We start from the raw sequence: 50,025 nt of genomic DNA, 5'->3' as shown, positions 1-50,025 counted from the left end.
CCAGGAGTATTTAGCCTTGGCGGATGGTCCCGCCGGATTCACACAGGGTTTCACGTGCCCCGCGCTACTCAGGATACCACTATCTTTAACGCTCCTTGCCCGTACGGGACTGTCACCCATATCGTGCAGCTTTCCAACTGCTTCCGGTTCGTCGCGCAAAGAACATTGTGGTCCTACAACCCCGTCATTGCCGGAACAACAACGGTTTGGGCCGATCCGATTTCGCTCGCCACTACTCTCGGAATCACTCTTGTTTTCTCTTCCTCCGCCTACTTAGATGTTTCAGTTCGGCGGGTTCGCCTGCCTTACGGCATGACTGGCCTTCAACCAGCCGGGTTGCCCCATTCGGATACCCGCGGATCAATGCTCATGTGCAGCTCCCCGCGGTTTTTCGCAGCTTATCACGTCCTTCGTCGCCTCTGAGAGCCTAGGCATCCCCCATACGCCCTTCTTTTGCTTGTCGCATCCCATATAAATATGGGACGCCCTCTCGTAATCCTTAATTGTTCTATTCTACTTCGTGTTTCTTCTTTTTGACTTCACGCCAACGGTAAAATACCGCCGCGCTCCGTCCCAATATGTCAATGAACCTATGTCCCAAAAGGGACTCGTGGAGAATATCGGAGTCGAACCGATGACCTCCTGCGTGCAAGGCAGGCGCTCTAGCCAGCTGAGCTAATCCCCCGTTTCAGTCGGCAGTTATCAGTTAACAGTTAACGGTTTTGATAACGTGCTCACCATTACGTGATAATCACTCAACTTCTAAAATTTCCTTATTCAATACTCAATGAACTTCTTTAGCAGTCTCAGGCAGACTTGCTTCGGCCGTGCTCAGCGCAGGCTTCCCGTCCTTCTTTCGACTTGTAGTCTCAGGCAGACTCGAACTGCCGACCTCTACATTATCAGTGTAGCGCTCTAACCAGCTGAGCTATGAGACTGTCTTGGCCTATTGCCAGTATTTGTAACATATCATAAACGACAGCGCAGGGATAAAATCCATCTCGTGCGGGACAAGGTCTTTCCGGACGTCTCTTTCTCTAGAAAGGAGGTGTTCCAGCCGCACCTTCCGGTACGGCTACCTTGTTACGACTTAGCCCTAGTTACCGATTTTGCCCTAGGCCGCTCCTTGCGGTGACGGACTTCAGGCACTCCCGGCTTCCATGGCTTGACGGGCGGTGTGTACAAGGCCCGGGAACGTATTCACCGGATCATGGCTGATATCCGATTACTAGCGATTCCAGCTTCACGGGGTCGAGTTGCAGACCCCGATCCGAACTGTGACCGGTTTTGTAGATCCGCGCCCCCTTGCGGGGTGGCTTCCCTCTGTACCGGCCATTGTAGCACGTGTGTAGCCCAGGACGTAAGGGCCGTGATGATTTGACGTCGTCCCCACCTTCCTCACGGTTTGCACCGGCAGTCCCGTTAGAGTCCCCATCTTGACATGCTGGCAACTAACGGTAGGGGTTGCGCTCGTTATAGGACTTAACCTGACACCTCACGGCACGAGCTGACGACAACCATGCAGCACCTTGCAGGCGGTCCGAAGAAAGGGGTATCTCTACCCCATGCAGCCTGCATTTAAGCCCTGGTAAGGTTCCTCGCGTATCATCGAATTAAACCACATGCTCCACCGCTTGTGCGGGCCCCCGTCAATTCCTTTGAGTTTCATTCTTGCGAACGTACTCCCCAGGTGGGATACTTATCACTTTCGCTTGGCCACGGAGACCGAAGTCCCCACAGCTAGTATCCATCGTTTACGGCGTGGACTACCGGGGTATCTAATCCCGTTCGCTACCCACGCTTTCGTCCATCAGCGTCAGTACATGGTTGGTCACCTGCCTTCGCGATCGGTGTTCTATGTGATATCTATGCATTTCACCGCTACACCACATGTTCCGGCAACCCCACCATGACTCAAGACCTGCAGTATCAAAGGCAATTTTATGGTTGAGCCACAAACTTTCACCCCTGACTTACAGGCCCGCCTACGGACCCTTTAAACCCAATGATTCCGGATAACGCTCGGACCCTCCGTATTACCGCGGCTGCTGGCACGGAGTTAGCCGGTCCTTATTCTTACGGTACCGTCAAACGCCCACACGTGGGCGCGTTTCTTCCCGTATAAAAGCAGTTTACAACCCATAGGGCCGTCATCCTGCACGCGGCATGGCTGGATCAGGCTCCCGCCCATTGTCCAATATTCCTCACTGCTGCCTCCCGTAGGAGTCTGGTCCGTGTCTCAGTACCAGTGTGGGGGATCCCCCTCTCAGGGCCCCTAACCATCGCTGCCTTGGTGAGCCGTTACCTCACCAACTAACTAATGGTACGCATGGCCATCCCTGTCCGATAAATCTTTAACCGTAATATCATGCGATATAACGGTACCATGGGGCATTAATCCAAGTTTCCCTGGGCTATTCCCCTGACAGGGGCAGGTTCCATACGCGTTCCGCACCCGTGCGCCGGTCGCCGGCGGAAAAGCAAGCTTTTCCCCGATGCCCCTCGACTTGCATGTGTTAGGCCTGCCGCTAGCGTTCATCCTGAGCCAGGATCAAACTCTTCATTGTATTTCCTTGAATGTCTGTCCGACACCCGGAAATCCCGAGTCCCCGCATCAAAATGGTTCTTTCTTAATTCTACGCTGTCGTTACAATATGTATATGAACTTCTTCATTCTCTTAAAAACTGAGTCAAACTACATTACATCAATCGTCTCATCAATTTTTGCCCTTTACCTCGTTGGCAAAGCGGCTGCAAATTTACAACTGTTTTCTAAACCGGCAAGCTTTTTTTGAAAAAAATCAAAAACATTTTATTTGCCTCAAAAACGATGTCTTCACAAAAACTTACCTCAAAATACCTCGGTATTTTTCGGGCTGCAAATGTAAAACGCTTTTTTGGATTACACAATGCTTTTTTTGTGTTTTTTTTCAATCCTGTCGATTCGTCAAAACAATACATCAATCTGACTCTGAACTTATCCAAAAAAAACAAACCCTTTGTTGTTTTCGGGCTGCAAATGTAACACCATTTCGACAACAAACAAGAGCTTTTTTGGGCTTTTACCCACAATAAGCATCAACTCACTGAAAGCGAAGCAGATAAAAATACAACTTTTTTTAAACTTACAAAAACACCTTTGCCTTGCCTTTTCTTCCATCCAAACCAATGAAGCCTATCCTATCTAAAAGGTGAAGAAAATCAGCATGTATTACAACTAACTATTGTAGCATCTACACAAGGTATTATCTTTGTCCTCTGGATTACATAATATAGAAGTTTACACAACATGATAAAAATCACACTGCCCGATGGTGCTGTAAAAGAAGTTGAAATGGGAACTACACCCATGGATGTTGCCAAAAGTATTAGTGAAGGATTGGCCCGAAACGTCATTTCGGCCAAATTCAACGATACCACCGTTGAAACAGTAACCCCTTTGAACGAAGACGGGACCTTGACCTTATATACCTGGAACGATGATGAGGGAAAAAAGGCGTTTTGGCACTCCACTTCGCACGTCGTGGCACAGGCACTGGAAGAGCTTTATCCTGGTATAAAACTTACCATAGGGCCGGCCATTGAGAACGGTTTTTATTATGATGTTGATTTTGGAGACCAGTCCATTTCCGAAAAGGACTTTCCAAAAATCGAAAAAAAGGCATTGGAAATTGCCCGTGGCAAGCACGATTATAAAATGAGGAGTGTTTCCAAGACGGATGCGCTTTCCTATTATAAGAGTCAAGGCAACGAATATAAGGTAGAACTCATCGAAAATCTCGACGACGGTACAATCACCTTTTGCGACCACAGCACTTTTACCGATCTATGCCGTGGGGGACACATTCCCAATACAGGAATCATTAAAGCCATCAAGTTATTAAGCGTTGCCGGCGCCTACTGGAGAGGTGATGAAAACAACACCCAGCTGACCCGTGTATATGGCATTTCGTTCCCAAAGCAAAAAGAATTGACCGAGTACTTGCACTTATTGGAAGAGGCCAAGAAAAGGGATCATCGAAAATTGGGTAAGGAATTGGAGCTGTTCACCTTTTCGCAAAAGGTAGGTCAAGGCCTTCCCCTGTGGTTGCCCAATGGAGCGGCCCTTCGTGAGCGATTGGAGCAATTCCTGAAGAAGGCACAAAAGAAAGCGGGTTACGAAATGGTGGTCACTCCCCATATTGGACAAAAGGAACTGTATGTTACCTCGGGCCACTATGCCAAGTACGGGGAAGATAGCTTTCAGCCGATACACACTCCAAAAGAAGATGAGGAGTTCCTATTGAAGCCGATGAACTGTCCACATCATTGTGAAATATACAACAGCCAGCCCTTTAGCTACAAAGATCTTCCCAAACGCTACGCTGAATTTGGTACGGTTTACAGGTATGAGCAAAGCGGCGAGTTGCATGGCCTAACGCGGGTTCGTGGGTTCACCCAAGATGATGCGCATATTTTCTGTACTACGGAGCAATTGAACGACGAGTTCAAAAACGTGATCGATCTTACCTTATATGTATTGAATTCCCTTGGATTTGATAATTTCACCGCACAGGTTTCCGTGAGGGACTTGGAGAATCCTGAAAAATATATTGGAGCCAAGGAAGATTGGGAAAAAGCCGAGCAGGCCATTATTGATGCAGCCGAGGAAAAAGGGTTGAACTACGTGGTGGAAAGTGGTGAAGCCGCATTTTACGGCCCCAAGCTGGACTTTATGATCAAGGATGCGCTTGGTAGAAGTTGGCAATTGGGCACCATCCAAGTGGATTATAACCTTCCCAAGCGATTTGACCTTACCTACAAAGGAAGTGACAACGAATTGCACAGGCCTGTAATGATTCACCGTGCCCCCTTTGGAAGTATGGAACGGTTTGTGGCGCTATTGCTGGAACATACGGGAGGAAACTTCCCGTTGTGGCTGATTCCGACACAGGCTATTGTTCTGCCTGTCAGTGAGAAGCATGAAAAATATGCGCAAAAAGTTTTGAATTCGCTAGAAAATCACGAAATTCGCGCGCTCATTGATAACAGGAACGAAACGGTAGGGAAGAAAATCCGCGAGGCAGAGCTCAAGAAAATCCCATTTATGATCATTGTTGGGGAACAAGAAGAGGAGTCTGCCACCATTTCGGTCAGGCGACACGGAGGTGAAGATTTGGGCGGTTTAAGCGTTGATGCATTTTCGGACTTGGTAACTACTGAAATAAATAGTACCTTAAAGTCGTTCTAAAAAATTAAGTTTAATTAAAAAGTTTACGTCATAGCAATTAGAAGAAGATTTAGACCCCAACCAAGGAGGGAAAACAAAAACCCTCACAACATCAATGAGAAAATAAAAGCCCGGGAAGTTAGGCTTGTCGGCGACAATGTTGAGATGGGTGTTTACCCCATTTCCAAGGCAAGGGAAATAGCCAACGAACAGGAGTTGGATTTGGTAGAGATTTCACCAAATGCGGAACCGCCTGTTTGCAAGGTAATGGATTATAAAAAGTTTCTTTACGAACAGAAGAAACGCGACAAGGCCATGAAGGCCAAAGCGAGCAAAGTGGTCGTAAAGGAAATAAGGTTTGGGCCACAAACGGATGACCATGATTACGAGTTCAAGAAAAGACATGCAGAAAAATTCTTGAAAGATGGTGCCAAACTAAAAGCCTATGTGTTCTTTAAAGGACGTTCGATCGTTTACAAGGACCAAGGCGAAATATTACTGCTCAGGCTGGCCCAAGATTTGGAAGAACTTGGAAAAGTGGAGCAAATGCCCAAATTGGAGGGCAAACGGATGACGATGTTCATTGCGCCAAAGACGAGTAAAAAATAAATCGGACCGAGTCCGGTACAATAAGCGGAGTTAAATACTAGGAAAATGCCTAAGATGAAAACAAAATCCAGTGCCAAAAAGCGTTTTAAGCTTACCGGAACTGGTAAAATCAAAAGAAAGCACGCTTTCAAGAGTCACATTCTGACGAAAAAATCGAAAAAGCGCAAGCTTAAGTTGACCCATTCGACCTTGGTTCACCCAGCGGATGAGGACAACATCAAGGAACAATTACGTTTAAAATAATCGTTCCAACGGTACATTAATTATTAACCATGGAGTCGGGCTCTTAAAAGATCTCTAAAAGGGACGCCTGCTACAAAAAAATGACATTATGCCAAGATCAGTAAATTCAGTTGCTTCACGAGCTAGAAGAAAAAAAGTGATGAAGCAAGCCAAAGGTTACTTTGGAAGACGTAAAAACGTTTGGACAGTAGCCAAAAATGCGGTAGAAAAAGCAATGCTTTATGCATACCGCGATAGAAGAAACAAAAAACGTACGTTCCGTTCCCTATGGATCACCCGTATCAACGCCGGTGCCAGAATGCACGGAATGTCTTACTCTCAATTTATGGGTAAAGTAAAAGCCAATGGAATAGAGCTCAACAGAAAAGTTCTTGCCGATTTGGCCATGAACCACCCAGATGCCTTCAAGGCCATCGTTGAGAAAGTTAAGTAAAAAGTTAATATAAACTTACCCCGCTTATTGAAAGATCCCGCCTTGTGCGGGATCTTTTATTTTATATCATCTTCAACGGCTTAAATTACTCTGGAGGATTGTTTGCTTCCTGAAGCGGCGTATTCATCCAATAGTCCTGTACAGCCTCTACCGATTCATCCGTGACCACATGGTCAAACAATGGCCGTTCCTTATCCATGGGAACCCCATTTTCAGCTCCATCATTTCTCTGTAGTATGCGCTGGGTAAAAAATTCCCTGTATTGCAGATATTCCTTTTGCTCGGAATGACCCAACATATTCCCGTAAACATCCATCAACCCTTTCACTTTATACACCATACGCTTCTTAATAGCTTCCCTATCATTTGAAAAATAGGCTGTCTCATCCTTTTCCGAAGTAAAAATGGGTCTTATAAATACCTTGTCTTCCTCTTCATGACCTTTCAACAGTTCAAAGGCCAACTTCTTCTTTCTGAAAAATACTTCATAATGCTCCTTGTCCAATGTGGAAGAAATGTTCACTGGATTGTTAAATTCTAGCCAAGTTATCTTATTGTTCGTATCGATAGTTATGTTCTTCAGCATGAATGCAGGGGACAGACGCACCACGAACCGATTGCTAAAGGAGAGGTAATTGAGGAACATTTTGCCTTGGTACGGCCGATATTCCGATTGTATGTGGAATATCATCCGGGAGGAATCTTCATTGGATGGTTCGCTTCCCTCCTTTTTCTTGTTCCACTCATAGGCCGCATAATCCAGCCCATAAATGGAGTAATCCGTTTTGGAGATGATGATCCTCCCTTTTGCCCTAACGTTCTCTTTATAGGTATCAAACAGCACACTATACAGCCATTCCCCATCCAAGTACACATCACTTCCCATTTGAAAATCATGATTGTGAACAAAATCCCTTCGAAGATTGTTCACAAATGAATAGGAATCGATGTCATAATTACGTACGGCATCGTGAACCCTAAGAATAACCAGCTCATTCCCATTATAAGAAGGCAGAAATCCTTGGGCAATTACCTTATTCTGATTTTCGTAGTCGTAGGACATACTCGAAATACTGTCCCTCGGAAAATCCATGTTCTTCACCAAGCGATAAATCTGGTATTTCGTGGTTTTGGCGTCACTTTTATGAAAACCTTCGTCTCTAACCTCAACAATCGACTCATTCAAATTGAGGTACGTTCCTTCATCTTGTTGATAATCCCTATAATATCCCACAAGGCTAAAAGGGTCCTTTGAAAAATTTCGGGGGATGGCCCGAATAGCCTTCCTAACAATCCGTTTGGCCAAAGACCTTTTGGTATAACCGACCACCGTGGTCTCCTGCAAAGCTATGGTCCTTGGTGTAAGATAAATAGTATTGAGACGGTCTTCCGATAATGCATCCATCGCAACGGAGACAGACTCGTACCCCAAAGATGAAATAAGAAGACCTTCGTATTCGGATTTGAACTCCATCGGAATCCTGAAACTACCATCCTCATTGGATATGACCCCTTTGGAAGAGCCTTCCAAGAGAATATTGGCAAACACCACAGGTGCTTTTGATACAGAATCCAAAAGACGTCCTTGAATAAATTCTTGGGAAAAAAGCCCACAGGGCAGTAGTATGGCAAGGGCGAGTAAATGGGTCCTCTTTATGTTCATATTTAAGGTCTGTTTGGTCGATTCAACCACAATAATTATACCAAGCGCCAAGCTGATTAATTGCCGAATGCGGTCAATACCAACCTCCTTCCCGAAGCACGGTCACGGTGTTCACAAAGATAAATACCTTGCCAAATCCCCAAGTTTAACCTGCCATTGGTAATCGGTACTTGGACCGAGGATCCCATAAGCGAAGCTTTAATATGGGCAGGCATATCGTCCGGTCCCTCATAATTGTGCACGTAATAAGGCGCGTTTTCAGGGACCATTTGGTTGATATGGCTCTCAAAATCCGTTCTAACCGTGGGGTCGGCATTCTCATTAATGGTCAAACTGGCCGAAGTATGCTTGATGAAGACCTGTAAAAAACCGGTATTGATGTTCTCGATATCCGGCATTGCATCAAGTACCTGTTCCGTAATTAAATGAAAGCCCCTTTGATGGGCGGGTAATTGTATTTCCTTCTGATAAAAATTCATGCTAACATATTCTCTACCCCAATTTAATATAAAGTTTACCAAAACAGCCCCACAGTTCGGCGAATAACAGATAACTTTGCAGCTTAATTTGTTGGTATGGACCTATCACAGATAAAAATGGTGGTTACCGATATGGACGGCACCTTGTTGAATTCCAAACATGAGGTAAGCCCACGTTTTTTTGAAATCTACCAAGAACTCAAAAAGAAAAATATCGCTTTTGTGGCCGCAAGCGGCAGACAATACCACAGCATGGTCGATAAATTGGATTCCATCAAGAACGAAATTTTGGTGATTGCCGAAAACGGGGCCCTCATCAGAAAACAAGAGCAAACCTTGCTCACTACACCCATCAACCTGTCCGAAGTACACCGAATTCTGGATACCGTTCGCCCTCTGCAGAATGTGCATCCTGTACTTTGTTGCCAAAACAATGCCTTTGTGGGCGGTGACTCCAATGAATTTCTGGAAATGCTCCGCGAGTACTATTCCGAATTTGAAATTGTAACCGACCAGAAAACAGTGAACGAAGAAGTCCTGAAAATTGCCATCTACCACTTCGAGAGTTCCGAGAAGCACATTTATCCCCACGTAAAACACCTGGAAGGTGACTTAAAGGTAAAGGTATCCGGTGCCAACTGGGTCGATGTTTCCAATAAAAATGCCCACAAGGGCTACGCACTGCAAAAGGTGATGGATGAATATCAGATTACATCACACGAACTTATGGTCTTCGGGGATTACAACAACGATTTGGAAATGCTGGAACTATCCGATTACAGTTTTGCCATGGCCAATGCCCATCCCAATGTTTTGAAAACCGCCAAATATACCACCCATAGCAATGACGATTTTGGAGTGGAGCGTATTCTGGAGAAATTGATATAACGAAATCATCCCGCCTTAAATAGTTCTCTCCGAGCAATTTGCTTTTAGAAAATTTGTACCTTCAAGAACAAACTATAAAAGCAGCAGCATGGCACCCTTAAAAAAAGACGACATCAAACAGGAAGTTTTTGACCTGTACGACAAATATGCCCATAACCAGATTGACCGTAGGGAATTCATGGAAAAGCTCTCTGTTTACGCAGTGGGCGGCATTACCCTGGCCTCTTTGATGAGTTTTGTAATGCCCAATTACAAGGATACACTGACCGTATCGCCCAATGACCCGGAACTGGATTCCAAGTTCATCACCTATAACTCTCCAAAGGGCGGTGGCGAAATCAAAGGATTATTGTCCAAACCAAAAAATAGTTCGGGCAAAATGGGCGGTGTGGTTGTGGTACACGAAAATCGCGGACTCAACCCCTATATAGAAGATGTGGGGCGAAGAGCTGCAAAAGCCGGTTTTATTTCATTAGCTCCGGATGCGCTTACTCCGCTTGGAGGTTATCCCGGAAATGATGATGACGGAAGGGCCATGCAACGGGAACGAGATCGCAACGAAATGTTGGAGGATTTTATCGCCGCCTACGAGTATCTCAAAAATCACGAAGACTGTAATGGCAAAGTGGGTATGGTCGGATTTTGTTTCGGCGGATGGATTTCCAATATGATGGCCGTGAAAGTGCCGGATTTGGCCGCTGCTGTTCCTTTTTATGGAAGTCAGCCCGAAGATAGTGAAGTAGCACAAATACAGGCCCCACTATTGATTCATTATGCTGGATTGGATGAGCGGGTGAACGCGGGTTGGCCCGATTACGAAGCAAAACTAAAGGAACTCGATAAAGATTACGAAGTCCATTTTTATCCCGATGTCAACCACGGCTTTCATAACAATACCACACCACGTTTTGATGAGGCCTCGGCCGATTTAGCTTGGAAACGGACGGTTGATTTCTTTAAAGAGCACTTGGGCTAGGTTTCTGCTTTTTTTTGCGGGCGGCGGGAAACAAAACGTTGTTCAAAATCAATCGGTATCCTGGTGAAGTTGGATGCAATTCCAATTCCGTTTTGGGGTCCCCTACCCTATGCTGGTAATCCTCTGGATCATGTCCGCCATAAAAGGTGAAGAAACCTTTCCCTTTTATACCATGAATGTATCGGGCCTCTCCGTTGATTTTGTTCTCGCCCAAGACCATTACCGTGGGCTTCACTTCGTTTCGGGTATAGGCAGTGGTCTGGCCCATAAACCCTTTCACCAAACTCGTATGGTTTTGCGTTAGCATGGTAGGTACAGGGTCCCATTTAGCGGAAAACTCCATCAAAGAAAAATAATCCGATTCTCTGGGTACGTTGGCACGTTTGTTTGTCATATCGATGGAGGAAAACTCATATCGGATGGGGTTCCGTTCCAAGGTAAAGTTGGTGAAGGCGAACGTCTTGCTAAAATCCAATTTGGCTTGATAGTTCGCATCGGAAGGGTCTCCATCAAACATGGGCTCACAGATATCCACTCCCTCGGCAGCAAGGGCGATATCAAAACTATCGGTTGCTGAGCACATGGCAAACATAAACCCGCCCCCAATCACATAATTCCTGATTTTGAGGGCAACGGCCAACTTCTCTTCCGATACTTTCGAATAACCTAAGCTCTGCGCCAATGCCTCAGCGTTGGCCTTATCCTCAATATACCATGGAGCCGCTCGATAATGTCCGTAAAAGCGGCCATACTGGCCTGTAAAGTCCTCATGGTGCAGGTGCAACCAATCGTATAGCGCCAATTTATCGCCCAGAACTTCGGTATCGTATATGGTGGTATAGGGAATCTCCGCATAGGTCAGTACCATGGTCACAGCATCGTCCCAAGGTTGGTTCCCCTTTGGGGAATACACCGCAATCTTTGGTGCTTTTTCAAGGATAACGGCATCCTGATTCTGTGATGGACTGCTGATTTCATCCAAGATTTGCTCGGCCTGCGCATCGGATAAGACCTCAAAGGAAACACCACGAATTTGGCATTCCTTTCGAATCGCATCACCATCAGGCAATAAAAAAGAGCCGCCCCGATAATTGAGCAGCCATTGCACCTTTTGCTGCTTGGACAATACCCAATAGGTAATTCCGTAAGCTTTTAAATGATTTTTTTGACCTTCGGCATCCATCGGTACCAGGATGACCGAGGCAAAAGATTGTAAAGAAAGTAAGAGTAAAATAAAAAGGAGACCTCTCGACTTCGCTCGAGGTGAAAGAAGGAATGCTATTTTAAAAAGGTACGTCATTATCATCTGGGTCATCGTCACTGTTCATTGCGCTGCCAAAAGCATCATCCGCACTCGGATAATTTGGCGTTGCAAAGGGATTTTCTTCATCCGCATTCATCTTCGATTGGAATTCGAATGGGGAATCAAAGTCATCCAAGTTATCAAATTTACCCAGAGCACCCACAAATTTTAACCTAATATTTTCTAAACCTCCATTACGGTGTTTGGCCACAATAAACTCAGCTTGACCTTGGGTCGGGGTGCGCTCCTCATCGTCCCACTCGTCAATTTTATAATATTCCGGCCTGTAAATAAAGGAAACGATATCCGCGTCCTGCTCAATAGCACCAGATTCCCTCAAATCGGAAAGAATGGGTCGTTTACTGCCACCTCTTGTCTCCACGGCCCTTGATAACTGGGATAGGGCAATCACGGGAACATTGAGTTCCTTCGCCAATGCTTTTAAGTTTCTGGAGATGGTGGAGATTTCCTGTTCACGGTTCCCTCCTTTTTGGCTTCCACCAGCGGTCATCAACTGCAAATAGTCAATGATAATCAACTTGATACCGTGTTGGGATGCCAATCGTCTGGCCTTTGCCCTCAAATCAAAAATGGATAGCGATGGTGTGTCATCAATGAAAAGCGGTGCCTTTTCCAGCGTCTTTACTTTTACATTGAGCTGTTCCCACTCATGCTTTTCCAGCTTACCGGTCCGTAACTTTTCGGAAGACAAGCCCGTTTCGGAAGAAATCAAACGGGTAATCAACTGCACGGATGACATCTCCAAGGAGAAAAAGGCAACGGGAATTTCTGAATTCACCGCAATGTTCCTCGCCATGGATAGGGTCAAGGCCGTTTTACCCATACCGGGACGTGCTGCCACAATGATCAAATCACTGGGCTGCCATCCAGAGGTCAACTTGTCCAATTTATCAAAACCGGAGGGGATTCCACTCAACCCCTCCTTGTTGGAAATCTCCTCGATTCGTTTTTTGGCCTGTATCACCAAATTTTGGGCGGTTTCGGCCGAACGTTTAAGGTTTCCTTGGGTGACTTCGTACAATTTGGCCTCTGCATTATCCAGAAGGTCAAAAACATCGGTAGCATCACTGTAGGCCTCCTCAATGATATCGTTAGAAATCTTGATCAGACTTCTTTGAATGTATTTTTGGAGTATGATTCTTGCGTGAAACTCAATATGCGCCGAAGAGGCTACTTTTTGGGTCAGTTTTATCAGGTAAAAATCACCTCCTACCGCTTCCAGCTTACCATCTTTCTTCAATTGGGCCGAAACGGTTAATAAATCCACCGGTTCGGAAGATTCGAACAATTTAAAGATGGCTTCGTAAATATATTTGTGGGAATCCTTGTAGAAAACATCTGGATGAAGAATATCGATGACCTCATCCACCCCTTTTTTGTCAATCATCATCGCACCCAATACAACCTCCTCTAAATCAACTGCTTGAGGTGGTATTTTTCCCTTCTCCAAATTGATAAGGGTGGATTTGTCCACGCGATGTCCAACAATGGGGCTAGGTTTTTCCATGAATGCGAAAGTAGCTAATTAACCTTTAGTTAACTTTAATTTTGACGGATGTGATTTCCACAGGTACTCAACAATTTAAATGTTGATAACTTAAAATACCTGTTGATAACATAAAAAAAATCGGGGATATTACCTAACAAAAAAGATAAGTCCCCGAAAAACAAGATTTATTCGCTGAAAACACCCATGTTGGCGTATTTATCCATACGGGTTTTCACCAATTCTTTTGGTGATAACTTTTTGAGTTCTTCGTAATGGGAAGAAATTTTGTCCGCAACGGTCTCAAAGGTCTTTTGTCGGTTCGAATGGGCTCCACCAAGGGGCTCCTTCACGATTTCATCGACCAACCCTTGCTTCTTCATATCGGTGGCGGTCAATTTGAGGGCTTCTGCAGCCTGTTCCTTGTATTCCCAGCTTCTCCAAAGAATGGATGAGCAGGATTCTGGGGAGATTACGGAATACCATGTGTTTTCCAACATCAACACCTTGTCCCCGACTCCAATGCCCAAAGCACCTCCAGAAGCTCCTTCCCCAATAATGATAACAATGATCGGAACCTTAAGACGGGTCATTTCCAAGATATTTCTGGCAATGGCCTCACCTTGTCCGCGCTCTTCCGCCTCAATGCCGGGATAAGCACCGGGAGTGTCCACAAAGCACACTACTGGAATCTTGAACTTCTCGGCAGATTTCATCAAACGCAATGCTTTCCTATATCCCTCGGGATTCGCCATACCAAAATTTCGGTACTGGCGGGTTTTGGTGTTGTAGCCCTTTTGCTGCCCAATGAACATATAGCTCTGGTCGCCGATTTTTCCCAATCCGCCCACCATGGCCTTGTCATCCTTTACATTTCTATCCCCATGAAGCTCCAAAAAGGTATCCCCGCAAATGGCATTGATGTAGTCCATGGTATAGGGTCTACTGGGGTGCCTTGACAGTTGCACCCTTTGCCAGGCCGTGAGATTTTGGTAAATATCCTTTCGGGTCTTTTCGAGCTTTTTCTCGATTTGCGAGCAGGTTTCGGTAACGTCTACATCACTTTCTTCCCCGATCACCATACATTTTTGAAGTTGCTCTTCAAGTTCTTTGATGGGGAGTTCAAATTCTAGATATTCCATGGGAAGTCTTTTATTTTCACGAAAAACAATGGGGACAAATATATAACATTATGGCATACTCACCTGAAATATACAAGTCTTTTAACGTCAACAATATACACTATTTTGGACAGATTAGCGCTTGGCTTTCATGAGCATGTAAACGGCAAAAACGCCAAAAAGAAGGTTGGGTATCACCACGGCCAATAGCGGTGAAAAACCAGATTGCTCCGCCAATGTCCCAAAAACCTTGTCGAAAAAGATGTATACAAAGGCCACCCCGATACCAAAGGCCAAATTGAGCCCCATACCGCCCCTTCGTTTCATGGAAGAAACAGCTACGGCAATTACAGTAAGGATAAAAGCTGCAATGGGAAGTGCCCACCGTTTGTACTTCACCAGCACGTAAGCATTGATATTGGAGGCACCCTTTTTTCGCTGATCTTCAATAAAATCGTTAAGTTCAAAAAGGTTTTTGGTCTCGGCCACGTAAGAAACTGGGGTAAGATCATCAATCTGAAATGAAAAGATGGTATCCAATCGCCTTTTGGCCTCGATATATTCGATTTCGTTGCGCAAGGTGCGTTTTTCGTAGTTCGTCAACCTGTAAAGGCTATCATCCTTTACCCACCGGATGTTGCTAGCGGAAATCTTATAGTCGAGTTTGCCTATGGAATCAAAATGCTCGTAGGTAAAATTATACCCGATTTGACGGTTGGGATCAAAACTGCTTACGTAGATGTAATCCCGTTCGTTCAATTGGTTGAAGATATTTTCCGTTACACGGTCGCGCTTCCCTTTTTTAAAGTATTTGTACTCAAACTCATTGAAACCAATACTGGCATGTGGCACAATAAACATCCCCATCATAAAAATCAGAATGGCCACTAGGGTTGCACCTACAAAATAAGGTCTCAAAAACCGCCAAAAGGAGACGCCGCTGCTCAAAATCGCAACGATTTCGGTATTACTGGCCAATTTGGAGGTAAAAAATATAATCGATAGAAACAAAAAGATGGGCAACAACAAGTTTCCGATTACTAAAGTAAAGTTGCCGTAAAACACAATGACCTCTGCCAAAGGGGCCTCGTTATCAATGATTTTCCCAATTTTCTCCGCTAAGTTGGCCATAATCCCAATGGGCACGAACAACAGGAGCATCCCCATAAAGGTAATGAGGTAGCGTTTAAGGATGTATCTATCGAGTATGGTAAGCATTACAGTCGTTTATCCATTTGGTTCACCATCATGGTCTTCCACTCCAAGAAATCTCCGGCTAAAATACGTTCTCTTGCCGTACGCACCAACCACAAATAAAAGCCCAGGTTATGGATGGTGGCAATCTGCTTGCCCAAATACTCGTTGGCTGCAAATAAATGTCGCAAGTAAGCTTTCGAATACTCGGTATCCACAAAGGTGATGTCCATTTCGTCGATGGGAGAAAAATCGTTTTCCCATTTTTTGTTTTTGATGTTGATGGTGCCGTGCGCTGTGAACAACATGCCATTGCGTGCATTTCGAGTGGGCATTACACAATCGAACATATCCACTCCAAGGGCAATGTTCTCCAAAATATTGATGGGTGTTCCTACCCCCATAAGATATCTGGGCTTGTCCTCTGGCAATATATCGCAAACTATCTCGGCCATTTCGTACATCTCCTCGGCAGGCTCTCCCGTGGAAAGTCCACCAATGGCATTACCTTCAGCCTCTACGGATGCAATATATTCCGCCGATTGTTTCCTTAAATCTTTGTAGGTAGACCCTTGAACAATGGGGAAAAAGCTTTGGGAATAGCCGTATTTGAATGGAAGTTTTTCCAAATGATCGATACATCTGTCCAGCCATCTATGGGTAAGGTGCATGGAACGCTTTGCATATTGGTAATCGCAAGGATACGGCGTACACTCATCAAAAGCCATGATGATATCCGCACCTATGGTGCGCTGTATTTCCATCACATTTTCAGGGGTAAATACGTGCAGGGAGCCATCAATATGGGACTTGAACTTAACGCCCTCCTCCTTAATTTTTCTGTTATCGGAAAGTGAATATACCTGATACCCCCCGCTGTCGGTCAAAATAGGACGGTCCCACCCCATAAATTGATGGAGTCCGCCAGCTTCTTCCAGAATCCCAGTGCCAGGCCTGAGGTACAGGTGATACGTATTTCCTAAAATAATATCCGGATTTATTTCCTCCTTTAGCTCCCGCTGATGCACCCCTTTTACAGAGGCAACCGTACCCACGGGCATAAAGATCGGGGTTTGTATGGTACCATTGTCCGTAAGCACTTCCCCGGCCCTTGCCTTGGTTTTTCCGTCCTTTTGTGTTAAGGTAAATTCCAATTGTTCGTTTTAGAACCGCAAATATAATTAACTCGGTTTGGCCAATCCTTAACAAAAAAATAAAGTTTCTGGAAGCAAGTGACCTAAAGGCTTCATTGCCAAACTTGTTTTAGACGAATAATGCCATTACATTTGATATCTAAATATATAAGACACCATGCCGAATACGCAAGAATTACAAGACCTGGTCGTACAGGTAAGAAGGGACATTTTACGAATGGTCCATAACGTAAATTCGGGACACCCGGGAGGATCTTTGGGCTGTACCGAGTTTTTTGTAGCACTCTACAACGAAATTATGGAGTTAAAGGATGGGTTTGATATGGACGGAATCGGGGAAGATGTCTTTTTCCTGTCCAATGGTCACATTTCGCCCGTTTTTTATAGTGTTTTAGCTCGAAGAGGTTATTTCCCATTGGAGGAATTGAACACTTTTAGGCTGATTAATTCCAGATTACAGGGCCATCCCACCACGCACGAAGGTTTACCAGGGGTTCGCGTAGCATCCGGTTCTTTGGGACAGGGCATGTCCGTAGCCATTGGTGCCGCTCTGGCCAAAAAACTGAACGGAGATGACCATTTGGTATTCAGTTTACACGGTGATGGTGAATTACAGGAAGGGCAAAACTGGGAAGCCATTATGTACGCTGCCGGCAATAAAGTGGACAATCTTATTGCAACCGTGGACAGAAACGGCCAACAAATTGATGGCGGTACGGAGGATGTACTTCCCCTAGGTGATGTTGCGGAAAAGTTCCGGGTTTTCGGTTGGGATGTACTCGAAATAGAAAACGGAAACGATTTGGAACAAGTCATTGCAGGCCTAAAGGAAGCCAAAAGCAGAACAGGACAAGGAAAGCCGGTTTGTATTGTGATGACCACCGAAATGGGCAATGGAGTAGACTTTATGATGGGCACACATGCTTGGCACGGTAAAGCGCCGAACGATGAACAACTGGCCACAGCATTGGAGCAAAACCCAGAGACCCTAGGCGATTACTAATCATAGAAAAAGATAGAATGACAAAATATACAGATCAAGGAAAACAAGATACCCGTAGCGGTTATGGCGCGGGAATGACAGAATTGGGGAGAACCAATCCAAATGTGGTAGCACTTTGCGCCGATTTGGTAGGTTCCCTTAAAATAGAAACGTTTATCGAGGAAAATCCCGAGCGCTTCTTTCAAGTGGGCATCGCCGAGGCGAATATGATGGGTATTGCGGCTGGCTTGACCATTGGAGGCAAAATACCCTTTGCATCCACATTTGCCAACTTTGCCACAGGCCGTGTCTACGATCAAATCCGTCAATCCATTGCCTATTCCGATAAGAACGTGAAAATATGTGCATCCCACTCTGGTTTGACCTTGGGTGAGGATGGCGCGACCCACCAGATTTTAGAGGATATCGGTTTGATGAAAATGTTGCCAGGGATGACCGTTATCAATCCATGTGATTACAACCAAACCAAGGCAGCTACCATTGCGATTGCTGAGCACCATGGACCGGTCTATCTTCGATTTGGACGACCCAAAGTGGCCAATTTTACCCCAGTGGACCAGAAATTTGAAATCGGAAAGGCCCTTATGCTCAATGAAGGTACCGATGTGACCATTATTGCTACAGGTCATCTGGTCTGGGAAGCTTTGCTTGCAGCAGAAAGTTTGAAAAACCAAGGTATCTCCGCAGAGGTCATCAACATACATACTATAAAACCGTTGGACGATAAGGCTATTTTGGATTCCGTTAAAAAAACAGGTTGTGTGGTGACTGCCGAAGAGCACAATTATTTAGGTGGACTCGGAGAAAGTGTAGCACGAGTGCTGGCTACGCACCATCCTACCCCTCAAGAGTTTGTGGCAACCCAAGATACTTTTGGGGAGAGTGGAACGCCCGAACAGCTGATGGAGAAGTACGGTTTGAACAATAAAGCCATAGAATCGGCCGTTTTAAAGGTGTTGAAACGTAAGTAGTTTCAACTATCCCTTTTGGGGATATTCAACTTCTAAAATGAACACACTTATGAAAAAAACGTTTCTAGTAGTAGCATTTGCACTTATGGGCTCTGCTGTAATGGCACAAAGCGGCTCCGGTTTTGGAATCAAGGCTGGACTTTCTTACAACAAAAATGGGGATTTGATCGGTTCTGTCGGTGATGGCGGTCAGGATATTATTGAGGGCGCCGAAGGCAAAACGGGATATCATTTTGGTTTTTGGGGAAAATTGGATTTTCCAAAGATTTACCTCAGACCCGAATTGGTGTACTCAAAAACAAAAAGTTCGTATGACGTGGACGGAAACTCCCAGGATTACGATGTGTCCAAATTGGACCTGCCTGTGTTGTTGGGCTATAAATTGATTGGCCCCTTACATATTTTTGCAGGACCTGCCTTCCAATATACCTTGAACAACGATTTGGGCGATTTGCAGGTAGAAGACGTGGAAAACGACTTTACCGTGGGCCTAAACGTAGGTGTTGGAGTTAACATCGGAAGATTGGGCCTTGACGTTCGATATGAAAGAGGATTCTCTGAAAACGAAGCCCGTTTTATTGGAAACAATATTACCGACGTTTCTGGTAGAGTGGATACGAGACCATCACAGATCATTTTCTCAGCACTATTGAAATTGTAATAGTGCATGTTGATCTAAAAAAAAATCCCCGTTGCTTTCAACGGGGATTTTTTTATGTACTATATTTTCGTTCTGACTAGTTGGAATCACGATCCAAGTAATCCGGAATCCCATCCCCATCAGAATCTGGATAAGGGATGAGAATCTCCCCATTATCGTCCGTGATCTCTGTTCGTGTGGATACCCCATCGGCATCATCATCTGCATCCCTAAAATTCGCCAAACGACCGCCCAATGCCTCTTGCTCAAAATCGGTGTTGTCGTCGAACAAATATCCATTACCGTTCAAATCTTCCTCAATGGAGGGAACGCCATCATTATCGTTATCCGTATCCTCAATAAAAAGTCCAAGCTCCACTTTAAAGATAAGGGGGGCATATCTTGGAATCAAAGAAGATGGTGGGTTATTGAAATAGGCCAAACCGGAGGGCATTATAATAATTCCTACACTACTATTGGAAATACCGTAGGTACCATCAGGATTATCGACAATCTGATCGGGTGTTCCTGATTTCATTTGTGCAATCCCATTGGCATAGCCCCTTACCGTAAAGGGCAGTTCTTGCCACAAAAAATCTTGGTTTTCATCAAAAGTGGTTCCATCCAACAAAGTTCCCTGATAGCGAACCAAGGTGGAATCGGCAAAAGTAGGATTCGCTCCTCCGCCGGGTCTTGCCTCAATATAGTAGAGCGTATGTGGGATATCTTCCTCCCCGGTGTCCAATCCCAAAAAGCTTGAAGACACGTTTACGGTGAAGGTTTTGTAGTCTTCCTCTATCAAAGGTCTCTTATCTGCATTGGCTCCTGCAATGGTGTCGATTACAATCCTATAGTTGAACCCTTCTGGAGGTGTTTCAAAATCCTCATAGTTGTAAAAATGGGTTCTCATGAACTCTTGTATGATTTCGTCGTCCTCTGGTGACACCTCGCTCAATAATCTGGGCGGCACTTGTTCGATTCCTCCGTCGTCGTCATTGTTGCAGGACAGCAGTGTTACCGCAAAACCAATAAATACTAAAATTCCGTACCTCATCAAGTCTTTAATTAGGCGCGCAAGATACAATTTTCCATTATTTTTGTTCCGCCCCTTAACAAAGATTTGCGAAGACCATGCGAATAGACAAGTACCTTTGGTGCACCAGATACTTTAAAACAAGAAACATTGCTTCCACCGCCGTAAAGAAAGGTCAGGTGAAAGTGAATGGTGATTCCGTAAAACCATCGCGGGAGGTATACCCTATGGACAAGATCGTGGTCAGAAAAAACCAAATCGACTATCAGCTTACCGTACTGGACCTGCCTGAAAGCCGTGTTGGGGCCAAATTGGTGGATATCTATCGAAAGGACACCACTCCCAAAGATGCCTTTGAGCACAATGAGCTGCTGCAGTTTGCCAAAAAGCATTATCGGAAAAAAGGACTTGGCAGACCTACCAAAAAAGACCGAAGGGATTTGGACGATTTTTTGGATGAATCGGAATAAACCGTTTTCCTATCTTTGAAACAAGTATCCACAACTATGATGAACCGTATCCTTACCCACGACCAAATTCAGCATATTACCAAACGAATTGCCTACCAAATCTACGAGTCCAATGTGGATGAAGATCAAATAGTAGTGGCCGGAATTACGGGCGGTGGGGAAAGTTTTGCCAAAAAGATCGTTGCTGTCCTCAAAAAGATAACGGATGCCCATATTGTGATGTGCAAAATGGATATGGACAAAAAGAATCCGCTAACGAGTGGTGTCACCACCTCCTTGGGGGAGGAAGCCTACAAAAACAAATCCATTGTTCTTGTGGATGATGTGTTGAATTCCGGGACCACTTTGATCTATGGCACCCATCACTTTCTAAAAACCCCGATAAAACGACTAAAAACCGCTGTACTGGTAAACCGCAACCATAAAAAATACCCGATTAAGGCGGATTTTAAGGGGATTTCGCTGTCCACTTCGTTGAACGAGCACATCCGAGTGGATTTTGAGCCCAAAAACAACGCGGTGTACCTAGAGTAGTTTCTTGATTTCAGCTACCACTTCCTCTGCGGACAAAGGGTCGCAATCTACCCGGTGTTCGGCCTGCATATAAAAGGGTCGACGCTCGAACAAATGCTTGCCAACGAACTCTGGCAAATCATTATCCGGAATGTTTTTTACAAGAGGACGGTGTTCCTTCTCTTTGGTGATACGTTCCACTAAAACCGGTATGCTGTGGTTTAAATAGATGGAATTGTCTGACTGTTGTAAAATGGTCTCCATATTGTTGGCATAACAAGGAGTCCCTCCTCCAGTGGAAAGCACCACCGCTGTATGTGAATCCAAGACCTCTTTTAGCATTTGATGCTCCAATTTGCGAAAGAAAATCTCGCCTTTTTCAGAAAAAATATCTTTTATGGATTTTTTTTGATGCTGTTCGATATAATCATCCAAATCGACAAACGATATCCCTAATTGCCTGGCCAACAATCGTCCAACGGTCGACTTTCCACTTGCCATATATCCCAGTAAAACTATTTTCATATCGAAGAATATTATCCGATTTCAAAAAAACACAAATTTATCCAGAATTCACCTTGGAAAATAGATTATTGATGTTATATTTGCACCCGCTTAGCCAAACAGCTAGGCACTTACTGAAAGACCTGATAGCTCAGTTGGTAGAGCATCTCCCTTTTAAGGAGAGGGTCCTGGGTTCGAGCCCCAGTCAGGTCACTTTTTAACAAACCACAAGATATCAAAATCCTGTAATCTATCTGATTTACAGGATTTTGCATTTTTTAGCATATCATTTAATTTGATATAAAATGGTTTAAAAAGTTCACAAATCGTCAACATAGGATTTTTAAATCGTCAACATGAAATTTTGGCATTTAAAATCGGACGATTTGACTCTATGGTTGATTTGACTTTCGTAGAAAATTGTTTAACCAAAAACCTTTCTCTATGAGATCGACCAGAACATTTTCCATCCTAATTTGGCAATACGCCCAACGAGCTGATGCCAATAATGAAGCAAATCTTTACGCCAGAATCAGTCTTAACGGCAAGAAGGCGAACATCAGCCTTAAGAAAAAACTGAATGTCAACAGTTGGGACTCAAAAAAACAACGTGCCAAGGGTACAAAAGCATCCGCCAGGTACTTAAACGAATACCTCGAGGAGGTAAGAATGGAAATTTTCCAACTGTACCGGGAACTAAAGGCAACCCACGGTCTAGTTACAGTGGAAAGGATAAAATCCCATTATCTCGGTGAGAACAAAAAAGTACATTATTTGAGTGAGGTCTTTGATTTTCACAATGAGACTCACAAGGAAAAATTGGCTCCCAAAACCCTTTGTCATTACAGGACCAATCAAAGGTATGTTCTTGAATTCATAAAAGAACAATACCATAAAAATGACTATCCACTACACGAACTCGATTATCCGTTCCTTTTGAGATTGGAGGGCTTTCTGCGCTCGTATGATCCAAAAAAGCATTATAGAAAATCCATTGCCAACAATGCTGTCATGAAACATATCCAACGTTTCAGAAAGCAAATAAAGTTGGCTGTTGAACTGGATTGGTTGAAAGACGACCCATTTAAAAAGTTCACCCCTAAAATGGAAAAAAGGCAGAGGGAATTTCTGACCGAGGAAGAACTTAAGAGCATTGTAAATTTGGAAATCACATGCGAGCGTCTCGAAATTGTACGAGACCTTTTTCTTTTTAGTTGCTACACCGGTATTCCCTATGGAGACATCATACAACTTAGCCATAAAAATCTAATTATTGGGATTGATGGGAATAAATGGATTGCCGCAAAACGAAACAAGAATGGAGTCCCATATGAAATCCCATTGTTGGACCTCCCGCTTTCGCTAATAACCAAATACTTTGGACATGCAAGAACACAAGCAACAAGTACTCTATTACCAAAAATATCCAACCAAAAATTAAACAGCTACTTAAAGGAGATTGCGGACCTGTGCAAGATCAGAAAGAATCTTACTTTCCATATGGCTCGCCACACCTTTGCAACTACCGTAACATTGTCAAATGGTGTTCCCATTGAGACAGTATCAAAAATGCTCGGCCATACCAAATTGGCAACAACCCAGATTTATGCACGGGTTATTGAAAAGAAAGTCAGCAATGATATGCAACTGCTACGATCCAAGCTAAAAGATCAGATTAACCAACTAGAATAGATTAATTTTAAAAAAGAAAAATTAAATAAGCCCCAATCTTACCAAGACTTTTGCGCTTGGTCCCTGTTGTAATTTTATAGTGTTCGGGAAGATAAGCGTAAAGTAAAATTGGAATAGGGTGCAATGACCTACTTCAAATCCTAGATTGGACCAATCTATTTCTAACATCAAAGGGCTTTTCAGGTTTTCTTTGCGAGCAAAGAAAATATGAAGAGCAAGAGGATAGCACGCTGGCGCGATGCTATTGATTCATTTTCATTCGGAAAAACCCATTTTTAGGATGTTTTTCAAAAATACTGAACAATGGCATTTAAAGCATTTTTGACTAAAAAAGACTTTCAGTCCAGTAAAATCAATGGATTTTTGACTAAAAAATAGTTTTTTGGACTCTAACTTAGTTGAAAAATTAAGGCTTTCGTAGTTGAATTAGTTTAATGGTCCAGAATCTCATTTTTCACGGAAAAGAGTGTTCAGCCCAGTAAAATGAAGGTATTTTTCATGGAAAAATGGAATATACAATTGTGATTTTGATAAAACTTGCCTCGCTCAGCAAGGTTAGTTTGGCAAGATTTGGGGCTTGCAGCACTTCACTTCGTTGCGTTCGCTTTAGTATCGATTTCAGATTTATGGCCAGGCTTTAAAGGCACCGTTTTACTGAACTTTCACTCTAAATCAAGTTTACTGATAATAAAGAGTTTACCTTTTCCGTACACTTAATTGGTTTACCATTTAGACCTTTAATTACCCCTACATTGAAGTTTGCTTCCTCAAGACCTCTTGACTGTTTTTCCTCCTTTTTGCCGAAAAGTAAATTTTTAACAACTGGAAAATTCCTACATTTATAAAAGTTCAAATAAACGATCCTTTATCTTAGTTCCACACATAGAGGATATATAGATCATATAATCTATATTCCAATGTTGTAGGTAATTTGAAAAACTGAATGGAAAACTTGATTGGAGCATTTGTCTTTTTAACGGTTGGTGGTGGGTTCTTATACGCTGGATTTTACCTTCGGAATTCAAATCGAAGAATACAAACAAGTGGAATTAAAACAAAAGCTAAAATAATTGACTTCGTTGAGGAGCGGAATAAAGACGCTGACGGATTTTCAAAGGTATATCACTTCCCTATAGTTCGATTTACTGACAAAAACGGAATCGAAACGACTCAAAAATTGGACTCTAGCACAAATCCGAAACGGATAAATCAGCCAATTGAAATAATTTACTTGAAAAAAGACAATGAATACGAAATAATGATAAACAGCGACTTTTGGAAAACATATTTCCCTGTGATTTTTATATTCGGAGGATTTTTGTTTTTTGGAATAGGAATCTTGTGGTTGCTGAAAAAAGTATAAATAAAAACTACCTACAACATTGGCTATAATTCATTGCTCCTCTCCCAGCCTGTTTAAAGTTTCCTATTTTTAATAAAAACAAACTTCGACCGCAAAGGTTTACAACCGGCGGCTTGCTCCGCAGGCCAGAGGTAATGGCCAGCGCCTTTAGCTCCACTGTACCGCCCAGCCGCAACGTAACCATAGCCGAGACCGTTGCCAAAGTTCAAATAAACGATGAAAAGCTCAAAGATGCATTTTGCAAATGCCCAATGTATTTCCCTTATAAAAGTAGATTTTCATAAGGGTTTTTCAGATGTTACAATTTTTGAGAATGACATTCTATAAAACATTAGGCGAGTTTGGGCGGTGATCAAAAACTTTACCAACCCTTTGCTTACCTCCTACATCAAAATGTCAATGTGATGGTTTTATTTCGGCAAGCGGTTCATTATAGTGCCTATTTGCCCCATGTGGTTTGCCGAATGTTCCATGACATGGTACCAAATGTAACGGTAGTTCAAACCTTCCTCAATGTTGGAGGCGAACCAGGCATCATCCTTGGTTTTGAGTCCGGCCAGGGTTTTTGCACGCACCTCATCCCACAGATCTAAATAGTAGCCAATAGGCTCTCCTTTGAGCATGTTATTAACTTTGGAGTTCAGTTCCCCTGCAACCCCAAGGCTTTCCATCTCCTCTGCTGTCCATTCCCTACCTTCTAAGGTAGCTACTTGGTAATACGACTCCGTAGAGACCAAATGCATGATCAATGCGCCTATGCTATTTGCATCGCCATCATATTGGAAATCGGTTTGTGTTTGGTCCAAGTCCTTCACCTGTTCGGTGATTCGTTCCTTTAGGTCTTCCAACATATAGACCATGCTACCAATATTCGGCGAATAGCCGGCCACTGACTTTAATTCTCCCTGTGCCTGCAAAAATAGCATCGGTAAGCATAGCAATAAAAGGCTGTTTTTTGTTTTTAAAGATTTCATAGAGTCGGTTTCAAATGAATAGGGAAAAATATATAGCTTTCCAATAGTGCTATGCTCTGTCATCCCCAAATATGGGAAAAGGTACTTTAATCCCTTCATGTAACCATAGGTTTACACCATTTTGACAGGTTCTTAACAGTGTATCTATTTCTTTTGAAACTTTTAGAACACATTTTTTCAGTTACCGGTAATTATAAAAATTAACCCATGAGGCTTCGCAATTGTTGGCTTCCTGTTTTCAAACCATTGATAAACCAGAATTCTTACCTTTAAAGTAAAGTCCAAATAAACGATTCAAAGATATTATTAAAAGACTATCTCATAAATCATTGACTCATTTTTGTTCAACTCTAGTCAATTCCTTGCTACAATCATCCGAACTTGATGTTTTTAAGATATTGTTTTCGACTACAATGGTTTCATCCCTCCAAGTTTCCTTTCCCATAGTATTTCTCCATTTCACCTGTCCAACATAAGTGCCCGGGGTTTGCTGGGAAAGATGGAAGCCTACTTCATTCAAGGTAAACTTGTACTGTCCAAGTCCCCCAAGCTTTTCATAGCGTCCTTCAATTTCTCCATTTTTATTGGTGTAAAAGGTAACCACACGTCCATCACATCCTTCCCAAGATCCAATAATGTTCGTATTGGTCGAAGTCGCTATTGGACTTATAGATTTACAGCTGACCCATATGCCCAAGCATAGGGACAGCAATACGATGAACTTTATTTTCTTTACTTCCATTAGTCTTTTCTTTGGTATTTATCTTTCATAAATTCAAAATACATATAGCCAAAACGGTCGTACCAGTCTTCAACCCCATACTTGGCCTCACATATATTGAGTTCCATCATAGCGTCGGCCAAGCTCTGCAGAAACTCGCCATATTTTTTGTCATAAGCCTGTTCAAGTTCTGTAACGGATTTTTCTATATTCCTCCGTTGTGTCTGCCAGGCCAATCCACCTACTCCACTAGGTGTAAAACCAGATACGTCATCACCAAAAGAAATTGCAGCATTGGAAAAGTCCTTGGTGCATTTATAGATTGTAGCAAGCTTTTCAAACTGGTACCGTATATTGTTAAACTCCTTTCGGGCTTCCAGAAAACATTCGGCGCACTCTTGATCTTCCTCCTCCGAAATGTAGCCGTTATCGTCAAGAGATAAATCAGTGCAAATGGAAGGTATGGAGGGCGCCTGGGCCGGCGGAGTGGAACTGATACATTTACCCAATCCGTTGTTATAGGCATCATAGAGCAATTTAACGTTGTCCCATTGTTTCCGTATCGTTGCGATAGTCTTATCTAAATCCATAACTGCTTTGTCCACAGCTTTGCGTTCGCTCTCCAGGGCCGCTAATTGGCTCATGACCATGGCATGTTTTGAATTTTGCTGCTTCTTCCAATTTTCAAACTCTTCCATGGTCAACACAGCGCCCCCATCTTGACCAAAGCTTGATAACGGCACTAATGATAGAAGCACCAAAATCACTGTTGTCCCCTTTCCTTTTCTGCCCATAAGTTTTCCGGCCAAAACACCAATGACCAGTAAAGCAACCCCAAGGGCAATGTACAACAGGTAATTGGCACCCCCTCCATCATCGCTCGTCCCAGCAGCTTCGCTAGGTGAGGCTTCACCGCTGGATGTCATTTCATCTTCATTGATCGACCTAAAGGCACTGCCCAAATAGGTTTTTCTTTCGGGGCTGGCTACCACTGCAATGGTATAGATCGAATTATTGGGTTGCTCCGGCTCTATTTTTATTCCAAAACTTCCCCAGGTGCGTATCTTGAAGTTCGCTACTCCATCTCGTGCATTGACGGTGTTCTGTTGGGCCTGCACGACTTCCCAGTTGTCTTTTGCCAAACTTACTTTTAATGGAGTGCCGTCTACACTGGTCACCAACACATCAACAAAATTATAAAGGTCGTGGCCGGTAACGTAGTGGTACATTACGGAATCTTTTAATCTATTAAAATAAGCAATGCCAAGTTCCCCTTCGTGCCCCGTTCTAGTGTCTGCCAATAGTTTCAATTCTACCGGCTGAATCGCTTTGTTCAAGGTGAAAGGTTGGGCATATCCCTGAAACGCACCTATGAACAAGAGGCCAAACAACAAGATGTTTTGCAATCGTTTCATCTTAAATTTATTTTTGGTAGTGACCAATAAGATAGTTGGCAATTTTGTACGTATTCTGTTTCTGTTCTTCACTTTGGGAATCCGTCAGTTTTGGGCCACTGGTGTTTAAATAACTATAGCTGATTTTTATAGGGTTTCCATAGTTGGTATTTAACAGTAGCAGAAAGCCCTGAACGGGATGTCTTTTTATATAGGTATCCCCAGATTCACTTATACGGACATTGACCATCTCGTTCTTCAGCCCACTTTGTATTTCATCTTCCACAATGTTTTTGTCCCCCCACTTTTCAAGGCTTATTCCGTAGTTGACCGTAAAATTGCCTGGATGGGTCACTTTATACCAACAATTTCCTTGATAATTGCTTTGTTCTTCTACTTGATCAATGCTGTATCCCAAAGACTCCGCCAATTGGGAGGTGGTAAGTTTGCAATCTGCATTTGGAGTATATAGTTGGGTATAGTCCCCTTTTTGCTCCAAATCCATTGTACTGGTAGCTTCCAATTTTACATCTGTCCCAGAACTCTCTGTAGTAGATTTCTCCTTTTTTCCGGTATTGCCGCAAGCAGCTATTAGCAACATGCCCAAAAAGGCGATGGTAATGTTCGATACTTTCATGATGTTGTTATAATGTTTCTTAAGGCACTCCTATTTTTTGAATTTGGCTTACAGTTAAGCCTAGTCATCAATTCTATCAACTTTAATATTCGCGATCTCCAATGGTTCATACTTGATATAATAGTTCTCTAACCCCGCTATAATCGGACTTATCTTTATTTCTTTGCTATCGCCAATGAAATCGAACATAATTTCGTCGTATTGGTTATTGATAAACCACGTATCGTTATATCTTCCTGTGACATTGGTCATCACTTTTTTGTTTCCGTATTCGCCGGGTTTAAGTTTGATGATCACGCGGTATCTTTGTCCGGCCTCTGGATTGAATTGCAAAACCAGATATCTCATTTCTGGTAAAAACCCTGGTGCTCCATTGTTTACTCGTGGATAATATTTGTTTTCTGGATACACACTAATGTATCTGGGGGACTGCTCAAATTTTCCAAAATATGACACTACCTTCATATCCTTGTCCGTCATTCGTCCAGGTTCAATTTCCCATGACTTGTTGTACTTAAGCCTTAGTAAAGCAGAACGGTCATATGTGGTAGCGGGAAGTTTTGCTATTTGTTTTGCATCAAGGCTTTCAAATATTCTCACGTCTATCCTTTGTGGCTTGGCAATGATTTTATTGCTCAAATCTATTTTGGAGGTCTGGGAAATATTGATGTTTGTGTTCTTGGGCAACTTTTGGGCATGCAGCGTGCAAATTCCTGTTACCATAGTAGCTAGTAATAATTTAACAATTGATTTCATAAGCTTATTTAATTGAATTGATTAAGATCTTCAGTTAAGTTTCCAAACGGAATTGTTTGTTGTTGAAAAATTGCTCCGTTGTGTTCCACCAATGGCAAATAGTTCGCCATTTAGATTGACCAATGCATAGAAAATTGCTCTTATCGGAACCGAATCAATCGTTGTGGCAGCTACCCAATCTACTCCGTTGGAAGATTCATAAAAGGTTGAATCAAGGTTTGGGCCATCCACAGGGGTGGTCATCAATATAATTTTACCATCCAACACTACAGTCCTTACCGAGTTTATGCCTCTCTCACGGATTTCTGAAACTTCTGGGCTCGACCAGTTGATTCCATCCATACTGGTCCTTGTACTGATTTCTTCAATGTCCAAATCTGGATTGGGCTCAAAGGAATATAGGGTTTCATTCAAGTCTTCAATTTGAAAACTGTACTTGGTATCAAACCCGTGATTTTCTATTTCCAAATTCCAATTTAATCCGTCGATACTGCTATACACATTGCGTTCTGGAGATAGGTCATCTATATCGCCCGAATAACCGGCAAATCTAAATATGCTATCCCCAAAAACTTCAAACTTTGAATTTTGATATTGTATAAATGGCGTGGTCTCCGTTTCTTCCACCCAAGCAATGCCATCTTCCGAACTAAAAATCTTATTGGACAGGACACCTTCAGAAATTCCTCCGTAAATCCATAACTTACCGTTGAAGGCAATCAATTCATGCCCATAAATGCCTCCAAAAGGAAAATCACCTTCCAAGGTCCAATTCTCACCATCATCACTGGACCAGATATCCGTAAGGGCAACATCTGCTTCATTTCGTCCTCCAATCACCCAAATTTTATCATCAAAGACTTCAACCCCGGTGGCTTTTCTGGCGCCGTATGCCGCATCTTCAGTGATTAAGCTTGGGAATATGAGCTCGGTGGTAAATGTTTGAACTTCGCTTTGCGCCACTGTCTCACCTTCTTCATAAGCAATGATCTGCCAAAAATATTCGGTGTTCAAATCAAGAGCATTGGCAATTTCAATATCATATGATGTAACTGTGAGTCCTGATTCGATTTCAGTCAGTGTATTTTCAGAGGTTCCAAGGAAAAGGGAATACGTTATCGGTTGGTCGCTACCGTAATTTTCCCAGCTGATTGAGGGTGTTTTGGAAACTGGGATTTCGTTATTAGACGGAGTCAAGGTTGCCAATGTTTCTATAATTGGCTCATCACCAACACCGTCATCATCAATAACGACAACTCCATTTCCATTGTCATCATTGCTGCAACCTTGGCACAATAGGATAAGACAAACGATAATTGATCTAAAAAAAGGTTTCATGAGTAGTTTAATTTTATGTTATTTAGGGGAACAATTTTGTTATTCCATCTTCGAGCCAAAGTGATTGATCACTTGATGGCAGATTATTTATTTTACCTTGTTGACATTTTTCTCCTTGGCCTACTCCTTAGAGAAATGTGTGCTTTTGATGACATGGTTTTTATTCATAATCTTTAGCTTGTATTTTCCCTTTTGCAATTTGTTCACGTTCAAATAAATCTCATATCGGGGAACTTCTTCAAGTATGCCTTCATACCTCTTTTTCTTCATGGTGATATGAAGTGTTTTTGTGTTAGTCAATCTGTAAGGCTGAATGTATGGGGTATAGGCCATCACTCAACGCTTGAGCAAACATAATGGCACATAATGCTGAGGGCTATGAATTATGTATCAAAGCCTATGAAATATGTAACAGGGTAGAAAAACCTTGGCCTTAAGGAGACTCGGGAAGGTTATTTTTTACTGAATTCAGAGGGAGATGTTCCATAGGTTTCCCTAAAACACTTTGTAAAATAGGAATGATCGTTAAAGCCCACCTGATAGCCAATTTCGGAAATATTGACATCACTTTTTTGAAGTAGTGAAGCGGCCAATTTTAGCCTTTGGCTACGAATGAATTCCGTAGTGGTCTGTCCTGTGAGCGCTTTTAACTTTCGGTGCAGCTGCATTCTGCTCATACCCAAAGCCTTTGCAAAATCTTTTGAATTAAAGTCTGAGGCGACCAAATGATCGTCCAAAACATTTTGAAGGGACTCTAAGAAGCGCTCATCATAAGAGCTGATGGATATGTCCTTCGGGGTTAAAACAATCTCTTGACTAAAACGCTCCTGTAGTTTTCTACGGCTCTCCAATAAGTTTTTTGCAGTCTGCTTCAAAATTTTGTTGTTGAATGGCTTGGTCAGATAGGCATCGGCACCTGTTTCCAATCCTGTCAGTCTATTTTCATCACCAGCCTTTGCAGTGAGCATTAGAATGGGAATGTGGGATGTAGCATCGTTGGTCTTACAATTTTCGGTCAATTTCAGTCCATCCTCTTCGGGCATCATCAGGTCTGTTATGATAAGATCGGGTACCCGTTTCAATGCTTTTTGAAAACCGGTGCTTCCATTATCTGCCGTAACAATATTGAATTCGTTATTAAAAATAGAAGAAACGTAGGTTCGTAGATCCTCATTGTCATCCACGATCAAAATAATGTCGCGGTTTTCATCATTTTCCGTAATGGATACTTTACTTTCATCTTCAATTGCATCTGTATTTTCTTGATAGGTTTCCTTTAAAGTTGTTGATTTTGTGCCAGTTACTTTTTCCTCGTTTGAGTAGTCGGTTTCAAGTATGGGCAATTCTACGTGAAACGTGACACTTTCTGTACTGCTCTTGGCCTCAATCTTTCCTTTATGCAACCCGACCAGTTCATGGGTGAGAGCTAGCCCAATGCCCGTGCCTCTTTTATTGGTATGAATTTGGTGAAAGCGGTTGAATATTTCCTGTAACTCTTTTTTTGTTATGGATACATCTGTATTTGTCACCGTTAATGAAAGAACGCCCTCTATGATTTCCGCCTCAAAATCTATCTTGGCATTTTGTGGACTGTATTTTAGTGCATTGCCCAAGAGATTACCAACCACCTTCTGAAGTATGTCTGCATCAAACCAATAATGATTTTGATCTTTGGAGATTTTTATTTGGAGTTGTTGGGACTTTTTTTCGGCGCTGAACACGAACGATTCCGCCTGTGATTTCAAAAAAGTGGACAATATTGCTTTACCTACATGCAATTTGTAAAACCCTGATTCCAGTTTTGATAGGTCCAGCAACTGGTCGACCAAAGCAGCTAGCCGTTGGGTGTTCTTTTTGGCAATGGTCAGGTTCCGTTTATCTTCTTGGCTTAGTTCCAAACGCTCCAGTTGCTGTTCTATCGGACCCTGTATCAAAGACAAAGGTGTACGCAGTTCATGGGATATGTTGGCAAAAAAGTTTGATTTGGCCACATCCAGCTCTCTTAATTTTTGATTCGTTCTTTGACGGTTGCGATAAAGAACAAAGAGGAACATTACTGCCAAGGATGTTAAACCTATTCCTCCCAAAAAAAGATTGCGCTGATTCCTTTTTTGTTGTTCGGCGAGTTCATTTTGTGATTTCAACAGTGCTATTTCTTGTTCTCTTTTTTGTGTTTGGTATTTGGCTTCAAGGTCCAGAGCAAGGCTCTTTTGCTTTCGGGCCTCTAGAGAATCTTGCAGAACGAACGATTGTCCATAGTATTTGACCGCTTGCTCAAAGTCACCGGTTTTTCCATAGGATTCAGCTAGGTTTTTGGCGATTCCCAACAAAACACCACTAGAACCGGCATCGGCTTGTTTAAAATAAGCATAAGCGTCTTCAAAATATGGTATGGCCTGTTTATAGCGCCCAATTCTTAGAAGAAACCCAGCGTAGACCCGATTGGCATTAGCGATTTGATTAGGGTCCCTTGTCTCAGTGAGCAGGTCAAGCCTTTTTTTATAGTAGGCATCGGCTTGATCATAATTATTGAGGTCTGTCTCTATGATACCCAAGGACCAATAAATATTTGCCACGTTTTCAATGGAACCGTTGCTTTTAAAATATGCCAAGCTTTTTTTAAAATAGGGCTTGGCTTTTTCATATTCCTTTCTTTGCCCAAAAATATTTCCTAGCATAATATAGCCGTAGTGTTCCTGGTCACTGTCATTGATTTCCGAAGCCATGTTTATGGCATTTCTGAAATAGCCTTCGGACTTTCCGATATATGAGGTGTCCTGTACACTATAGGTCCTTAAAAGTACTTTGCCCAAATTGAACAACGCTTTCACAACATATGGGTTCTTTTCATTGGAATACGAAGCAATAGAGTCTATTTGCTGGTATGTGGCTATGGCTTCAACATCTTCAAACTTTGAGTAATGTATGTTACCAATGGAAAGTAGGCCACTTGTGGTCACTTCGGGCAAATTCTTCTCAGTTCCTAATGCAATGGCCTTTTTGGCATAGTGCTGTGTGGAATCGTAATTGCCTTTGTAAAAGTAGCAATTGGCCACCTCACTTTGCGCTTTGCCCAAGAGTAAAGGTGAGGACATATTTTTTGCAATTTTCAAATTTTGCAATGCTAGCAGAAGTGCATCATCATATGCCGAGATTTTTGATAAGGAGTCTATTTGTGATTGGTTGGTCAAAAACTCTTGGGATATATTTTGGCCAAATGATGAAATACCTATTGATGTAAAAATGCAAACAAGATTATATTTAGTTAGGGCCATTTTTTTCATCACTCTTAATCACTAAGTTAACTAAAATATATCTGGCTTAAATTAGGTGCAAGGAGTATTGATCTTCATCTTGGGGGAGCAATTGACCTCAAAATAGTTTAATGGGGTTTAAGATGACCGAGATAAATAAAACTTATACGATCAACAACTCATCGTGTCCATTCCAACTATTTATAAAGGTTTAATTATATTTGAAATGACGAAAGCAAATCAAACGTAAAAGTTCACAAATCGTCAACAACGGATGTGAACTTTCTCAGGATATTGATAGACACTGGGCTGATTAGCGAAGGTTCTGAACCCAGTCAGGTCACTTTTTTTATTTCAAAAAAACTCATAAAGTCTGTAAACTATATTTTACAGACTTTTTTATTTTAACAATCTATCGGTTGTATTCTTTTTCCTAGTCCGTATTTTTGATACGGAAAAGAACATTGATTTACTTGCTTATAAGCCAACCTAGGGTGTAAGGCAACGGTTAAATAAGGAATCAGGACAATAACACCTCAGCATTAATATACCGACTATGCAACAACTTGGAATAATCGGAGCTTGGCAAATCATTTTAATCGTATGTGGATTGGTACTTCCAATTATCGCTTTGATAGATGTCATCCGAAATGAATATACCAAGAACAACAAACTAATCTGGGTTTTAGTGATTCTATTGATGAATTTCCTCGGAGCCCTACTTTACTTCTTGTTTGGCACTTCACAAAAAATCAAAAACAATTAAAGGTTTCAATCGTCCTCGTTATAAAACGAAGTTGGGCTACCTGAAGTTTCAAGGGGTGGACATATCCCAGCAATAAATCGTAGTATTTCTTCTTTTGTTAGGGTGCTACGCTTAACATCCCATCAATCCTACTCCATATTCACTATCCAATGCCCCTTTAAGGCGCTACCATTCTCTTTACTACCATCCCAACGAACACCACAACCCGCTCATATCATTTATGAAATTGTTTCCAATTTTCATTGGGTAATTTTTATACTTATAAATATTTTTTTAGCTTTGTCTAAATTTAATTTTAACCCCACAAAAATGATTCGGTTGAAGTATCTCATATTCTTCTTTTTAACCATCCCATTATCCCTGATTTGGGCCCAAGACAATGCTGTCACAGTTTCTGGTAGGGTAACATCCAACGGAAACCCTGTCCCCTACGCAGCAGTCTATTTGAAGAATGGAAATCTCGGTGTCAATACCAACATCGATGGTCAATACCAACTTGAAATCCCAATTGGTGAGCATATTCTGGAAGTAGCTTCCCAAGGCTTCAGGACCAACTCGAAAAAAATCACCATCACATCAAATCAAAATGTAACCTTGAACTTTGAATTGATTGAAGATGCGCTTGGCCTAGACGAAGTAGTCATCAGTGCCACTCGAAACAGGGTGGAACGTCGGAGTGCACCCGTGGTCGTGTCATCCCTAAAACCAAGATTATTGACGGCTACACAATCCATTTCGGTAGCCGAAGGCTTAAACTTTACCCCCGGTGTCCGCGTGGAAACCAACTGCCAAAACTGTGGGTTTACCCAAGTCCGCTTAAATGGATTGGATGGTGCCTATACCCAAATATTGCTCAACAGCAGACCCATTTTCACCTCATTGTTGGGCGTTTATGGATTGGAGCAAATTCCAACCAACATCATAGAACGTGTGGAGGTGGTTCGCAGCGGAGGTTCGGCCCTCTACGGCTCCAATGCCATCGCGGGAACAGTAAACATTATTACCAAAGATCCTATCTTGAATACATGGGAGATTGGAAGCAACATGGCCATTGTGGGGGGCGAAGCATGGGACCGGGTGGTCAACTTCAACAGTTCCATTGTCGCCGATGACCTCTCCAGTGGCGTCACCTTCTTTGGGGCCTACCGCAACCGAGAAGCCTATGATGCGAACGATGATGGTTTTACCGAGCTGGTGGAACTTCGTAATACCACTGTAGGTGCAAAAGCATTTTTTAGGCCTACCGATAGAAGCCGTATCTCATTGAATTTAAATGCCATAAGAGAATACCGCAGAGGTGGTGACAGGCTGGAACTGGCTCCACAATTCACCGACATTACCGAGGAATTGGACCACGATACCTTTATCGGTGGCGCCGATTATGAAATTGATAGCAAGGATGGCACCCAAAAGACCCAAGTGTATACTTCTGCCTCCTATACAAATCGTGATAGCTACTACGGGGGACTGGGCGGTGCCAGAACCCGGCAGGACAGCCTTTTGGCCAACAATGCCTTCGGTACCACCAAAGACTTGGCGTGGGTAAACGGGGTGCAGATTACCAAAACATTCAATAATAAAGACGTTTTGACAATCGGGGCCGAATATAATTATAGCGCCACGGAAGATCAAATTCCCGGCTATGATCGGCTCGTTGACCAAAATGTGAATACCTTGGGCGGATATGCACAATACGAATGGAAACCTTCCGACCAATTTTCTGCCTTGCTCGGAACCAGATTGGACAACGTGAATGTTTTCGGGAATTATTCGGTAGGAGGTCTCGAGAGGGATTTGGACCTCAACCAAACGGCCCTTTCACCAAGGTTAACGCTATCCTATAAACTTACAGAAGCATGGCGTCTTCGGGCCGGATATGCGCGAGGATTCAGGGCCCCACAAACCTTTAACGAAGATCTGCACATTTCAAGTGTAGGTGGCGAACCGCAGTTCGTATTGTTGTCCGATGATTTGGATACGGAATTTTCAAATGCCTTTACCGGTTCCGTAAACTATTCCAAAACCAAAGACCTGCTACAACTGGATGTATTAATGGAAGGATTCTACACCCTTTTGGAGGATCCGTTTACACTGGTCAGCACGGGAGCGGCGTTGTCCAACGGTTCCATATTGGAAGAGGTACGCAATGGTGAAGGCGCCCGAGTCTATGGCTCCAACTTTGAACTGGGTCTTTCGCCTGACCCGGAATGGCGTTTTCAATTGGGCGGAACCTTACAAAAAACCGAGTGGAACCAACCTCAAATCCTTTTCGAGAGCGATGGTACCCCGGGGGAAAGTGACATTGTTATCGATGAATTTGTTAGAGTACCCGACTTTTATGGGTATTTGAACACCACTTGGATTCCCAGCGAAAAGTTTAACGTGGACGTCACAGGTACCTACACGGGCAACATGACCGTCCCAAGGGTCATTAGCGATAACGGCTTTTTGGAACTCAACGATTCAGGTTCGTTTTTTGATATGAACATTAAACTGGAAACCCATTTTGATTTCAGCGAGTCCTTTATGATAACCCTATCGGGTGGTGTGACCAATATCTTTAATAGCTTTCAAGATGATTTTGATATTGGTCCTGGCCGTGACTCTGATTACGTTTACGGCCCGGACGCTCCGCGCGCCATCTTTTTTGGGCTAAAATTTGGTAAGTTACATTAAGACCAAGATTACTGTAAACTTTGAACATGTTACGCACACTCTTTTCTAGCATTTGTTTGATTTTTATGATCGCTTCTCCCCTTTTAGGGCAGAAACAAGAAGTGGAGTGGCTTAGTTTTGAACAACTGGAAGATTCCCTTACGGTACAACCCAAAAAAGTCCTGATCTTTTTTAATGCAGATTGGTGCGCCTACTGCAAAAAAATGGAGAGAGCTGCATTTAAGGACGCCAAAGTTACCTCCTTGCTTCGCAATGACTATTATGTTGTAAAAATGGATGTTGAAACCGCGGACACTATTGTTTTTGGTGGACAACGCTTTATCAATAGTGAACTGGGCAAAAAAAGAAGCCCCATTCATCAAATACCCAAATTATTGGCTTCACGGGAAAATGCCCCCTTTTCCGTGCCTGCCCTCATTCTATTGGATACCGAGTTCAAAGTGCTCGATAGGTTCTTTGAGTATCTGTCCCCAAAAGGGATGCACCAATTTTTATCACAGGAAGACTGAGTAACTGGTATCCTTTTTTTACGAATTCCATAACCAAAACTACGTTTTGAAGGTCCTTTTAATCAAAATCGAATCCTTGCATCTAACCTCTCTAACCTTGACTCTGCCGCTTTTTAACCTATTTGCATAAAATATGTTTATGGTTTAGGTAATTTATTTAAATAAAAATTTATGGTTTTTTACCCGCATATTTGCACTGTAACATAAACATAACCGAAATGGGTACAAAAGCATTAACTGAACAAAAAACAAAAAAACAACTCAATACCCCTGTAAAGATTGCCGTTGCCAACGGTGACGGAATCGGTCCCGAAATCATGAAAGCTACCCTGCGCATTTTGGAAGCTGCAGGAGCTCCGATTGAACCTGAATATATCGATTTGGGTGAAAAAGTCTACCTATCCGGCAATACCTCCGGAATCGACAGTAAGGCATGGGAAGCCATCCGAAGCAACAAAATTATTTTCAAGGCTCCCATAACCACCCCTCAGGGAAAAGGCTACAAAAGCTTGAACGTTACCCTGCGAAAATCCCTTGGCCTTTTTGCCAATGTACGACCAGTATCCGCCCTTTCTCCCTATGTACCCACCAACTTTCCCAAGATGGATGTGGTCATCATCCGCGAAAACGAGGAAGATCTTTACGCTGGCATCGAACACCGCCAGACACAAGAGGTCTACCAATGCCTAAAACTTATCACTAGGCCGGGTTGCGAGCGTATTATTCGATATGCCTTCGAATATGCCAAAGCGTTCGGAAGAAAAAAGGTCACTTGTATGGTGAAGGACAATATCATGAAATTGACGGACGGATTGTTCCATCAGGTTTTTGATGAAATCGCACTGGAATACCCCGAAATCAAAAATGAAACACAGATTATCGATATAGGTTCTGCCCGATTGGCCGCAAGTCCAGAGGATTATGATGTTGTGGTCACGGCCAACCTTTATGGCGACATTATTTCCGATATCGCTGCAGAAGTAGGCGGTTCGGTGGGTATGTGCGGTTCCGCCAACATTGGTACCGAAGTTGCCATGTTCGAAGCCATACATGGATCTGCACCCGACATTGCCGGGAAAAATGTGGCCAACCCATCCGGTCTCATCAACGCAGCCATATCCATGCTGGCCCATATTGGACAAGCTGAAGTGGCGGATAAGGTAAAAAATGCTTGGTTGACCACCTTGGAGCAAGGCTTCCATACGGCCGACATTTATCAAGAGGGTGTCAGCACCGCAAAAGTGGGCACTCAGGAATTTGCCGATAAGGTCATCGCCAATTTGGGTCAAACCCCAAGCACGCTGCCCAAAAGCTTGATGGTTCAAGGAAAGGGAACCATACAACTACCAGCATATGTCCGTAAAAACGAGACCAAGGAACTGGTAGGCGTGGATGTCTTCTTGGATTGGCAAGGTACGGACCCAAACGAACTCGGTGACGCCCTCGCAAAACTGGAAGTATACCAACTCAAGCTAAAAATGATCACCAACCGTGGAGTAAAAGTATATCCCGAAGGGATTAAAGAAACATACTGCACTGACCATTGGCGATGCAGATTTGTGGGGATGGGTGCGCAAATTAGCGGCCCCGAGCTTTCCTATGCGCCCATCACCTACGAACACGTTGTGGCCCTGTTGTCCAAATTGCACCATCTAGGTTTTGATGTGATCAAAACGGAAAACCTATATGAGTTTGATGGGAAACGAGGATTTTCACTAGGTCAAGGCGAATAGAACAACCATTTTGGATGTGTTTTGAGCGAGCGTATCGATCCTTGTGGTCGGTGCGCTTTTTCCATCCAAAAAATACCGTACTTTGCGCAACTTTTTAAAATTAAAGAAGGCGAATAAAATACCTGATCATGTTACTAGGTCCCGATGAATTGGAAAAGGCGGTAGCCATTTTGAAAAAAAACGATGTTTTGGCCATCCCCACCGAAACCGTTTACGGATTGGCCGGAAACATTTATAGCGAAGAAGCCATTGCCAAGATTTTTGAACTGAAGAAAAGACCGCTCAACAATCCACTGATCGTGCATCTCCATAAGATGGAACAGGTCCATGAAATTGTAGCGGAATTTCCGCCGAAAGCGAAATTGCTTGCCGAACAATTCTGGCCAGGCCCTTTGACCCTTGTGCTTAAAAAGGGAAACAACGTACCCGATTTGGTAACGGCAGGTAAGGATACCGTTGCCATCCGGATCCCCGATCATCCGGTAACATTGGCCTTATTGGAAAAGCTACCTTTCCCCATCGCTGCGCCAAGTGCCAATCCCTTTAATAGGATTAGCCCCACCAGTGCCGAGCATGTACTTGGATACTTCCAAAATACACTGGCTGTTTTGGATGGCGGAGCTTGCAAAAAGGGTATCGAATCCACTATTATTGGTTTTGAAGGTGAAGAACCCATCCTGTATCGATTGGGTTCCATTTCCAAGGAAACCATAGAAGAGGTCATTGGTGAAGTCCGTGTTCAAAATAAGGCTAAAGCAGCGCCGAACGCCCCTGGCATGTTAAAAAAGCACTACGCCCCTACCACCAAAACCTATTTGACCGACAACGCCCAAGAGATGGCCTACCTGACGGAAGGAAAAAAAGTAGGACTGCTGCGCTTCACAGGAAAGTCCGAAGACCCCAATTACCGTCATATCGAAATATTATCGCCATCCGGTGATCTAGCAGAAGCCACAGCCAACCTTTATGGCGCATTGCACCGATTGGATAGCATGAAACTAGATATGATCATCGCCGAGCGGGTGCCCCAAATAGGACTTGGAGTGTCCATCAATGATCGACTGGAAAGAGCAACCCAATAATTACCCAAACATAGCGCGGCATGATATGCTTCCCGATGTGGAATACGTGAGCAATGTCATAAAAATACGCTGGTTTTAGCCCTAATTTTAAACGAGTTTAAAAACAAGAATCATGTACAACTCAGAAAAAATAGGGAACGAATTCTATCAAAGTCTAGGCAAACTGTTCTATTTCGTGGCCATGGCCGACCATACCGTAAGGCCCATCGAAATCGAAAGGTTGCGAAACTATGTCCGCCAATACTGGTTGGATGTGGATGAAATTGAAGATGAGTTCCATACCGATGCCGCTTATCAAATAGAAATTGTTTTTGATTGGTTGGATGGGGAAGAAAAGGAAGGTGAAGCGTATTTTGATGAATTCAAGGAATTTTACAAAGAGCATCCCGAGAAATTTTCAGAACCCATCAAAAAATTGATTGTGGAAACCTCCGAAGCCATAGCCAAATCATTTGCCGGAAAGAATAGATCGGAGATGTTGGCTATCTTTAAGCTCAAACAACTGTTCAATCATTGATGGGCCTAGAAAAATACATTGACCACACCAATCTAAAACCTACCGCAAGCCATCAGGATATCGTTGCGCTATGCAAGGAAGCCATTATAAATGACTTTTATGCTGTTTGCGTAAATGGGTGCCATGTGGCCACGGCTCACGAAACGCTTAAAGGAACTCTTGTAAAAGTGGCCGCGGTAATCGGTTTTCCACTAGGCGCCATGTCCACCAAGGCCAAAGTGTGCGAAGCCATGGATTGTATTGAGAACGGTGCGGATGAAATTGATATGGTCATTAATGTTGGATGGATAAAGTCGGAACGCTTTGATGCCGTCCGCGATGAAATCAAGGCCATCAAAAAAGCTATTGGACCCAAAATTTTAAAGGTGATCATTGAAACCTGCTACCTTACCGAAGCCGAAAAAGAGCGGGCTTGCCTACTGGCCGTTGATGCAAAAGCCGATTTTGTGAAGACCTCCACGGGCTTTGGCAACGGGGGAGCCACTTTGGCGGATGTGCAATTAATGAAGCGCGTGGTAGCGGACCAACTTAAGATCAAAGCCTCCGGTGGTATAAAAACCAAGGAAGAAGCCCTGAAATATATAGCCCTTGGCGTATCGAGAATAGGCACATCTTCTGGCCCGGAATTAATCAAATAGCACATCATGAGCATACACATTGAGGCCAAAAAAGGAGAAATAGCAGAAACGGTTCTAATGCCCGGTGACCCATTGCGTGCAAAATGGATTGCCGAAACCTTTCTCGAAGACTCCTTTTGTTACAACCAGATCAGGGGAATGTTGGGCTATACCGGCTTCTTTAACGGTCAACGAATTTCTGTTCAGGGCAGTGGTATGGGCATGCCTTCGGCCATGATCTATCTACATGAACTCATCAAGGACTACGGCGTAAAGAAGGTGATCAGGGTAGGTTCGGCCGGTTCCTATCAAAAAGACATTCAACTCAACGATGTTGTGCTGGCCATGACTGCATCGACCACATCGGGCATCAATAATTCGAGATTTATCAATTCGGACTACTCCCCTACCGCCAACTTTGATCTGTTCATCAAAGCGGTAAATTATGCCCAAAAACACGGCATTCCCATAAAGGCAGGCAATGTGCTCTCTTCGGATGAATTTTATGAGGACGACCCAAAGGCCTACGAGCATTGGGCAAAGTACGGGGTTCTTTGTGTGGAAATGGAAGCTGCGGGCATTTATACCATTGCTGCAAAATATAACGTAAAAGCGTTGACCATATTAACCATTTCCGATTCCTTGATTACCGGGGAACAGCTGTTGGCCGAGGCCCGGGAAACTTCATTCCAGCAAATGGTGGAAATCGCTTTGGCCGCCGCAATGCCATAAATCAAACTTTGAGCTAATCGTCAGTGGTGGGGATGTATGCTGCCGACACGGGAAGCTCAAAAAGCTCCAAGGAAAAATAAGGCAATGCCGCCAGCAGATGGTCAAAAATATCCGCCATTACATACTCATAATTCTCCCATCGCTTATCCGAACTAAATGCATAAATCTCTAAGGGAATCCCCTGTGGTGTTGGTTGCAATTGGCGTACCATTAGGGTCATTTTTTTATTGATGGCAGAATGACCCTCCAGATAATTGGTCACATACTTTCGGAACACCCCAAAATTGGTAAGGTTCCTACCATTGACCAATAACTCTTTATTTATCTGGTTATCCTGATTGTGCGACCTGATCTGCTCGCTCCTAGTGGTGATATATGCTTCGATCAATTGAATTTTTTTCAAACGCTCCACTTCTTCTTCCGTGAGAAAACGGATACTTTTCTGCCGAATGATCAACGAGCGTTTGATTCTTCTTCCTCCGGATACCTGCATCCCCCTCCAGTTTTTAAAGGAATCGGAAATCAATGCATAGGTCGGGATTGTGGTAATGGTCATATCAAAGTTCCGAACTTTCACGGTCGCCAAACTAATTTCCACAACGTCCCCGTCCGCCCCATATTTTTCAAAAGTGATCCAATCCCCTATCCTAACCATGTCGTTTATGGTGACCTGTATGCTCGCTACCAATCCTAAAATGGAATCCTTAAAAATCAACAATACCACAGCGGAGGCTGCACCCAAGGCCGTGAAAAATTTCCAGACCGTGGTATCCGTCACTATAGCGAAAATCGTCAGAATCCCAATGATCCAAGCGAAAATCATGAAAACCTGCACATAGCTATCAATCGGCTTATCCTTAAATTGGGTGAGGGTTTTTAGATAACTGTTGACACTTTTGAAGAATTTGCGAAAAATGACGAGGGTCAAAAAGACAAACAAAATCTTGATTGTCTTAAGGGCAATCACCTCTGCATAATCAAAATCTTCAAAAGCTACTGGTACAAACCTCAACAAAATGAACAAGGGAATCACATGGGCCACATAACGTGGCACCCGGTGTGCCACTAAAAAATTATCAAAATTGTTCTTGGATTTTCGGGCTAGGCGCACGGAAACAGCACGCAAAATCTTCCAAAGGAGGATATCCAAGAAAAATACCAGCACCAAGACCACCAATACCAGCACAAAAAGATTGATGTATGCCGCCAAACCATCGGCCATGCCCTGTTCCAGTAAGTAGTTGTAAAGCAAACGACCTAAATCCTTGTCCATAATCCTTTTGAAAATAAAGATTTGACACAAAATTACGGGATTTTATCTACCCTGCTATGCAGGTTTCACATCATTTTAAGTGAGTTTGGGGAAGTTTGGCCCTAATGGACCCGAAGCAAAGAAAATGATTTGCCCTCCTTATAAATTCCAATTTCAAGACCTTCCTTTTGCACAAAAAAATTATATTTGCACACCAAAAATCACGAAGGCCCACGTGGTGGAATTGGTAGACACGCTACCTTGAGGGGGTAGTGTTCGTAAGGACGTGCTGGTTCGACTCCAGTCGTGGGCACAAAAGAAAACCGCAAGCCATTGCGGTTTTTTTTGTTCAACACTTCCTGAAAAATCCGCAATCCTTTCCCCAAAACCCTGATTTTTATACAGCGGTATCCAAATTTTATGATAAAAAACTAGGACGGCATCTATTTAATCGTAAATTTGTTTAACGTTTAAATGAAAATGATGAACAACGTAAAAACTTCCTTCAGCATTCGGGATATGGAGAACCTTTCGGGAATCAAGGCGCATACCATTCGGATTTGGGAAAAGAGATACAACTTGTTCAGCCCAGAACGAACGGACACCAACATTCGCACCTACAGTTTGGAGAGTCTGCAAAAACTGCTGAACGTCACATTGCTCTATAACAACGGTTACAAGATTTCCAAGATTGCCAAATTGGGAGAAGATAACATCCCGGTTTTGGTCAATGAAATCATCGCTGAAAAAAGCGAAAAGAGCCATGCGCTGAACTCCTTTAAGTTGGCGATGCTCAATTTTGATCAGGCGCTCTTCCTGAATACCTATAATGAGCTTAAGGAAGATAAATCATTCACACAGATCTTTAACGATGTCTTTTTACCATTGTTGAACGAACTTGGGCTTTTGTGGCAGACCAATACCATCAGTCCTGCCCACGAACATTTTATTTCCAACTTGATCAAACAAAAAATCTATATCCATACCGAGCAGCTGCAATTCGAGGCACCCACGAAAAAGGACGAGGTGTATGTGCTCTTCCTCCCAGAAAATGAAATCCATGAGTTGGGGCTCTTATACGTAAACTACCAATTGGCCTTAAATGGCTACAAAACGGTTTATCTGGGCCAGACCATGCCTGTGGAAAGTTTGGAAGACCTGCTCAAATATTACACGAACATCCGATTTGTTTCCTATTTTACCGTATCGCCGACCAAGGATGAAATCGACACCTATTTTAAGCGCTTTGGCGAAGTCCTTAAGAAGTCCCCAGGTTCCAAACTGTGGGTACTTGGTCATCAAATCCAAGAATTTGACGACGATTCCGTTAAGGACCCCATAATCATATTCAAATCCATCAACCAACTGTTAGATTCGATTTAAAATCCAATGAAAAAAGTTATTGTAATCGGTTCCGGTTTCTCTTCCCTTTCGGCCTCTTGCTACTTGGCAAAGGCGGGATATGAGGTAGACATGTTCGAAAAGAACGACACCGTGGGAGGAAGAGCCCGTCAGCTGATAAAGGATGGATTTACCTTTGATATTGGCCCCAGTTGGTATTGGATGCCCGATATTTTTGAAAAGTTCTTTGCCGATTTTGGCAAAAAGACGTCGGACTACTACCATTTGGACAAATTAAACCCCGCTTACAAAATATTTTTTGAGGATGATGTGATTACCATAGGTGACTGCATGGAAAGCATCTGTGAGGAGTTTGAGCGCATCGAATCGGGCAGCAGCAAGCATTTGAAACAGTTTATAGGTGAGGCTCAGGAAAATTATGACATCGCCATAAACAAAGTGGTGTTGCGTCCCGGGCTATCCCCATTGGAGCTCGTAACCAAGGAAACCGTACTCAAAGTGGACCAATTTTTCAAGACTATAAGTCAACAGGTCAGAAAAAGGTTCAAAAATCCCAAATTGGTGTCCACGTTGGAATTTCCTGTGCTGTTTTTGGGAGCCAAACCCAGTAAGACACCTTCTTTCTATAATTTTATGAATTTTGCCGATTTTGGCCTCGGTACTTGGCATCCCAAAGGAGGGATGTATGAAATCATCAAGGCCATGAAAGGTGTCGCAGAGGAACTTGGAGTAACCATACATACCAACAGTCCCGTCAGCCACATTCTAGTTTCCGAAGGAGAAGTACTGGGCATACGAAGCAAAGGAAACAATCACTTGGCCGATTATGTGGTCAGTGGGGCGGATTATCATCATTCCGAGACCCTCTTGGACAAAAAATACCGACAATATTCGGAGGACTACTGGGCCAAAAAGACCTACGCCCCTTCCTCCCTATTGTTTTACATCGGCTTTGATAAGAAATTGAACAATATCGAGCATCACAACCTGTTCTTTGACACCGATTTTGAGCAGCATGCACAAGAAATATATGACCATCCACAATGGCCGAGCAATCCGCTGTTCTATGCCAATTTCCCCTCGGTAACGGATGCCTCCATGGCCCCGGAAGGCATGGAAACGGGCTTTTTCTTGGTGCCCATCGCTCCGGGCTTGGAAGACACCCCTCAATTACGGGATCAATATTTTGATATTGTGATGGACCGATTTGAAAATTTAACCCATCAATCTGTAAAAAATTCTGTAATTTTTCGGGAAAGTTTTTGCGTAAACGATTTTGTGGAACAGTACAATTCCTATAAAGGAAACGCTTATGGAATGGCCAACACGCTGCGCCAGACCGCTTTTTTAAGACCTAACCTCAAAAGTAGCAAGGTAAAAAACTTGTTCTTTACCGGTCAGTTGACCGTACCCGGACCAGGGGTCCCACCATCCCTGATATCCGGTAAACTGGTGGCTGATTTAATCATTAAAGATGAAAACCGATGAAAACTATTTTTGACAACGTCTCGTACGATTGCAGTAAGATCGTAACCAAGTCTTACAGCACTTCCTTTTCCTTGGCCACCAAAATGCTGGCCCCATCGATCAGGGCCGATATTTACAATATTTATGGTTTTGTGCGATTTGCGGATGAAATCGTGGATACTTTTCATGATTACGATAAAGCACAACTGTTCGATGCCTTTGAAAAGGACATGGAGCGGGCCATCGCGGATAAAATCAGCCTAAATCCTATTTTGAACGCATTTCAACATACCTATCACAAATACGACATTCCGCATCATTTGGTGGAGTCCTTTATGAAGAGTATGCGGATGGACCTGACCAAGAAAAACTATGAGACTTTTGATGAATACCGGGAGTACATTTATGGTTCCGCTGATGTAGTCGGCCTAATGTGCCTCTGTGTATTTGTGGATGGGGACAAGGAAAAATATGAAAGATTGAAGGAATCTGCCATGGCCTTGGGCTCAGCTTTCCAAAAGGTAAATTTCCTCAGGGATCTTAAAGCGGATTATGAGGACTTGAACCGCACCTATTTTCCCGACACTGACCTTTTGGAACTCGATGAAGCGTCCAAAAGACGCATTGTCAATGAAATAAAAGCAGATTTTGCCTTAGGTTACGCAGGTATCGTTGAATTGCCGGAACAGGCTAAGTTTGGCGTTTATACTGCATACCGCTATTATAAAAAGCTGTTGCAAAAATTGCAGAGCACTCCACCTTTAGAAATAAAAAATACCAGGATACGTGTGCCCAATTATCAAAAATTCGGACTTTTGGCACAATCTTACGTAAATTATAAACTACAATTGGTACAATGAAAGTAGCACTTTGGATATTGATATTTTTGGCAACTTTTTGCTTTATGGAATTTATGGCATGGTTTACCCACAAGTATGTGATGCACGGCTTCTTATGGAGCCTTCACAAGGATCATCACAGAAAGGACCATGACTCTTGGTTCGAGCGTAACGATGCCTTTTTTATCTTTTATGCCGTAGTGAGCATGTCCCTGTTTTATCTGGGCAGCGCCACTTCTTTCTGGTATGGTTGGCCGTTGGGCTTCGGCATATTGGCCTATGGAATCGCCTATTTTATGGTACATGATATTTTTATTCACCAACGCTTTAAAATGTTCCGCAATGCCAATAATTGGTATGCCCGTGGAGTCCGCAGGGCGCACAAAATCCATCACAAGCATCTAGGAAAAGAAGATGGGGAATGTTTTGGGATGTTGGTGGTTCCCTTCAAATACTTTAAGAAAAAGTAGTTATTGGGCCAACAGTTGGTCCAAAAGATTGCGGACCTTGTCCGAATTCCAGTTAGCGGCACCTGTTTTGTCCACCACCAAATCGCCTTTTTTATCTATGATGTAGGTAACAGGGATGCTTCCGCTCTCCAACGCTTTTGGTGTTGCGGATACCTGAAAATAAACAGGTAGATCATAGCCCTTTTTCTCCAAAAAAGTCAGCACTTTTTCTTGGTCGTCATTGGCGACAAAGGCAAATTCGACCTTATCCTTATAGTCTGCATATAGTGTGGCAAACCCAGGTAGCTCAGCCACACAGGGCGGGCACCAAGTGGCCCAAACGTTGATCAAGATCACTTTGCCTTTTTTGGATTGAAGATTGGCTGGTTTGCCTTCCAAATCCACCCAGTTCCAAGTATAATCCTCCAAAACTGAACGCTCTGATTCTTCCACCGTGCTTGGACTGACAATCGCTGCCATGGCTTTGTTGGCCCACACGCGCACATGAAATCCTACTGGGGTAAAAAGAATGAGCAATATCGCTACAATCCAAATAATATTGCCGACCTGTTCTTTTGTGATTTTCATTCTGCAATCAATTCATCCAATAACTGGTACACCTTTTTCGAGCTCCAATCCGAAATGCCTTCTTCATGGATTACGATATGGCCCTCCTTATCGAGCAGATAGGATGATGGCACCTTGCTAGCATCCACCGGCATCTTCTCCCCGATGATCAAATAGGTGACCGGAAAAGAAAATCCATGCTCTTCCATAAAGGCTTCTACAGGTTCTTGCTCTTCATTGGTAATGATATAAAAATCCATTTGCCCTTTGTATTTGTCGTACAATTCCTGAATACTTGCAAGCTCCGCTTCGGAAGGCAGTCGCCAAGAGGCCCAAAAATTGATTAAGACCACATTTCCCTTGGATTTTTCAAAATTGAAGAAGTTCCAATCAGCATCCTTTAATCGCCAATCGTAATCCGTAATCTGTTGACGCTCTGTTTCCTCAATGACCGCTGGGGAAAACGAGAAGAGCCTGTTCAACCAGATTTTCCCATAATATCCAATGGGAGTCACAAAAAATGACAGGACAAAGAGAATCAAAATGATATTGAGGACGGTCTTCTTACTGATTTTCATGGAATGGTTTTTCTCAAAAAATAAAAACTCCTGACATCAATAGTCGACATCAGGAGTTTCAACAGATTATTTTAGATACAATTAAGCATTTTGTTTTTTGATCAAGTTCAAGGCCGAACCTTCATTGAACCATTTGATCTGTGCATCGTTGTAAGAATGGTTTGCCATAATAGTGTCTTTGCTACCATCGGCATGCACTACCTCAATGGTGAGTGGCTTGTCCGGTGCAAACTCTGCAACATCCACAAAATTGAAAGTATCGTCTTCTTGGATCAGGTCATAATCGTTCTCATTGACGAAGGTCAAGGCCAACATTCCTTGTTTTTTCAAGTTGGTCTCGTGAATCCTTGCAAAGGATTTCACCAAAACCACAGCTACGCCCAAATGTCTGGGTTGCATAGCCGCATGCTCACGGGAAGAACCTTCACCGTAGTTATGGTCTCCCACAACAATGGTCTTGATACCTTTCTTTTTGTACTCGCGCTGGGTATCTGGAACTCCACCGTACTCCCCTGTCAATTGGTTCTTGACAAAGTTTGTTTTTTGGTTGAAGGCATTGACTGCTCCAATTAAGGTATTGTTGGCAATATTGTCCAAATGTCCTCTAAAGCGCAACCATGGTCCCGCCATGGAAATGTGGTCCGTGGTACATTTTCCAAAGGCCTTGATCAGCAGCTTCATCCCTTGAAGGTCTTTTGCAGTGATAGGCTCAAAAGGCTCCAACAGTTGTAGTCTTTCAGAACCTTCGGCAACGATTACCTCAACTCCGCTTCCATCCTTAACGGGCTCTAGATAACCATTCTCCTTCACTTCAAAACCTTTTGGAGGCAATTCCCA

At 43.1% G+C, this 50,025-nt stretch carries 46 protein-coding genes, 4 tRNA genes and 2 rRNA genes (2 of these 52 cut by a window edge); 27 read left to right on the top strand and 25 right to left on the bottom strand.

Translation table 11 applies throughout. From position 1 onward, the window contains the following. From ABNE31_RS07770 to ABNE31_RS07755, 4 genes are all read right to left on the bottom strand, one after another. A 23S ribosomal RNA gene (locus ABNE31_RS07770) occupies positions 1-464 on the bottom strand (it extends 2,357 nt beyond the left edge of the window). Positions 465-611: 147 nt separating this feature from the next. Beyond that, positions 612-685: transfer RNA gene (locus tag ABNE31_RS07765), tRNA-Ala, on the bottom strand. A gap of 179 nt (positions 686-864) precedes the next feature. After that, positions 865-938: transfer RNA gene (locus ABNE31_RS07760), tRNA-Ile, on the bottom strand. A gap of 103 nt (positions 939-1,041) precedes the next feature. After that, positions 1,042-2,567 (bottom strand): 16S ribosomal RNA (locus ABNE31_RS07755). Together the 16S and 23S rRNA genes with 2 tRNA genes alongside form the textbook arrangement of a ribosomal RNA operon. 722 nt (positions 2,568-3,289) lie before the next feature. Between ABNE31_RS07755 and thrS the strand changes: the two genes are divergently transcribed. From thrS to rplT, 4 genes are all read left to right on the top strand, one after another. After that, complete coding sequence (gene thrS / locus ABNE31_RS07750; protein WP_349352937.1) at positions 3,290-5,230, top strand: threonine--tRNA ligase; 1,941 nt, start codon at positions 3,290-3,292, stop codon at positions 5,228-5,230. 36 nt (positions 5,231-5,266) lie between these two features. Then, positions 5,267-5,818, top strand: coding sequence for a translation initiation factor IF-3 (infC, locus tag ABNE31_RS07745; protein ID WP_293285622.1), 552 nt, complete (start codon positions 5,267-5,269; stop codon positions 5,816-5,818). A gap of 45 nt (positions 5,819-5,863) precedes the next feature. After that, positions 5,864-6,061 (top strand): 50S ribosomal protein L35, encoded by a 198-nt coding sequence (gene rpmI / locus ABNE31_RS07740; RefSeq protein ID WP_015754448.1) that lies wholly within the window; start codon positions 5,864-5,866, stop codon positions 6,059-6,061. 88 nt (positions 6,062-6,149) lie between these two features. Next, the gene (gene rplT / locus ABNE31_RS07735) at positions 6,150-6,494 is read left to right on the top strand and encodes a 50S ribosomal protein L20 (RefSeq protein ID WP_014033571.1); all 345 of its coding nucleotides are present in this window, start codon (positions 6,150-6,152) and stop codon (positions 6,492-6,494) included. An 85-nt stretch (positions 6,495-6,579) separates the two neighbouring features. Here the strand turns inward: rplT and ABNE31_RS07730 are convergent, their stop codons facing one another. After that, on the bottom strand, positions 6,580-8,157 hold the full coding sequence (locus ABNE31_RS07730) for a carboxypeptidase-like regulatory domain-containing protein (RefSeq protein ID WP_349352936.1): 1,578 nt from the start codon (positions 8,155-8,157) through the stop codon (positions 6,580-6,582). 56 nt (positions 8,158-8,213) lie between these two features. Next, positions 8,214-8,636, bottom strand: a complete 423-nt coding sequence (locus tag ABNE31_RS07725) for a secondary thiamine-phosphate synthase enzyme YjbQ (protein ID WP_349352935.1) — start codon at positions 8,634-8,636, stop codon at positions 8,214-8,216. Between the two features lie 96 nt (positions 8,637-8,732). On the opposite strand from ABNE31_RS07725, the gene ABNE31_RS07720 reads away from it, so the two are divergent. Together ABNE31_RS07720 and ABNE31_RS07715 are read left to right on the top strand one after the other, a co-directional pair. Continuing rightward, positions 8,733-9,524, top strand: a complete 792-nt coding sequence (locus ABNE31_RS07720; RefSeq protein WP_349352934.1) for an HAD family hydrolase — start codon at positions 8,733-8,735, stop codon at positions 9,522-9,524. A gap of 88 nt (positions 9,525-9,612) precedes the next feature. Continuing rightward, positions 9,613-10,500: a dienelactone hydrolase family protein gene (locus ABNE31_RS07715; protein ID WP_349352933.1), complete on the top strand. Its 888-nt coding sequence runs from the start codon at positions 9,613-9,615 to the stop codon at positions 10,498-10,500. Here ABNE31_RS07715 and ABNE31_RS07710 read toward each other — a convergent pair. The 5 genes from ABNE31_RS07710 to tgt all read right to left on the bottom strand — a co-directional run bounded on the left by ABNE31_RS07710 (position 10,481) and on the right by tgt (position 16,779). Continuing rightward, entirely contained in the window at positions 10,481-11,806 is a 1,326-nt protein-coding gene (locus ABNE31_RS07710; RefSeq protein WP_349353034.1) for an asparagine synthetase B, read from the bottom strand. The genes ABNE31_RS07715 and ABNE31_RS07710 overlap by 20 nt on opposite strands. After that, positions 11,784-13,331 carry a replicative DNA helicase gene (gene dnaB / locus ABNE31_RS07705; protein WP_179384988.1) on the bottom strand — a complete coding sequence of 516 codons (1,548 nt, stop codon included), beginning with the start codon at positions 13,329-13,331 and terminating at the stop codon, positions 11,784-11,786. Before dnaB ends, ABNE31_RS07710 begins: the two co-directional genes overlap by 23 nt. Before the next feature lie 167 nt (positions 13,332-13,498). Then, entirely contained in the window at positions 13,499-14,452 is a 954-nt protein-coding gene (locus tag ABNE31_RS07700; protein WP_293285474.1) for an acetyl-CoA carboxylase carboxyltransferase subunit alpha, read from the bottom strand. A 114-nt stretch (positions 14,453-14,566) separates the two neighbouring features. Continuing rightward, entirely contained in the window at positions 14,567-15,649 is a 1,083-nt protein-coding gene (locus tag ABNE31_RS07695; RefSeq protein ID WP_349352932.1) for an LptF/LptG family permease, read from the bottom strand. After that, the gene (gene tgt / locus ABNE31_RS07690) at positions 15,649-16,779 is read right to left on the bottom strand and encodes a tRNA guanosine(34) transglycosylase Tgt (protein ID WP_349352931.1); all 1,131 of its coding nucleotides are present in this window, start codon (positions 16,777-16,779) and stop codon (positions 15,649-15,651) included. The genes ABNE31_RS07695 and tgt overlap by 1 nt, the downstream gene beginning before the upstream one ends. Positions 16,780-16,936: 157 nt before the next feature. Here tgt and ABNE31_RS07685 point away from each other — a divergent pair, with 157 nt between their 5' ends. Genes ABNE31_RS07685 through ABNE31_RS07675 form a run of 3 tightly spaced genes read left to right on the top strand, consistent with a single transcriptional unit; the run spans position 16,937 to position 19,414 of the window. Beyond that, on the top strand, positions 16,937-17,782 hold the full coding sequence (locus tag ABNE31_RS07685) for a transketolase (RefSeq protein ID WP_349352930.1): 846 nt from the start codon (positions 16,937-16,939) through the stop codon (positions 17,780-17,782). A 17-nt stretch (positions 17,783-17,799) separates the two neighbouring features. Then, positions 17,800-18,753 carry a transketolase family protein gene (locus ABNE31_RS07680; protein WP_349352929.1) on the top strand — a complete coding sequence of 318 codons (954 nt, stop codon included), beginning with the start codon at positions 17,800-17,802 and terminating at the stop codon, positions 18,751-18,753. Between the two features lie 49 nt (positions 18,754-18,802). Next, positions 18,803-19,414 (top strand): outer membrane beta-barrel protein, encoded by a 612-nt coding sequence (locus ABNE31_RS07675; protein ID WP_293289958.1) that lies wholly within the window; start codon positions 18,803-18,805, stop codon positions 19,412-19,414. A 76-nt stretch (positions 19,415-19,490) separates the two neighbouring features. On the opposite strand, the gene ABNE31_RS07670 is transcribed toward ABNE31_RS07675, so the two are convergent. Next, positions 19,491-20,447 (bottom strand): FKBP-type peptidyl-prolyl cis-trans isomerase, encoded by a 957-nt coding sequence (locus tag ABNE31_RS07670; RefSeq protein ID WP_179384995.1) that lies wholly within the window; start codon positions 20,445-20,447, stop codon positions 19,491-19,493. Positions 20,448-20,524: 77 nt separating this feature from the next. Between ABNE31_RS07670 and ABNE31_RS07665 the strand changes: the two genes are divergently transcribed. Together ABNE31_RS07665 and ABNE31_RS07660 are read left to right on the top strand one after the other, a co-directional pair. Next, complete coding sequence (locus ABNE31_RS07665; protein WP_179384996.1) at positions 20,525-20,896, top strand: S4 domain-containing protein; 372 nt, start codon at positions 20,525-20,527, stop codon at positions 20,894-20,896. A 36-nt stretch (positions 20,897-20,932) separates the two neighbouring features. After that, complete coding sequence (locus ABNE31_RS07660) at positions 20,933-21,430, top strand: phosphoribosyltransferase family protein (RefSeq protein WP_349353033.1); 498 nt, start codon at positions 20,933-20,935, stop codon at positions 21,428-21,430. Here ABNE31_RS07660 and ABNE31_RS07655 read toward each other — a convergent pair. Next, the gene (locus ABNE31_RS07655; protein ID WP_349352928.1) at positions 21,422-21,934 is read right to left on the bottom strand and encodes a shikimate kinase; all 513 of its coding nucleotides are present in this window, start codon (positions 21,932-21,934) and stop codon (positions 21,422-21,424) included. The two genes, ABNE31_RS07660 and ABNE31_RS07655, sit on opposite strands and share 9 nt — an antisense overlap. A 119-nt stretch (positions 21,935-22,053) precedes the next feature. On the opposite strand from ABNE31_RS07655, the gene ABNE31_RS07650 reads away from it, so the two are divergent. From ABNE31_RS07650 to ABNE31_RS07640, 3 genes are all read left to right on the top strand, one after another. Beyond that, positions 22,054-22,126, top strand: a tRNA-Lys gene (locus tag ABNE31_RS07650). A 231-nt stretch (positions 22,127-22,357) separates the two neighbouring features. Further along, positions 22,358-23,605, top strand: a complete 1,248-nt coding sequence (locus ABNE31_RS07645; RefSeq protein ID WP_349352927.1) for a site-specific integrase — start codon at positions 22,358-22,360, stop codon at positions 23,603-23,605. A 943-nt stretch (positions 23,606-24,548) separates the two neighbouring features. After that, positions 24,549-24,968, top strand: coding sequence for a DUF3592 domain-containing protein (locus ABNE31_RS07640; protein ID WP_349352926.1), 420 nt, complete (start codon positions 24,549-24,551; stop codon positions 24,966-24,968). A 410-nt stretch (positions 24,969-25,378) separates the two neighbouring features. On the opposite strand, the gene ABNE31_RS07635 is transcribed toward ABNE31_RS07640, so the two are convergent. From ABNE31_RS07635 to ABNE31_RS07600, 8 genes are all read right to left on the bottom strand, one after another. Continuing rightward, positions 25,379-26,041, bottom strand: coding sequence for a DinB family protein (locus ABNE31_RS07635; protein WP_349352925.1), 663 nt, complete (start codon positions 26,039-26,041; stop codon positions 25,379-25,381). Between the two features lie 235 nt (positions 26,042-26,276). Next, the gene (locus ABNE31_RS07630; protein ID WP_349352924.1) at positions 26,277-26,684 is read right to left on the bottom strand and encodes a hypothetical protein; all 408 of its coding nucleotides are present in this window, start codon (positions 26,682-26,684) and stop codon (positions 26,277-26,279) included. Next, positions 26,684-28,078: a hypothetical protein gene (locus ABNE31_RS07625; protein ID WP_349352923.1), complete on the bottom strand. Its 1,395-nt coding sequence runs from the start codon at positions 28,076-28,078 to the stop codon at positions 26,684-26,686. Before ABNE31_RS07625 ends, ABNE31_RS07630 begins: the two co-directional genes overlap by 1 nt. A gap of 7 nt (positions 28,079-28,085) precedes the next feature. Further along, a complete protein-coding gene (locus ABNE31_RS07620) occupies positions 28,086-28,694 on the bottom strand; it encodes a hypothetical protein (RefSeq protein ID WP_349352922.1) in 609 nt (202 codons plus the stop codon). Positions 28,695-28,754: 60 nt separating this feature from the next. Next, complete coding sequence (locus ABNE31_RS07615; protein ID WP_349352921.1) at positions 28,755-29,417, bottom strand: hypothetical protein; 663 nt, start codon at positions 29,415-29,417, stop codon at positions 28,755-28,757. Between the two features lie 63 nt (positions 29,418-29,480). Beyond that, entirely contained in the window at positions 29,481-30,788 is a 1,308-nt protein-coding gene (locus tag ABNE31_RS07610; RefSeq protein ID WP_349352920.1) for a hypothetical protein, read from the bottom strand. Positions 30,789-30,908: 120 nt separating this feature from the next. Beyond that, positions 30,909-31,058, bottom strand: a complete 150-nt coding sequence (locus ABNE31_RS07605) for a hypothetical protein (protein ID WP_349352919.1) — start codon at positions 31,056-31,058, stop codon at positions 30,909-30,911. A gap of 182 nt (positions 31,059-31,240) precedes the next feature. Then, positions 31,241-33,883 carry a tetratricopeptide repeat protein gene (locus ABNE31_RS07600; RefSeq protein ID WP_349352918.1) on the bottom strand — a complete coding sequence of 881 codons (2,643 nt, stop codon included), beginning with the start codon at positions 33,881-33,883 and terminating at the stop codon, positions 31,241-31,243. Positions 33,884-34,598: 715 nt separating this feature from the next. On the opposite strand from ABNE31_RS07600, the gene ABNE31_RS07595 reads away from it, so the two are divergent. The 8 genes from ABNE31_RS07595 (at position 34,599) to deoD (ending at position 42,674) form a co-directional block, all read left to right on the top strand. Continuing rightward, complete coding sequence (locus tag ABNE31_RS07595; RefSeq protein ID WP_179384999.1) at positions 34,599-34,808, top strand: PLD nuclease N-terminal domain-containing protein; 210 nt, start codon at positions 34,599-34,601, stop codon at positions 34,806-34,808. 309 nt (positions 34,809-35,117) lie between these two features. Further along, positions 35,118-37,484, top strand: a complete 2,367-nt coding sequence (locus ABNE31_RS07590) for a TonB-dependent receptor (RefSeq protein ID WP_349352917.1) — start codon at positions 35,118-35,120, stop codon at positions 37,482-37,484. A 26-nt stretch (positions 37,485-37,510) separates the two neighbouring features. Then, a complete protein-coding gene (locus tag ABNE31_RS07585) occupies positions 37,511-37,993 on the top strand; it encodes a thioredoxin family protein (RefSeq protein WP_349352916.1) in 483 nt (160 codons plus the stop codon). A 218-nt stretch (positions 37,994-38,211) separates the two neighbouring features. After that, complete coding sequence (locus ABNE31_RS07580) at positions 38,212-39,726, top strand: NADP-dependent isocitrate dehydrogenase (protein WP_349352915.1); 1,515 nt, start codon at positions 38,212-38,214, stop codon at positions 39,724-39,726. Positions 39,727-39,854: 128 nt separating this feature from the next. After that, positions 39,855-40,808, top strand: a complete 954-nt coding sequence (locus ABNE31_RS07575; RefSeq protein WP_349352914.1) for an L-threonylcarbamoyladenylate synthase — start codon at positions 39,855-39,857, stop codon at positions 40,806-40,808. Positions 40,809-40,920: 112 nt separating this feature from the next. Then, complete coding sequence (locus tag ABNE31_RS07570; RefSeq protein ID WP_349352913.1) at positions 40,921-41,325, top strand: hypothetical protein; 405 nt, start codon at positions 40,921-40,923, stop codon at positions 41,323-41,325. After that, on the top strand, positions 41,325-41,963 hold the full coding sequence (gene deoC, locus ABNE31_RS07565) for a deoxyribose-phosphate aldolase (RefSeq protein WP_349352912.1): 639 nt from the start codon (positions 41,325-41,327) through the stop codon (positions 41,961-41,963). Before ABNE31_RS07570 ends, deoC begins: the two co-directional genes overlap by 1 nt. 6 nt (positions 41,964-41,969) lie before the next feature. Beyond that, positions 41,970-42,674 (top strand): purine-nucleoside phosphorylase, encoded by a 705-nt coding sequence (deoD, locus tag ABNE31_RS07560; RefSeq protein WP_349352911.1) that lies wholly within the window; start codon positions 41,970-41,972, stop codon positions 42,672-42,674. A gap of 13 nt (positions 42,675-42,687) precedes the next feature. Here the strand turns inward: deoD and ABNE31_RS07555 are convergent, their stop codons facing one another. Continuing rightward, a complete protein-coding gene (locus ABNE31_RS07555; protein ID WP_179385007.1) occupies positions 42,688-43,947 on the bottom strand; it encodes a mechanosensitive ion channel domain-containing protein in 1,260 nt (419 codons plus the stop codon). A gap of 208 nt (positions 43,948-44,155) precedes the next feature. Between ABNE31_RS07555 and ABNE31_RS07550 the strand changes: the two genes are divergently transcribed. The 5 genes from ABNE31_RS07550 to ABNE31_RS07530 all read left to right on the top strand — a co-directional run bounded on the left by ABNE31_RS07550 (position 44,156) and on the right by ABNE31_RS07530 (position 48,064). After that, positions 44,156-44,239: transfer RNA gene (locus ABNE31_RS07550), tRNA-Leu, on the top strand. A gap of 170 nt (positions 44,240-44,409) precedes the next feature. After that, positions 44,410-45,309: a MerR family transcriptional regulator gene (locus ABNE31_RS07545; RefSeq protein WP_349352910.1), complete on the top strand. Its 900-nt coding sequence runs from the start codon at positions 44,410-44,412 to the stop codon at positions 45,307-45,309. A 6-nt stretch (positions 45,310-45,315) separates the two neighbouring features. Further along, a complete protein-coding gene (crtI, locus tag ABNE31_RS07540; protein ID WP_349352909.1) occupies positions 45,316-46,776 on the top strand; it encodes a phytoene desaturase family protein in 1,461 nt (486 codons plus the stop codon). Continuing rightward, the gene (locus tag ABNE31_RS07535) at positions 46,773-47,615 is read left to right on the top strand and encodes a phytoene/squalene synthase family protein (RefSeq protein ID WP_179385010.1); all 843 of its coding nucleotides are present in this window, start codon (positions 46,773-46,775) and stop codon (positions 47,613-47,615) included. Before crtI ends, ABNE31_RS07535 begins: the two co-directional genes overlap by 4 nt. Next, positions 47,612-48,064, top strand: coding sequence for a sterol desaturase family protein (locus ABNE31_RS07530; protein ID WP_293285520.1), 453 nt, complete (start codon positions 47,612-47,614; stop codon positions 48,062-48,064). The genes ABNE31_RS07535 and ABNE31_RS07530 overlap by 4 nt, the downstream gene beginning before the upstream one ends. Here ABNE31_RS07530 and ABNE31_RS07525 read toward each other — a convergent pair whose 3' ends face one another. The 3 genes from ABNE31_RS07525 to ABNE31_RS07515 all read right to left on the bottom strand — a co-directional run. Continuing rightward, on the bottom strand, positions 48,065-48,631 hold the full coding sequence (locus ABNE31_RS07525) for a TlpA disulfide reductase family protein (protein ID WP_349352908.1): 567 nt from the start codon (positions 48,629-48,631) through the stop codon (positions 48,065-48,067). It lies immediately after the preceding gene. After that, positions 48,628-49,188: a TlpA disulfide reductase family protein gene (locus tag ABNE31_RS07520; RefSeq protein ID WP_349352907.1), complete on the bottom strand. Its 561-nt coding sequence runs from the start codon at positions 49,186-49,188 to the stop codon at positions 48,628-48,630. Before ABNE31_RS07520 ends, ABNE31_RS07525 begins: the two co-directional genes overlap by 4 nt. Positions 49,189-49,269: 81 nt before the next feature. Next, a protein-coding gene (locus ABNE31_RS07515) for an aconitate hydratase (RefSeq protein WP_293285527.1) crosses the window boundary here: on the bottom strand, positions 49,270-50,025 show its 3' end. The gene runs 1,512 nt beyond the window's last position; 756 of the gene's 2,268 nt are visible here — the last part of the coding sequence; the start codon falls outside the window, past its right edge; its stop codon occupies positions 49,270-49,272.

The organism is Flagellimonas sp. MMG031 (assembly GCF_040112705.1).
Lineage (GTDB): Bacteria > Bacteroidota > Bacteroidia > Flavobacteriales > Flavobacteriaceae > Flagellimonas.
This window is presented reverse-complemented; position numbering and strand designations above follow the sequence as displayed.

Bases quoted from the DNA above. Each gene is read 5' to 3' on its own strand.
- thrS (WP_349352937.1), top strand. From the start codon at position 3,290: ATGATAAAAATCACACTGCCCGATGGTGCTGTAAAAGAAGTTGAAATG.
- ABNE31_RS07645 (WP_349352927.1), top strand. From the start codon at position 22,358: ATGAGATCGACCAGAACATTTTCCATCCTAATTTGGCAATACGCCCAA.
- ABNE31_RS07725 (WP_349352935.1), bottom strand. From the start codon at position 8,636: ATGAATTTTTATCAGAAGGAAATACAATTACCCGCCCATCAAAGGGGC.
- ABNE31_RS07630 (WP_349352924.1), bottom strand. From the start codon at position 26,684: ATGGAAGTAAAGAAAATAAAGTTCATCGTATTGCTGTCCCTATGCTTG.
- ABNE31_RS07520 (WP_349352907.1), bottom strand. From the start codon at position 49,188: ATGAAAATCAGTAAGAAGACCGTCCTCAATATCATTTTGATTCTCTTT.
- ABNE31_RS07545 (WP_349352910.1), top strand. From the start codon at position 44,410: ATGAACAACGTAAAAACTTCCTTCAGCATTCGGGATATGGAGAACCTT.
- ABNE31_RS07710 (WP_349353034.1), bottom strand. From the start codon at position 11,806: ATGATAATGACGTACCTTTTTAAAATAGCATTCCTTCTTTCACCTCGA.
- ABNE31_RS07655 (WP_349352928.1), bottom strand. From the start codon at position 21,934: ATGAAAATAGTTTTACTGGGATATATGGCAAGTGGAAAGTCGACCGTT.
- rpmI (WP_015754448.1), top strand. From the start codon at position 5,864: ATGCCTAAGATGAAAACAAAATCCAGTGCCAAAAAGCGTTTTAAGCTT.
- deoC (WP_349352912.1), top strand. From the start codon at position 41,325: ATGGGCCTAGAAAAATACATTGACCACACCAATCTAAAACCTACCGCA.
- ABNE31_RS07600 (WP_349352918.1), bottom strand. From the start codon at position 33,883: ATGTCCTCACCTTTACTCTTGGGCAAAGCGCAAAGTGAGGTGGCCAAT.
- ABNE31_RS07665 (WP_179384996.1), top strand. From the start codon at position 20,525: ATGCGAATAGACAAGTACCTTTGGTGCACCAGATACTTTAAAACAAGA.
- ABNE31_RS07575 (WP_349352914.1), top strand. From the start codon at position 39,855: ATGTTACTAGGTCCCGATGAATTGGAAAAGGCGGTAGCCATTTTGAAA.
- ABNE31_RS07730 (WP_349352936.1), bottom strand. From the start codon at position 8,157: ATGAACATAAAGAGGACCCATTTACTCGCCCTTGCCATACTACTGCCC.
- ABNE31_RS07525 (WP_349352908.1), bottom strand. From the start codon at position 48,631: ATGAAAATCACAAAAGAACAGGTCGGCAATATTATTTGGATTGTAGCG.
- ABNE31_RS07580 (WP_349352915.1), top strand. From the start codon at position 38,212: ATGGGTACAAAAGCATTAACTGAACAAAAAACAAAAAAACAACTCAAT.
- rplT (WP_014033571.1), top strand. From the start codon at position 6,150: ATGCCAAGATCAGTAAATTCAGTTGCTTCACGAGCTAGAAGAAAAAAA.
- dnaB (WP_179384988.1), bottom strand. From the start codon at position 13,331: ATGGAAAAACCTAGCCCCATTGTTGGACATCGCGTGGACAAATCCACC.
- ABNE31_RS07640 (WP_349352926.1), top strand. From the start codon at position 24,549: ATGGAAAACTTGATTGGAGCATTTGTCTTTTTAACGGTTGGTGGTGGG.
- ABNE31_RS07555 (WP_179385007.1), bottom strand. From the start codon at position 43,947: ATGGACAAGGATTTAGGTCGTTTGCTTTACAACTACTTACTGGAACAG.
- ABNE31_RS07695 (WP_349352932.1), bottom strand. From the start codon at position 15,649: ATGCTTACCATACTCGATAGATACATCCTTAAACGCTACCTCATTACC.
- ABNE31_RS07670 (WP_179384995.1), bottom strand. From the start codon at position 20,447: ATGAGGTACGGAATTTTAGTATTTATTGGTTTTGCGGTAACACTGCTG.
- ABNE31_RS07620 (WP_349352922.1), bottom strand. From the start codon at position 28,694: ATGAAAGTATCGAACATTACCATCGCCTTTTTGGGCATGTTGCTAATA.
- crtI (WP_349352909.1), top strand. From the start codon at position 45,316: ATGAAAAAAGTTATTGTAATCGGTTCCGGTTTCTCTTCCCTTTCGGCC.
- ABNE31_RS07715 (WP_349352933.1), top strand. From the start codon at position 9,613: ATGGCACCCTTAAAAAAAGACGACATCAAACAGGAAGTTTTTGACCTG.
- ABNE31_RS07605 (WP_349352919.1), bottom strand. From the start codon at position 31,058: ATGAAGAAAAAGAGGTATGAAGGCATACTTGAAGAAGTTCCCCGATAT.
- ABNE31_RS07680 (WP_349352929.1), top strand. From the start codon at position 17,800: ATGACAAAATATACAGATCAAGGAAAACAAGATACCCGTAGCGGTTAT.
- ABNE31_RS07615 (WP_349352921.1), bottom strand. From the start codon at position 29,417: ATGGTAACAGGAATTTGCACGCTGCATGCCCAAAAGTTGCCCAAGAAC.
- deoD (WP_349352911.1), top strand. From the start codon at position 41,970: ATGAGCATACACATTGAGGCCAAAAAAGGAGAAATAGCAGAAACGGTT.
- ABNE31_RS07720 (WP_349352934.1), top strand. From the start codon at position 8,733: ATGGACCTATCACAGATAAAAATGGTGGTTACCGATATGGACGGCACC.
- ABNE31_RS07700 (WP_293285474.1), bottom strand. From the start codon at position 14,452: ATGGAATATCTAGAATTTGAACTCCCCATCAAAGAACTTGAAGAGCAA.
- ABNE31_RS07530 (WP_293285520.1), top strand. From the start codon at position 47,612: ATGAAAGTAGCACTTTGGATATTGATATTTTTGGCAACTTTTTGCTTT.
- ABNE31_RS07535 (WP_179385010.1), top strand. From the start codon at position 46,773: ATGAAAACTATTTTTGACAACGTCTCGTACGATTGCAGTAAGATCGTA.
- ABNE31_RS07610 (WP_349352920.1), bottom strand. From the start codon at position 30,788: ATGAAACCTTTTTTTAGATCAATTATCGTTTGTCTTATCCTATTGTGC.
- ABNE31_RS07675 (WP_293289958.1), top strand. From the start codon at position 18,803: ATGAAAAAAACGTTTCTAGTAGTAGCATTTGCACTTATGGGCTCTGCT.
- ABNE31_RS07685 (WP_349352930.1), top strand. From the start codon at position 16,937: ATGCCGAATACGCAAGAATTACAAGACCTGGTCGTACAGGTAAGAAGG.
- ABNE31_RS07570 (WP_349352913.1), top strand. From the start codon at position 40,921: ATGTACAACTCAGAAAAAATAGGGAACGAATTCTATCAAAGTCTAGGC.
- ABNE31_RS07585 (WP_349352916.1), top strand. From the start codon at position 37,511: ATGTTACGCACACTCTTTTCTAGCATTTGTTTGATTTTTATGATCGCT.
- ABNE31_RS07590 (WP_349352917.1), top strand. From the start codon at position 35,118: ATGATTCGGTTGAAGTATCTCATATTCTTCTTTTTAACCATCCCATTA.
- ABNE31_RS07635 (WP_349352925.1), bottom strand. From the start codon at position 26,041: ATGAAGGGATTAAAGTACCTTTTCCCATATTTGGGGATGACAGAGCAT.
- ABNE31_RS07595 (WP_179384999.1), top strand. From the start codon at position 34,599: ATGCAACAACTTGGAATAATCGGAGCTTGGCAAATCATTTTAATCGTA.
- ABNE31_RS07660 (WP_349353033.1), top strand. From the start codon at position 20,933: ATGATGAACCGTATCCTTACCCACGACCAAATTCAGCATATTACCAAA.
- ABNE31_RS07625 (WP_349352923.1), bottom strand. From the start codon at position 28,078: ATGAAACGATTGCAAAACATCTTGTTGTTTGGCCTCTTGTTCATAGGT.